Here is a 57,671-nt window from a genome sequence, read left to right as displayed (position 1 = left end):
AATTTGCGCGCCATGTCGCGCTCGTTTGTCTATTTCATCTGTTCTGTGTGGCGCTGCCCGCCGTCGCGGCCGTCGACCTCGCGTCCGGCGCGACCGTGCCGCCCGCGCCGACGATCTCGCGCGACGAGGCCGTCGCCGAGCTCAAGCGCGTGCAGGTCACGCTCGACCGCATCAAGCAGCAGGCGTCGACCGCGACGACGTACAAGCAGCTGAACGCGCTCGACGAAGCGACGCAAGCGCTCGCGACGGACGTCGAGAAGCTGACGGCCGCGCTCGTGCCCGCGCGCGCGCAGCTCCAGGCGCAGCTCGACGTGCTAGGCCCGCCGCCCGCGCCGGGCGCCGCGCCCGAGACGGCCGCCGTCGCGCGGCAGCGCGCGGACCTGAACGCGCGCAAGACGCAGTTCGACGCCGCGCTCAAGCAGGCCGCCGACGAGAAGGACAGCCTCGTCAACCTGACCCAGCAATACTCGAAGCTGCGTCGCAGCCTGCTGCGCGACCAGCTCGTGCTGCGCTCGGGCAGCATCCTCGGCGCGCAGTTCTGGGCGCCCCTCTTCCATCCGTCGGACGACGACCGGCAGGAGCTCGACGCGTTCGGCGCGCAGATCGGGCAAATGCTGCGCGCGGCGTGGGAGCCGGGCCGGCGGCTCGGCACCGCGCTCCTCATCGCCGCCGCGCTCGCCGTGTGGACGATCGGCAGGCGGCTCGCCGAGCGCGCGCTCGCCTGGTTCAGCCTGACGAAGCTGCCGGAAACCCGCGTGCGGCGCAGCGCGCTCGCGACGTCGGTCGTGCTGGCGAGCGTCGTGACGACGGGCGTCACGGTGCAGCTCGTCTACCTCGCGCTCACGCGCGACTACGCGCTGCCGAGCGCACTGCAGGATTTCGCCGACGAGCTCGCGAAGCTCGCGCTGACCTGCGCGCTGATCGCGGGCCTCGGCCGCGCGCTCTTGTGCACGCGCCATCCGAGCTGGCGCCTGCCCGCGCTCGCCGACGAAGTCGCGCTCGCGATGCGGCCGTTCCCGGCGATCCTCGCGACGCTGCTGCTCGTCGCGGGCGCGCTCGAGCAACTGAACCGCACGGCCGACACGAGCGTGCAGGTCACGCTGTTCGGCCGCGGGATCGTGTCGCTCGTCGTCGTCATGACGATCGGCGCGTCGCTGCTGCGCGCGAACCGCGTGCGCACCGCGCTCGCCGCGGCGGGCGAGCCGCCCGAGGCGCGCTCGACGCTCGCCGGGCTGATCCACGCAGGCGTCACGCTGACCGTCGTCGCGGCGCTCGTCGCGCTGCTCGTCGGCTATATCTCCGTCGCCCGCTTTCTGACCTACGAGCTCGTCTGGTTCGAGATCGTGCTCGGCAGCCTGTACCTGCTGACCCGTCTCACGCGCGACGTGTGCGCGAGCGCGTTTTCCGCGAACCTGTCGAGCGGCAAGCTGATCAAGCATCTGTTCGGGCTGAACGACAGCCATCTCGATCAGGCGAAGACCGTGCTGTCCGGGTTCGGCACGAGCATGCTGCTGCTCGTCGCCGTGGTCGCGCTGCTGACGGGCGGCTTCGGCACGACGCCGAACGACCTGCTCGTGAGCGTGATCTCGATGTTCGGCGGCGACAAGCTGCAGCGCCTGAACATCGTGCCCGACCGCATCCTGAACGCGGCGCTCGCGCTCGCGGTCGGCCTCTATCTGCTGCGCTCGGTGCGTCGCTGGCTCGACAACGAGCTGCTGCCGGCGATCGGCATGGACCCCGGCATGCGCGCGTCGCTCATCACGCTCTTCAGCAATGTCGGCTACGTCGCGATCGTGCTGCTCACGCTGTCGCTGCTCGGCGTCAAGTGGGACAACCTCGCGTGGATCGTGAGCGCGCTGTCCGTCGGCATCGGCTTCGGCCTGCAGGAAATCGTGAAGAACTTCGTGTCCGGGCTGATCCTCTTGACCGAGCGGCCGGTGAAGGTCGGCGACATGATCAGCATCTCGGGCGTCGAAGGCGACATCCGCCGGATCAACGTGCGCGCGACCGAGATCCAGCTGTCCGACCGCTCGACCGTGATCGTGCCGAACTCGCAGCTGATCTCGCAGAACCTGCGCAACGTGACGATGGGCAACAGCACGCAAGGCGTCGCGACGCTGATGCTCACGTTCCCGCTCAACACCGATCCCGAGCAAGTGCGCGACCTGCTGCTCGGCGCGTACCGCGAGCACGCGGCGATCCTCGAGAAGCCCGCGCCGTCCGTCACGTTCAGCCAGCTCACGCCGGACGGGATCACGCTCAGCGTGACGGGCTACGTCGGCAGTCCGCGCATCGCCGGGACGACGAAGAGCGATCTGCTGTTCGAGATCCTCAAGCGGCTGCGCGCGGCGGGCATTCCTCTGTCGAATCCGCAGACGCTGATGGTGCAGAACCTGCCGCCGCCGCGAAGCGAGTGATGCGATCGCGCCGCGTCGATTCACTTGCGGCGCGAGCCGATGCGAATGGGCGCGCGGCGGCGCACGGCGGCACACGGCATGCGCACCCCGGTCGCGAATGAACGGCCTTCGGCGGCTGCACGAGCGTCGTGCCTTTCCCGAGCGTCGGTCCGCCGCCCGGGACGACACGCGGCGCCGCATCGCGCGGCGCGGCGGCCGTCATCGTCATATACCGTTGCAATCCTTTACACGCGGCGGTCCGCCAACTCTCTATGATTCGGGTTACGAACCGACTTCATGGGGTTGAAAGTCATGAAAAAACTGATGCTTCTGCCGCTCCTCGCGAGCGCAATGCTCGCAGGCTGCGCTGTGTATCCGGCCGAACCCGCCGTCGGCGTGAACGTCGGCATCGGCTGGCACGGCGACCGTTATTGGGACGGCCAGCGCTACTGGGAACGCGCTGAATGGGAACGCTCGCATCCGCCGCAATACTATCGCCGTGACGACAACCGGCGCGACGACCGGCGTGACGATCGCGGCGGCTATCGCGACGGCGACCGCGGGCGCGACGACCGACGCGGCGACGACAATCGCCAGTACTGAGCCGACCGACGGCGGCGTAACAAGCCAATGCGCGGCGCCGGCCGTCCGCGTCGATGCGAGACGGGCCGCGCGCGTCGCCCCGTCCGCGCGACGCGCCGGCATCGAGCGCGTCGCGCGATTGTCAAAGATCATTCGGCGCAGGCAAACGAAAGGCACACGGCCCGCAGTCGCGCTATGCTCGTTCGCCTTATCCGACCGGAGCACATTCTCTTGAAGCTTTCGATTCTCATCGCGGCCGCCTGCGCCGCATTCGCGCTGACCGCGCTGGCGCCGGTCGCCCACGCGCAGACCTATCACTTCGGCGAAGGTCAGACGGGCATGTCCGGCGGCGCGCAGGCCACGCCGACACGGCACGCCGTGAAAACGACGCATCATCACAAGCAGCGCCGACACCACGTGCGGCGTGCCGTGCGCGCGCCGCGCACGTACGCGCATCACTGACGTCGCGTGACGCGCGGGCCGCGGGCCGCGCGCGGTAGGTTACGGCTCGCGGCGTTGGGCTGACCAGGCCATTGAAAAACTGGTTTGCGAGGTGCTCCTCGCACAAGGTTTTGGGGGAGCCTCCCCCATACCGAAGCCGAACGAGCGGTTTGTCGCGCATTCAGAGAGGTCGACGATTTTCTCCGACACCTTGCAGGAGAGAATTTCAACGGCCTCTGTTAGGGCTTAGGGCTTGCGCGAGCGCTTCTTCGCGGCCCGGTTCCCCGCCTTTCCCAACCTTCTCGCGCCACAATCTTTCCGTGCAGCGGCCAATCGCCGAATGCGATCGGGCGTCGCGCTCGCGCGCGAGTTCGCTGTCGCGGCGACCATTTACCGCCCAGCCCGCCTCCAATCGCCGCGACCGAGCACATGCCGCGCGCACCACGGCGCCCACCGCCGCGATCGGTCGTTGCAACGCGCGGGGGCCCCGCCCGAAGCCGATCGCCGTGCGCTCACATCGGCTCCGAGCGATGAGCGACACGCCACGCGCCGCTTCGGCGGCAGCTCAATTGCATGAAACCGGTCGCCGCCGCACGCCGAAATACGCCGCACTCCCGCCGACCACCGGCCGCGAACGGCCGGCTCACTGCGGCTGCGACGCGCCGCTCGCCGCGATCGCACCGCTGATGCGGTCGATCAGCGACTTCGCCGCACCGGCGGCGAGCGCCGCATCGACGTGCGACGTCTGCCACGCGCCGTCGCTGCCCTCGGTGAACGTGAGCGTCGTGCGCAGCGACGCGTCGCCTTCGTCCGGCCGCCCGTCGTGCCAGGTGATCGCGACGTTGCACGAATACGTGCGCTCGGCCACCTTCGTGCAATCGCCGACGGGCTTCACCGACGCGACGTCGGCCGCCACCGGCAGCGGCTGGCCAAGCATCGAGTTGAGCGGCCCGCGATTCTCCGCGTCGAGCGCGCGGCGCACGGCCGCGTCGATGTCGCGCTCGCCGGGGCCCGCATGGAACCAGCCGCACGCGGCGAGCATGGCGGACGACATTCCCAGTAGCAACAGTGTTCGGAGCTTCATCGATTCGTGTGGTGTCGTGTGATTCGGTGCGGCGTCGCGATCGCGCCGCCTGCGTATCGCAAAGGCATGCCGCGCGACGGTCGTGAGCGCTCGCGTACGCTCGTGCGTCTGCCGTCGCGCGATGCGTCCGCAGCGTCCGCCCGATGGATGAACATGCGGACGAACGTGCGCATTGCGCGCCAGTCTGACGCGTGCGGGCGCCACGGTCCGTATCGATTTGTAACGGCGTCTTCGCCGCGACGCGCGGCAACCGCCGCGCCGCCGACGCGATTCGGCGCTCAAACCCGCCGGGCGCGCCGACGCGAACGTTCAGGGGCGGCGCGCGGTCGATGCGAGGTGTTCGCCCGCGACCGATTGTTACACGATGCGGCGCCCGCGAAGCCCAGCCTATACTGGCCGTTTACTGGCCGTTGCCCGTGGCCGTTGCCCGTATAACCGCCCGCCGCAGGTTCGCGCCGACGGGCCGGCATGCCCCATCCTGCGAGGAGCGCTCCATGTACTACCTGCTGACCTACGAACTCGTCGACGACTATCTCGAGCGGCGCGGCACGTACCGCGCCGAGCATCTCGAGCTCGCGAAGGCGGCCACCGCGCGCGGCGAGCTGCTGCTCGCGGGCGCGCTCGCCGATCCGGCCGACGAAGCGGTGCTCGTGTTCGACGCGCCGTCGCCCGCCGCCGCCGAGGCGTTCGCGCAAGCCGATCCTTACGTCGCGAACGGCCTCGTCAAGCGCTGGCGGGTGCGGCCGTGGAGCGTCGTCGTCGGCAAGCTCGCGACGCCCGCGTGAGCACGGCGGCTCACAGCCATCCGGCCTTCCTGAAGCGTTTCCACAGGAACAGATCGGCGGCCGCCATCACGCCGAGGCACACATAGAAGCCGTAGCGCCAGTGCAACTCCGGCATGTTGTTGAAGTTCATCCCGTAGATCCCGGCGATCATCGTCGGGATCGCGAACAGCGCGGCGAACGAACCGAGCCGCTTCGTCACCTCGCTTTCCGCGAGCGAGATCATCCCGAGGTTCACCTGGAGCGCGGTCACGAGCATCTCGCGCCGCCCTTCGATCGTCCGCACGATCCGCAGCAGATGGTCGTAGACGTCGCGGAAATAGTGGTCCATGCCCGCGCAGACCTGCGGAATCCGCCCGCCGACGAGCTTCGCGAGCGGCTCGACGAGGGGCGCCGTGTGCTGGTGCAGCATCACGAGCCGGCGCTTGAGCGTGTACAGATCCTCGATCAGCGCACGGGCGGCGGCCGTGCCCGTCTTCTCGAAGATCCGGTCCTCGAGCGCCTCCAGCTCCGCGCCGAGCGCCTCGAGGATCGGGAAATAGCGGTCGACGACCTGGTCCATCAACGCGTAGAACACGAACGCGGCGCCCTCCCTCAGCAGATGCGGCTCGCGCTCGCAGCGCGCGCGCACCGCGCGGAAGTCCTGCTCGGTGTGATTGCGGATCGACAGCACGTAGTTCGGGCCGACGAACACGTTCAGCTCGCCCAACCGAAGCTCGCCTTGCCCGTCGATCTCCAGCGTATGCAGCACCGCGAACAGCGAATCGCCGTATTCCTCGATCTTCGGGCGCTGATGGCCCTTGCGTGCGTCCTCGAGCGCGAGTTCGTGCAGATCGAACTCCTCGCCCATCCGTTCGATTTCTTCCGGCTCGGGGTCCTTCAGCGCGACCCAGACGAAGCACTCGGGCTTCGCGACGTAGTCGCTGATGTCGTCGATGTCGATGTCGGCCAGCTTGCGGCCATCCTGGTATGCGGCGCAATTGATCAGCATGCTGTTGCTAGGTTCGAAGCGATTCCGGCGCACAGTTTAGCCGCTCTCGCGCGAAGCGGCGGCGACGCGTCGCTTGCGCGGGCCGCCGATATTGGTCATGATCGGCGTCGTGCACGCGTCGCCGCCCGCCCTCGCGCGAAGCGGCGCTCCCTCGAATCGTCCGGCGGCCCATGCCGCCGTCCTGAGCGTCAAGGAGGCAGCGATGTGGTACTTCGCATGGATTCTCGGCATCGGCGTCGCGCTCGGCTTCGGCATCATCAACGCGATGTGGCTCGAAGCGAGCGGCAATTTCCCGACGGGCTCGCCCGACGACGCACACCGGGCGAGCGAGCCCGCCGCCCCGGAGGGCAGCCGTTCGTGACGTATCTGGTGTTTTTCTGCGGCCATGCCGGCACGGGCAAGACGACGCTCGCGAAGCGGCTGATCCGGCCGCTGATGAAGACGACGGGCGAAGCGTTTTGCCTGCTCGACAAGGACACGCTGTACGGCCGCTACAGCTCGGCCGCGATGGGCGCGCTGACGCACGACCCGAACGACCGCGACAGCCCGCTTTATCTTCAGCATCTGCGCGATCCCGAATATCAGGGGCTCCTCGACACCGCGCGCGAGAACCTCGAGCTCGGCATCAGCGTGATCGTCGTCGGCCCGATGTCGCGCGAAGTGCGCGACAGGCGCCTCCTGGACCGCGCGTGGCTCGGCATCGGGCCCGACGTCGAGCTGCGCATCGTCTGGGTCCACACGGCGGAGGAGACCGCGCACACGCGGATCGTCGCGCGCGGCAACCCGAATGACGCCTACAAGCTCGCGCACTGGGACGAATACCGGCAGCGCCGCTTCATCCCGACGGGCGAGCAGTGCGAAGGCCTCCTGATGTTCGACAACACCGCGCCGTCGGATGCCGACGTCGGCGCGCTCCTCGATCACATCGCGCCGCCGCCCGCGCGCGGCGCGTCGACCGTGCCGCCGCTGCCCGCCTGACGCGGCGAATCGCGACGGCTGTCCCATTTCCGTTTCCGACACGGCTTGCAAAAAACGCCGGGCGGCCCTACGGCCGGCCCGGCGTCGTTTCGCGGGGTCTTTGCGGTCTTTGCATCGACGCGCCGCGATTCACGTTGACGCGCCGCGCTCCGGTCGGCACCGCTCGCCGCGCGCAACACGCGTCGCGCGCGGCGCAAGCATTACGCGAGCGCGTGCATCCTCTCGAGCGTGCCGCCCTCGTACAGCTTGCCGAAGCGGTTCGCGAGGAACGCATGCAGCGGCACCTGCTCCTGGCGCACGAAGCCGCTCTGCGGCAGCTTCTTTTCGCGGAACAGATCGAGCACCGCGCACATCGCGCCCGCCGTCGTGATCTGGATCGCGCTCATCGGCATTGCGCAAACTTCCTTCGCGAAGATCTTGCGCGTGAACACGTCCTGCACGAGCTGGCCGTGCTTCATGCCCGTCACCGTGACGAACACGAGCACGACGTCCTGCTTCGTCGACGGCACCGCGCGGCGCATGATCGCCTTCAGCGTGTCGCGATCGGTCGACAGGCGCAGATCCTCGAGCAGGAACTGGATCAGCTCGCGGTGGCCCGGATAGCGGACCGACTTGTAATCGAGCGTCTCGACCTTGCCTTCGAGCGTCTCGCACAGCGTGCCGAGGCCGCCCGACGTGTTGAACGCCTCGTATTCGATGCCGTCGAGCGAGAAATGCTCGAGCCCCTCGAGCGGCTGCACCCATTGGCGGCGGCCGTCGCGAACCGCTTCGCACGGCTGGCAGTATTCGTTGATGAGGCCGTCGACGCTCCACGTCAGGTTGTACTTCAGCGCGTTGGTCGGATACTCGGGCAACGCGCCGACGCGCATCTTCACGTCGCGCACCTCGGAGAAGCCGTTCACGAGCTCGTGCGCGGCGATGCCGATGAAGCCGGGCGCGAGGCCGCACTGCGGCATGAACGCGCGGTTCGCGCCTTCGGCGAGCTCGCGGATCGCGCCCGTCGCGCGCACGTCCTCGGTCAGATCGAAGTAATGGACGCCCGCAGCCTTCGCGGCGGCGGCGACGTTGACGGCCAGGTAGTACGGCAGCGCGTTGACGAGCGCGTCGAAGCCCTTCACCGCTTCGCGGATCGCGGTCGCATCGGCGGAATCGACACGCAGCGTCGCGATCCCTTCGTTCGCGAGCTTCGCGAGCGCGTCCGGATCGCGGTCGAACGCGACGACTTCGTAGTCGCCGGTTTCGCGCAACAGATGAGCGATGGTGTGACCGATGAGACCCGCGCCGACGATGGCGATTTTCATGTCGTTCTCTCCTGACAAGGTGATTGTTGTAAGTGGCGTGTTGCCCTGTCGGAAAGTGTAGGGATGTGCAAAAACACTTTGTAGACGAAAACTGATGCGGATCGACGCGAATTTTCGACGGATTGCCGATCGTTTTCGACGATTCGTCGAAAACGATCGGCGGGCGGCCGATTCGAGCGGACCGCCCGCCTGTGCTGCTCCGCGATATTGCCGCCATATCGCCACCAGATCGCCACCAGATCGCCGCCGTGTCGCCACCATGTCGCCGCGACGCGCCGCAAGGCATCGGCCGCCATTCGACGCGCGTTGCCCGCCCACCAGATTTCGCAGCTTGACGGCACGCTTTCGGCTTTCTTAGGCTCGATCGCGGGCATCGTCGCGCCGCATCGCGCCGTGACGCATCGATCCCGCCCGGCTCCGGCGCGCCGCCGGCCCATCGCCGCGCCCCTACGGGCGGCCGGCTCGTCCGAGGCCGGCCGGTCTCGGACGCATTCAATGGAAAGAAGAACAATGACAATCGTGACCCGGAACGCAGGCCGTCTGATCCGTCTTGCCGTCGTCGCAGGCTTCGCGTCGCTCGCCGCCGCGCCTGCCGCTCACGCGGCAAAAGTCAGTCAGGAGGGGCGTTGCTCGATCAAGGAAGGCGCGCCCGCCGACCCGTGCAAGGCCGACCGCGGGCGGTCGGCCACGGGCGTCGCCCCGGGCAAGAGCCACGACGCGTGCACGGCAGCCAAGAAGCTCGCGCGGGAAAACCTGCAACGGCTCGTCTCGAACAAGACGTGCATGAGGTACACGGACTGCAACAAGCCCTGCAAAGTGATCGAATCGCCGTAACCCGGCCGCGCGCGCAAACGGCCGCCCGCCACACACCCATGACGCACGCATGACGCGCCGGCCGCGCGTCATGCGTGATGCGTCACGCGTCGTCCGCGCGCCGCCGCTCGTCTTCCGCACGGCTCACCGACGCCCCGCAGCCGCTGCAAAACGGGAAAAACGCGAAGTTGCGCGTGCCGCACCCGCACGGCTCGAACAGCTTGAGCCCGCAGTGGATGCAGAACGTCGCGCCGTCGCCGCCCAGGTTCCATGGCTTGTCGCACGACGGGCACAGCTTCTTCTGATACGCGGCGATCGCCTTGTCGTAATCGATCGCCTGTGCGCGTTCGCGCTGGCTGCGCCGCATCTCCTCGCGCTTGCGCTCCACGTACCGCTGGAACGCGCGAAGCATGTAGACGCCCGCGAACACCGTCAGCACGATGCCGACGATGACGCGCACGTAGCCGCCGAAGCTCGGCAGATACGGCACGAGCTCGACGAAGAACGCCGTCAGCGCGAACATCCCGAAGCCATAGACGAACGGCCAGTAGCGCACTTTCCGGTAACGGACGAACAGCCAGACCGCGAGCACGAGGATCGGCAGCGTGAATGCGAGCCGCCACGCGAACACGACGAGCTCGTAGCGCCGGCTCGCCTGCTCGAAGCGCTGCTCGGCCTGCGTCCGCGATTGCGCGAGCTGCGCGCTCACGTCGTCCTGGCGCTTGCGCAGCGCGTCGAGCTGATCGGCGATCTGATCGTGCCGGCGCTGCCATCCGGCCACGGCTGCCTGCAGCTCGTCGAGCTGGCGCGTGCGCGCGAGCACCTCCGGGTTGCGGCTCGCGTCGCCCGTCGCGCTGCGCGTCGCGATCCAGTTGCGAAAGCTCTCCTTCGCCTGGTCGTAGTCCTGCTGCGCGCGATTGCGGGCGGTCGCGAACGCGTCGGCCTTATCCGTCAGCGCGCCCTGCTCGCGCTGCAGTTCCCGCTGCGACGCGCGCAGCGCGGCGTCCGCCTGCGTGTCGGCGTAGCGCGCGAGCGTCGGCGGCCCGCCGCGCGGCGCGAACGCCATGTCGCGGATCACGAGGCTGCCCAGCATGTTGAGGAACAGCGCGAACGCCACGGCGATGCCCCACGACGCGATCTGCAGCAGCCGCTCGGGGCGCGAATAGGTTTGGCTCGTCGTCATGATCCCGGCCTCTCGTCAAGGTTGTCTCATTCGTCCTCGCCCGTCGCGCGCTCGGGCGACGCGGCGCGTCAGCCGATCGTCCCGCGGTCGATCTTGCGCGCGAGGATGATCGACGTCGTCGTCCGCTCGACGCCTTCGAGCGCGCCGATCTGATCGAGCAGATCGTTCAGGCGCTCGGGCGAATCGGCGCGCAGCCACGCGACGTAGTCGTACTCGCCGCTCACCGCGCACAGCAGTTGCACCTCCGGCATGCGATCGAGGCGCTTGAGCACGTCCTTGCCGTACTTCGGCGCGAGGATGATGCCGACGTACGCGTAGATGCTCGCGTCGAGCACGTCCTGCCCGAGCCGCACGCTGTAGCCCGCGATCACCTGCGTGCGCTCGAGCCGCGCGATCCGCGCGAGCACGGTCGTGCGCGCGACGTCCAGTTGCCGCGCGAGATCCGCGACGCTCGCGCGGGCGTTCGCCTGCAATAGCGCGACGAGGTTGCGGTCGAGTTCGTCGAGTTGATCGAGTCGGGGTGGACGCATGGCGAATCGGCAAATGGAAGTGCCGCGATGATAGCGCCGAACGGCCGCGCGCCCAACCTCGCGTTCGATCGACAGACCGATCGGCTTTTCGACCGAATCCGCCGTACCGAGCTGTCGTGCGAGCGACGGGGACGCTGCGCGCGGGCGCGAGAGCAAGATGGACGCCGCGCTGGTGCGCCGGTGTCGGTCGATGTCGGTCCGGCTTGGTCACTTGGTCGGTTGGTCGGTTGGTCGGTTGGTCGGTTGGCCGGTTGGCCGGTTGGCCGGTTGGTCGGTTGAGACATCCATTCATCGAAGCGCGTTGCGCACATCCTTCGCCGCCGTCCGGATTCCAGACATCGGCGCCGCGCTTTCGCAGCTTGCCGACACACACCGCAAGCGATCCGATTCGCGCCACGGCGCGCCGACTCGACGAAGGCGTCGCCGATCGCGGCCCCGCCACCGCGCGCACGCCCTGATCCACCCGCCGCACGCCGACGCGCACGCCGGCCGAAACCTCCCCCGCACAGGCGTGATTTCGATTCGTTTCGGTTGTAAGCAGATGTCGCATCGTCGCCCAACGGCCCGATACCGTGCTACTAATAGCGCGGGACGCGCGCCGCGCAGGCGGTCGAACGCGCCGCGCCCGCATCCGAATTCCCGTCCGACGACCACACAGGAGCTCCAATGAAAAAGATCTCGCTGACTTTTGCTGCCGCGCTCGCGCTGGCGGCCACGCTCGCGCACGCGCAGACGAGCGCGTCGGCGCCGGCCGCGCCGGCCTCCGCCCCTGCCGCCGCCGCGCGTCATGAAGCGCGCGTCGAGGAGCGCATCACGTACCTGCACAACCAGTTGAAGATCACGCCGGAGCAGGAAGCGCAATGGAAGACGTTCGCCGACACGATGCGCGACAACGGCGCGACGATGGCGCGGCTCTATCGCGAGCGGATGGAAAACAAGAACGCGTCCGCGCTCGACGACATGAAGCAATACGCCGAGCTGACGCAGGCGAACGCCGACGGCGCGAAGAAGCTCTCCGACGCCTTCGCGCCGCTGTACGCGAGCTTCCCGGCCGAGCAGAAGACGCTCGCCGATTCGACGTTCCGCAAGTGGCTGCACCCGGAGCCGGGCAAGGCGCGCGCGCGCAAGCATCCGGGCAAGGCGGACGGCCAGGCCGCCGCGAGCTCGGGCGCCGCGCAGTAACGGCATGAAAAGCGTGTCGCGCGGGCCCGCGCGACACGCTCCCGTCAGCTCACGCCCGCTTGCGGCGCGTTGGGCGAGCGCGCAACCTCGCGAACGCACCGCGAACCAATCTCCGACGCGTCGCCCCATAACCGTCCCCTACGGCACACGCTCGCTCGGTCATCACGCGTTCACCGGCCCGCCGCTAGCTCGCTAGCTCGCTAGCTCGCCGATTCGCTCGCCCCTCGCACGCGCGCCCGAGCCGCCCGAACCCCGCCTCTACGGCACACGCGCGTCACCGCGCGGACGTCACCCGATCGATCATCGCCCGCACCGCGCGCATCTGCGCGCCCGACTTCAGCGCATAGTTCTGCCCGGTATACGCGAACCAATCCCAGCATCCCTGCGGATTGCCCGGCGTGCCGGCCTTCGCGACCTGCGGATACAGCACCACGATATTGTTCGCATCCGCCCAGTTCCGGTAGGTCGTCATGTCGCGCACGACGTCCGCCGACTGCAGGCAGCCATGGAACACGACGTGGACCTTGCAGCCGGCGCTCGCGCCGCATGCGCTCGGCACGTACGCGTAGCCGTCCGCCGCGAGCCCGCTCGACGCCGGCGCGAACTCGCGCTGGTCGAACGTGATCGCGCGCCCCGTCGGCTGCGCGACGGGCGGCGCAAGCGGCCCGTAGATCGTCTCGAGCAGCGCGCCCGCCTGGTCGTAGCCCGACTGACCGACCCTGCAATGGCTGATGTACGGCGCGGCGTTCGCATCGCACGCGTTGCCTGCCGACGGCGTGATGAATGCGTGCCCGGCCGGAATGTCGGCGACGTAGACGATGTTCGTCACGGGCACGCCGGCCAGCCAGAAAAACGACCACGTCGCATCGACGGCGGGCTCGCGGACGATCGTGTCCTTCGTGCCGCTGAACAGATAGATCTTCGCGCGCTGCAGGTTCGCGAGCGGATCGATCTGACCGCTCGCCGCGAAGCCCAGCGCGGCGGTCAGCAGCAGCCCGGAATCGGGCACCGTGTTCGGCAAGAGTCCCATGCAGATGCCCGTGTTCGTGAGGCTGCCCGCCGCGCAGTAGTACGGGCCGCCCGCGATCACGCCCGCGCCGATCACCGACGCCGAATACGCGACCTGATACTGCACCGCCATGTACGCGCCCGACGACAGCCCGGACACCGACACCTGGTTCGGGTCCGCGCGCAGCGCGGGCAGCGGCGGCGAAGCTTGCGCGCTCGCGGACACGGCGGCGAGCGCGATGGTCAACGCGGCGGCGAGGATCGCGCGCGCGGCGGCGTGGCGCATCTGCATGGATTTCCCCTTGATCCCGCCGGGCGACGGCAACGACGGCCGGCGTCGCCCGGACAGGTCGACACAGTCGGACGGCAAATCGAGACGCGATCACTTCATATTCGTCGCTGCCTCCGTTGCCCGCAAGGTCGGCGTTCACGCGCGCCTGGATTCGCGCTAAAGTGATGCGCTTTTATTGACAAAATCAACATGATCGAATTGAAAAACGTCGACCTCCGCAATGATCCGGACGCCTTGCGCGTCGTCAAGAACGAGACGGTCCAGGTCAAATTCGCCGCGCAGGCAGGCGAGCTGATGAGCCTCGAAGGGCCGAACCGCTATGCGGCGGGCGACGCGCTCGTCACCGGTTCGACGGGCGACCGCTGGGTGGTGTCGCGCGAGCGCTTCGACGCGAAGTACCTGCCCGCCGCCGACAGCGTCGTGCACGGCGCGCCGGGCGCGTACCGCAACCGTCCCGCCGTCGTGCTCGCGAAGCGGATGGACGCGCCGTTCTCGATCGCGCGCTCGGCGGGCGGCGACACACTGCATGGCGACGCGGGCGACTGGGTGATGCAATACGCGCCGGGCGACTACGGCGTCGTGCAGGCGCAGCGCTTCGCGCAGGTGTACCGCGAGGCGGACTGACGCCGGCGCCGGCGGTACGACGCCGCCCGCGCCGGCCGTGAACACTCCGCGTGCGCGCCGCGCGCACCTCCGCTGCTCTCCCCATGCGGCGGGCGGCGGCGAAGCGTCATGCACGCCACGCCGCATGCGCGCCGCCGCCTTCCTGCTCCCTCCCGCGCCGCGTCGCCGCGGCTTCACGCGCGAGCGCGTCTGCGCGTCTGCGCGTCAATGCGACGACGTCACCCGTTCGATCATCTTGCGCACCGCGCGCATCTGCGCCCCCGACTTCAACGCATACTCCTGCCCCGTATAAGCGAACCAGTCCCAGCATCCCTGCGGATTGACGGGCAAATCCGCCGCCACCTGCGGATACAGCACGACGATATCGTTCGCATCCGCCCAGTTCCGGTAGGTCGTCATGTCGCGCACGACGTCCGCCGATTGCAGGCAACCGTGGAACACCACGTGCACCTTGCAGCCGGCGTTCGCGTCGCACGCGCGCGGCACGTATGCGTAGCCGTCTTTCGCAAGCCCGCTCGCCACGGGCGCGAACTCACGCTGATTGAACGTGATCGCGCGCCCCGCCGGTTGCGCGACGGGCGGCGACAGCGGCCCGTAGATCGCCTGAAGGAGCGCTCCCGCCTGGTCGTAGCCCGCTTGCGAGACGGTGCAATGATTGATGAAGGGCGTCGCGTTCGCGCTGCACACGCCGCCAGCGGCAGGCGTGACGAACGCGTGTCCGGCCGGCACGTCGACGACGTACGCGAGATTTGCCGCAGGCACGCCCGCCAGCCAGAAAAACGACCACGTCGCGTCGACGACAGGCTGACTCACGACCGCGTCTTTCGTGCCGCTGAAGAGATAGACCTTCGCATGCTTCAGGTTCGCGAGCGGATCGATCTGGCCGCTCGCCTCGAAGTCGCGCGCCCTGGTCATCAGTTGCTCGGTATCCGGCATGCCTTGCATGCAGTTCTTCGTGTTCGCGAGCTTGCCCTTCGCGCAGTAATACGGGCCGCCCGCGACCACGCCCGCGCCGATCACCGACGCCGAATACGCGACCTGGTACTGCACCGCCATGAACGCGCCCGACGACAGCCCGGACACCGACACCTGACGGGCGTCGGCCCGTAGCGCGGGCAACGACGCGGAAGCTCGCGCGTTCGACGACGCAGCGGCCGCGAGCGCGAGCGTGAGCGCGGCGGCCGACATCGCACGCGATGCAACGTGACGTATCTGCATGGATTTCCCCTTTTCGTCATGCCGATCGACCGTCGGATGCGATCGGAGTCGATCGGCCGGTTGGCACAACCGGTCGGTCCCTCGGGCCGCGATGCGGGCATCTTGAGCGCATCGCGGCAAGCTCGGCAAGCGCGATGCCCGTGCGGGTCCGGTTTCAAGCCGGCGCGACGCGTCTTTTTCCGCGCGCCCCGATGCGATCGGGCCGAAAGATGCCGGCCTTCGCAACGATCCCGATGCCTGACGCCGCGTCGAGCGCATCGCTGCCTGCATGAAACGTCGCGCGCGAATGCGCCGCGAGGTGAAGCGAGACGAAATGAGATGAGGCGAAACGAAATGCATCGCGGCTCGCGATCGCGCGCGCATGTCGCGAAAAAGACGAATGGAAGGAAAGCGCGCCGCGTCGAGAAACGGCCGGCCGTCGAACCGACCGAAGCCGGACGTCGATTCGGCCCGTGAGAAGACCGACGTCGCGAAGCAAGGCGAGCGGTTCGAGCGGGACGTTACGCCGGGATGTCAGGCAGGCAGTCAGGCAGGCAGGATCGGAACGGCGCCCCGGGCGATGCGTCGCGGCGTTCGCCGATCGCCCGTTTGCGCGCGCGCCGCCGCCATCGTGCGCGCGGCGATCACGCACGCCGCACGCCCGTTACGCAACACCCGTCACGCGAACTCGTCGCCGAGCTCGAGCGTCGTCTCGCGCGGCACCGCCTCGCCCGCCGCATGCCGTTCCTCGAGCGAGCCGAGCGTCGCCTCGACGTACGCGCGCAGCACCGCGTGGCTGCGCGCGCGCTGCATCGGCCTGAGCGCGAGATAGCGCCGCAGCGCGGCGCCCGCGAAGCGCACGTCGAGCGTCGTCTTGCGCGGCGTCGCGCCGAAGCGCATCGCGAGCCAGTGCACGGATAGAAAGCGCCCCGCTTCGTCGACGCGTTCGGCAAAGCGCGTCTGCTCGGGAAAGAGATCGCAGATCACCCGCGCGAGCTCGTCGAATTCGGCGCTCGCGCAGTCGTATTGATAATCGTCCATCGTCGCGTTTCGGTTCAGCGTGCGGCGCGCGCGGGCCGGCACAGTTTCATCAGCGCGCCGGCGAAGCCCGCCGTCAGCAGCAGATACAGCGCGACCATCCATTCGAACGGCACGCCGCCGCCGTTATACAGGATCGACGGCAGATCAATGACGGGATGCAGCACGATCATCGCGGGCAGAATCCAGCGCTTGTTCGCGCGGATGCCGCGCCACATCAGCACGGACAGCGCGAGCTGCACGACGAACGCCGCGACGCGCTCGAGCGCCGACACCGCGACCGACACGGGCGACATCGTCGCGAGCATCACCTGGATGCGCAGCGCCAGGTCGGCGGGCATCGTCGACAACTGCGCGTTCAGCTCGCCGCGGTTCGCGAGCCACGCGAGATAAACCCATTGCGCGAGCACGACGACGCCGACGAACCACGCCTGCGCGCCGCCGTGGCCGATGCCGTTCGACAAGCCGCGCGCGTCGCCGTCCGACGGGCCGTAGCGTTTCGCGAGAAAGCGCAGCCCGAGATAGCGGCCGATTTCCTCGAAGAGCGCGGCGACGACGGTGCCGAACACGGCGAACGTGACGGGCTTCGACAGCCACAGCACGGCCGACGGCTGGCTCAGCAGAATCGCGTAGAGGCCGCGTTCGAGCAGCGTCGCGAACACCGTGTAGACGGCGACGCCGACGATCGCGTCGCGCCGGTCGAGCGCCAGCGGCTTGCGGAGGAATCGATGAAGGCCGATCGGCAGCAACGCCACGACGAGCGTGGCGATGACGAGCGCCGCCAGCGTGACGGGAGCAACGGTCATGACAATCCTTGTTCGGAACCCGCACCGGTGCGATGCGTGCCCCGAATGATACTCAACTCAGCTCGCCGTCGACGCGCGCACGCAAAGTTCGCCCGGCAGCAGCGCCTCGTGGAAGCCGCCCGTGCCGCCGTCGATCCGCTCGTGAACGAATTCGACCGCGCGATAGCCGATGTCGTAAGTCGGCTGGCGGATCGTCGTCACGCCGATGAGCTCCGCCCAATCGGGATCGTCGATCGCGATCAGCGCGGCGCGCTTTTGCCACGCGTCGCCGTACCGCGCGTGCAGATGCCGCGCGATCACGAGCGCGACGGGCGCGTTCGCCGCGAAGATCGCGGGCCGCACCGGCTCGCCCGCGGCCGCTTCGATGCGCGCGTCGAGCTCGGCGAGTGCGCGCTGCGTCGACTCCGGACCCTTCGGCTCGAGCACGATCGTCGGATGGACGGTGCGCCCCGATGCGCCAACCTGCGCGCGGAACGCGGCCTCGCGCAGCCGCCGCGAACTGACGTGCTCGAAAGGCTGCACGACGAAATGAATCGACCGGAAGCCCTGCGCGAACAGATGCTGCAAGCCCATCTCGATCGCGGCCTCGTTGTCGAGGCCGATCATGTCGGTCGCGAAGCCTTCGACGCTGCGATCGACGAGCACGGTCGGAATGCCGCCGCCGCGCAGCGATCTCAGCGCGTTCTCGTCGGCCCCGAGCGCGTTGACGATCATCCCTTCGACGCGGTAGGTGGTCAGCAACTGCAGATAGCGGCGCTCCATCTCGAGCTCGTTCGCCGCGTGGCAGATGAGCGGCATGTAGCCGAGCGCGTGGCACGCGGCCTCGACGCCGCGCAACACTTCGACCGTATAGGGATTCGTCAGGTCCGCGGCGAGCAGGCCGAGCAACCGGTTGCGGCCGCGCTTCAGGCCGCGGGCCATCTGGTTCGGACGGTAGTTCAGGCGCGCGATCGCATCCTCGATGCGCTGGCGCAGGTCGGCGGACAGCACGTTCGTCTCGCCGTTCAGATAGCGCGAGACGCTGGTCTTGCCGGTGCCCGCTTCGCGGGCGACATCGCTGATCGTCGCGGGACGCGACGGTAGAGTTCGTGGATCGCTCACAGTGGCGCCTCGTAACGAGCGGCCCGCGCCGCCTCGCAAACGGGCGGGTCATTGTTGTTGGATGGAAAGGCCAACTGACGATGTCTCCTGTCGGCCGATTCCGGCCCGGCAAAGCTACGGACGGCGCACGAGCGCCCATCTTGCCGCGACGGCTGCGCGACAATTAGCGGGCGATCATAACGCAGGCGATCGGACCGTACCAAGACGGCCTCCTCTAGCGTGGAGGGACGCGCGGCGCGCGCGCCGGACGCGCGTCGCGCGGCCGCGCGGCGCCGGCGTCCGGGCGCGGCGCAAATCGAATGAACGGTCGCTGCGTTGCGCATCATCGCGTTCTCGGCATCGAATCCTGCGTACGCGGGCAAGCCCGCATGCTGTCGGACTGCTGACGATTCGGCAACCGAATCCCGTCGCCGGGCTCGGCATCGGCCTCGACGCGAAACGGGCCGCGCCCGACGCCGCGCACACGGCTCGCCGCATCGGATACGATGCGGCGAGCCGATTCGGAACACTCCTAAAAGTCCGCCAAACGCGCCGCGGCGCGCATGACGAACCGCTCCCTTCTTCTTCCGCCCTGCTTGCGTCCGTCGCCATCGCGAGCGGCGAACATGCCGCGCGCGATCCGCCGGACGTTCGCGCCACCTTCACGACACCGATTGCGCGCGCTGCAGCACATCGCGGTTGACGACGTTGCGCGCCAGCGTGCCGTCGAGCGCCGCGATCAGGTTCTCCGCCGCGCAGCGCGCCATCGCGTGGCGCGTCTCGCGCGTCGCCGAGCCGATGTGCGGCAGCGCGACGACGTTGCTCATCGACAGCAGCGGCGAATCCGCCGCGAGCGGCTCGTGCTCGAACACGTCGAGCCCCGCCGCCCGGATCGTGCCCGCGCGCAGCGCGTCGATCAGCGCGGCCTCGTCGACGACGGGCCCGCGCGACGCGTTCACGAGGATCGCGCTTCGCTTCATCTTCGCGAATTCGCGCGCGCCGATCAGATGCCGCGTCTGCGGCGTGAGCGGCACTTGCACGCACACGAAGTCGGCTGTCGCGAGCAATTCGTCGAGCGCGACGCGGCGCGCGCCGAACTGCGCCTCGGCCTGCGGATTCGCGCTGCGGTTCGTGTAGAGCACCGGCATCCGGAAGCCGAGCGCGGCGCGGCGCGCGAGCGCCGCGCCGATGCGCCCGAGCCCGATGATGCCGAGCGTCTTGCCGTTCACGTCGGTGCCGTAGAGCGGCTCGCCGATGCTCTGCCGCCACTGCCCCGCCTTCACGAATTCGGCGAGCTCGACGACGCGCCGCGCGCTCGCGAGGATCAGCGCGAACACGGTGTCGGCCGTCGATTCGGTCAGCACGTCTGGCGTGTGCGCGAGCACGATCCCGCGGCGCGTCAGGTCGGCGACGTCGAAATTGTCGAAGCCGACCGAGATCGTCGACCATGCGCGCAGCCGCGGCGCGCGATCGAGCAGCTCGGGCGTGATCTCGAGGCTCGCGCCGAGCGCGCCGTCGGCGGTGTCGAGCGCGCGCGCAAGCGCGTCGGCGCCGTCGACGATGGTTAGGTCGGCGCGCTCGCGCAGATACGCGAGCACGTCGTCGGGGAGCGGCTTGTAGACGACGATGCGATGCTTCATCGATTCACTTTCCTTGCAACGGATGGGCGAGCGGCGGCGTCGCGCCCGCCTGCCTCACCGACAGCGTGAGCACGACGGCCGCGACGAGCGCGGCGCTCATGAATGCGTAGGACGCGGCGGGCGAGCCCGTCGCGCCGTTCAGATAGCCGACCACGTACGAGCCGACGAACGAGCCGAGCGCGCCCATGCTGTTGATGAGCGCCATCGCGCCGCCCGCGACGTTCTTCGGCAACAGTTCCGGCACGATCGCGAAAAACGGCCCGTACGGCGCGTACATCGCCGCGCCCGCGACGACGAGCAGCGCGTACGACAGCCAGAAGTGCGCCGAGCCGAGCGCGTACGACGCGGCGAACGCGGCCGCGCCGATCAGCAGGAACGGCCACACGAAGCCCTTGCGCGAGCCGAGCTTGTCGGACGCCCAGGACGCGGCGAGCATCGCGATCGTCGCCGCGAGATACGGCAGCGCGGACAGCCACCCCGTTGCGACCATGCCGAGCGCCGAGCCGTTCTTCACGATCGACGGCAGCCACAGCACGAAGCCGTATACGCCGATGCTCCAGCAGAAGTACTGTGCGCACAGCTTGACGACGGCGGGCGAGCGGAACGCCTCGCGATAGTTGCGCACCGGCTTGAGCGCCGCCTGCTCGGCGGCGAGCGCGGCGTCGAGATCGCGCTTTTCCTGGTCGGTGAGCCACTTCGCCTGCGCGGGCTTGTCCTGCACGAGGAACCACCAGCACACCGCCCACACGACGGCGGGCAGCCCTTCGGCGACGAACATGTGGCGCCAGCCGAACTCGTGGACGAGATAGCCCGATACGACCGACATCCACAGCACCGTCACCGGGTTGCCGAGGATCAGGAACGTGTTCGCGCGCGAGCGCTCGCGCTTCGTGAACCAGTTGCTGATGAAGATCAGCATCGCGGGCATCACGGCCGCCTCGACGACGCCGAGCAGGAAACGGATCGCCATCAGCGACGGGATGTTGCTCACGATGCCCGTGAGCGCCGCGCAGCCGCCCCACAGCACGAGGCTCCAGAACACGAGCGTCTTCACGCTGCGGCGCTCCGCGTAGATCGCCCCCGGAATCTGGAAGAAGAAATAGCCGAGGAAGAACAGCGCGCCGATCAGCGACGACAGCCCCTTGCTGATGCCGAGATCCTGATTGATCCCGGCCGCGGCGGCGAAGCCGTAGTTCGCGCGGTCGAGATAAGCGAGGCTGTACGTGACGAAGACGATCGGCATGATCGTCCACCAGCGGCGAAGCGCGAGCGTTGCGGGCATGATGTGAGTCTCCAGTGTCGTGCGGCGCCGTATGAAACGCGGGGATTCGCCGCGATTGTGCCCGTCCTGCGTCGGGACGGGCGGCTTATCGGACGAGCGGCGCCTCTAGCCGATCCGGCGCATTGCTCAGATTTTCGATCCGATCGAGCTGCGCGCGCAAAGGCAATCCTTCCGAGTCGCCGATTACCTGGATCGCGAGCGCGCCGATCCGGTTGCCGCGCGCCACCGCGTCGTCGATCGCGCGGCCTTCGAGCAACGCGCTCACCACGCCGACCGCGAAGCCGTCGCCCGCGCCGACCGTGTCGACGACGTGCTCGACGCGCTCGGCCGCGACCGTGCCTTCGCGGCCGTCGGCCGTGCGGAAGTACGCGCCCGCCGCGCCGAGCTTGACGACCACGCCGCGCGCGCCCCGCTCGATGTAGAAGCCCGCGATATCCGCGGGCGTGTCGAGGCCCGTCAGCTGACGCCCCTCGGCGAGGCCCGGCAGCACCCAGTCCGCCTGCTCGGCGAGCGCGTTCAGCGTGCGCGCCATCTCGTGCGCGGACGGCCACAGCGTCGGCCGCAGGTTCGGATCGAACGACACCGTCTTGCCCGCCGCGCGCATCGTGCGCGCGAGGTGGAACGCGAGCTCGCGCGACGAATCGGACAGCGCCGGCGCGACGCCCGTCAGGTGCAGGTGGCGCGCGCCGAGCGCGTAACCGGGCGCGTAGTCGTCGAGCGACAGGCGGCTCGCGGCCGAGCCCTTGCGGAAATATTCGACTGCCGGGTCCGCGCCGTCGGTCGCGCGCGACTTCAGCTGGAAGCCCGTCGGATAGCGCGCGTCGATCGTCACGCACGACGCGTCGACGCGCTCGCGCGCGAGCGTGTCGAGCACGTAGCGGCCGAACGAATCGGCACCGACGCGGCTGATCCAGCCGACCCGAAAGCCGAGGCGCGCAAGGCCGATCGCGACGTTCAGATCGGCGCCCGCGATGCGCTTCGTGAACTGCGTCGCGCTGTCGAGCGGGCCGGGCTCGGCGGCGACGAACATCGCCATCGCTTCGCCATAGGTGAGAACGTCGAGCGGGGCTTGCATGGTGTTGGCTTACTCCTTCGGTCAACGGCCTGGCGCCGGCGCAAGCGTCGAGCTTGGCCGACTCCGGCGCGAGTGGGTGGATCTCATGCGGCCGCGAGCCATGCGACGCGCGTCGACGCGTCGTCGGCCACGCGCGCCGCATCGAGCGGAAACTCGATCCCGCGCGGCGCCGTGCGCGGCAGCAGCGCGAGCACGTCGTCGCAGAAGCGCTCGCCCGGCCTCGGCGCGACCGCGAAGCGGCGCGCGCCCTCGCCGTCGACCGCCTTGCAATGGACGTATTCCACGTGCGCGGCGAGCGCGCGCGCGGCGGCGAGCGGCGCGTCGCCCGCCCACAGCCAGTTGCCGATGTCGAACGTCATGCCGACGAGCGTCGGGCATCGCTCGTCGCGCAGCGCGGCGAACAGCGACTCGAACTGCGCGAGCGCGCCGCCCTGCCGCAACTGGCCGTTCTCGACGAGCGCGCGGGCGCGCGCGCCGCGCGTCGCGGCGGCGATCTCGGCCGCGTGCGGACGCGCGGCGAAGCCGCCGAGCTGAAACTTGACGAAGCTCGCGCCGAGCGCGTCGGCCTCGGCGAGCGTCGCGGCGAGCGCGTCGCGGTTCAGATCGCCGCCGTCCGTGTAGAGCGTCGCGGGGGTCGAATACACCGACCACAGCCCGGCCGCGGCGATCGCGTCGCCGAGCCGCGCGAGCGCGGGGGCGGCCGCGTCGTCGTCCGACGCGAACAGCTCGCGCCGCACCTCGAACCCCGCGGCGCCCGCGTCGGCCGCCGCCGCGACGAATGCGCGATGGCCCGCGCGGCGCACCGCGTCCGCGCCGAACGCGCTCGCGACGATCACGATGTCGACCATGCTTGGCTCGCCTCCTTCTCGATCGGGATATTGTCGAAACCGTATGAATGGAACCGGTTCCATTCATCAACGGACGAATAGTGCGCCGAGCGTTCGAGGCGAACCATAGTGGAAATCCCTAGGCGCGGCGGACGGTGAACCTGCGGCGTTGACCGCGCGCAGGCGGCGCGCCGACGGTGCAGAATAAGCAGCGGCAAACCGCCCGGACGCCGCGGCAACGAGCCGATCGCGCCGCTTCGTTGTGCTTCGTTGTACTTCGTGGCGCTTCGTTCGCCTGTCCGCCCCCCAGGAGCAAACGGCATGCTCGATTTTTCCGATGGCGCCCCGTACCTGCTCGTGAGCGCGCTCTTCTTCCTGCTCGCCATCCCGCTCGCGGCGAAGCGGGTCGGCCCCAATCGCCTCTACGGCGTCAGAACGCGCGCGACGCTGCGCGACCCGGCGCTCTGGTATCGCCGCAACGCGATCTTCGGCGTCGCGCTGATGGGCACGAGCGCGGTCTTCATCGCCGCCGTCGAATATTGCCGGCTGCGCGGCGTGCGCGTGCCGAACGCCGCCCTGCTGGCGGCGTTCGTCGTCGAAATCGCGGTGCCGGCCGCGCTCTGCTTCGCCGCGCCCGGCCCGCGGGGCGACCGTCCGGACGGCGGCCGCCGCTAACGCGTCAATCACTCGCCGGCCACTCGCCGGCCACTCGCCGATGAGCGGCCGATGAGCCGCCGACAGCGCGACTGCCGTCGCCGCGCCGCCCGTCAGGCCGGATCGGCCTGCGCGACGCACAGCGCGAGAAAACGCTTGGCGACGCGCGACGGCGTCGCGCCATGCGGCACGAGGATCGAGAAATGGCGCGTGAGCGGCTCGGGCGCGATCGACACCATCGCGAGCGCCGCATCGTCATGCCTGAGCGACATCGCGGACACGAAGCCGACGCCCATTCCGGCACGCACCGCCTCCTTCACCGCCTCGACGCCCGCGATTTCGAACGCGACCGCAAGCGGCGCCGCCGCGCGCGCGAACGCGCGCTCGACGAGCTGCCGCACGCCCGAGCCCGCCTCGCGCAGCACGAGCGGATACGCGGCGAGCTCGTCGAGCGTCGCCCGCGCGCGGCCTTGCTCGCGGCGCGCGGCGAGCGGATGCGACGACGGCACGATCGCGACGATCTCGTCCTCGCGCCATTCGTGCACCGACGTGCCCGTCGGCAGCGCGTCGCCGGGCGGGCCCTCGATCAGCGCGATGTCGAGCGACGCCAGCGCCGCGACGACGTCGGACGTGTTGCCGCTCATCGTCTGGATCGCGACGTCCGGCGCGAGCGGATGGAACGCGGCGAGCAGGTACGGCAGCAGGTAGCTCGCGGGCGTCGTGCTCGCGCCGATCCGCAGCGTCCCGCGCTCGAGCCCGCGCACCGCGTCGCGGTACGCGCGCGCCTGCGCGAACGTATCGCGCAGTTGCGTCGCGTGCCGCGCGAGCGCCTCGCCGACCGGCGTGAGACGCACGCCGCGCCCGTCGCGCTGGTACAGCGGCTCGCCGAACTCGTCCTGCAGCTGGCGCAACTGGCCGGACACCGCGGGCTGCGACAGATGCAGCGCGAGCGCCGCGCGGCTGATGTTCAGGTGCTCGGCGACCGCCGCGAACGTTATCAGTTGATCTGGGGTCATCGGTCGAAAATATCGGATTTTTGGATATTTTACGTTACAAATCACGATTTTTCATATCGATATAACCAATTTAGGATTAGGCCCATCGTCACAGAGAACGAAACGAACGAAGCCATGTCCACGCTCACCTCTCCCCAGCTCAGCGCCGCCGCGCCGTCACTGCGCGGGCGGCTCAACGGCATCCTGTTCGTCGGCCTGTTCGCGCTCGCCGTCACGAGCGTCGCGCAACTGCCCGCCGTCGCGCGCTTCGGCTTGAGCCCGCTCATCGTCGGGATCGTCGCGGGCGCGCTGTACGGCAATCTGCTGCGCGACGGCATGCCCGCGAGCTGGGCGGCCGGCATCGATTTCTCCGCGCGCAAGCTGCTGCGGATCGCGGTGGCGTTCTTCGGGCTGCGCGTGAGCCTGCAGGAAATCGCGCAGGTCGGCCTGCCGGGGCTCACCGTGTCGGCGCTCGTCGTCGCGAGCACGCTCGCCGTCGGCACCTGGGCCGGCATCAAGCTGATGAAGCTCGACCGCGACACCGCGCTCCTGACCGCCGCGGGCAGCGCGATCTGCGGCGCGGCCGCGGTGCTCGCGTTCGAATCGACGCTGCGCTCGAAGCCGCACCAGAGCGCGATGGCGGTCGGCAGCGTCGTGCTGTTCGGCACGCTGTCGATGTTCGCGTATCCGCTCGCATACCGCGCCGGCTGGCTGCATCTCGACGCCACGGGCCTCGGCCTCTTCTTCGGCGGCACGATCCACGAGGTCGCGCAGGTGGTCGGCGCGGCGAGCGACGCCGGCCCGGAGGTCACGCGCGTCGCGACGATCGTCAAGATGACCCGCGTGATGCTGCTCGTGCCCGTGCTGCTCGTGCTCGGCGCGTGGCTCGCCCGCTCGGCGCGCCGCTCGCCAGCGGCCGGCGACGGCGCGCCGCGCAAGCTCGCGGTGCCGTGGTTCGCACTCGGCTTCCTCGGCTTCGTCGTCGTGAATTCGCTGCAGATGCTGCCCGCCGCCGCGATCGGCACGCTCAACGCGCTCGACACGTTCGCGCTCACGATGGCGATGACGGCGCTCGGCATCGAGACGCGGATGTCGCAGATCCGCGCGGCCGGCCCCCGCGCGCTGATGACGGGCCTCATCCTCTACGCGTGGCTGATTTTCGGCGGCTATGCGATCGTCTGGGCGACGGAGCGCTGGCTTGGCTGACCGCCCGCCCTCCTCGCCGCGCCGCCGCGCCGCGTCCGCCGGGTTCGCCCCGCGCACGCGGCGCGGTGCTATTCTTCCGCTCGATTTCATCCGCCGGGCCACTGCCGCCGTGCTCTCGTTCCTGCTCAAGCTGCGCACCCGCGCGCAAACCCTGTTTCGGCTGTCCGACGCGCACACGATGCTCGTGTGGTCGGTGATCGTCGGCATCGGCGGCGCGCTCGCGACGGTTGCGTTCCGCGAAGGGATCGAGCTGATCCAGCGCGCGGTTTCCGGCACGAGCGGCAGCTTCACCGAGATGGCGAAGCGCCTGCCGTGGCAGATCCGCTTCTGGCTGCCGGCCGCGGGCGGCTTCCTCGCGGGCTGCGTGCTGCTCGTCGCGCAGCACGGCGCACGCAAGCAGAGCAAGACCGACTACATGGAAGCCGTCGCGCTCGGCGACGGCGTCGTGCCCGTGCGGCAGAGCTTATGGCGCAGCGCGTCGTCGCTCCTCACGATCGGCAGCGGCGGCTCGATCGGCCGCGAAGGCCCGATGGTGCAGCTGGCCGCGCTCGCCGCGTCGCTCGTCGGGCGCTTCGCGCACTTCGATCCGCCGCGGCTGCGCCTGCTCGTCGCGTGCGGCGCGGCGGCGGGGATCACGTCCGCGTACAACGCGCCGATCGCGGGCGCGTTCTTCGTCTGCGAGATCGTGCTCGGCTCGATCGCGATGGAAAGCTTCGGGCCCGTCGTCGTCGCGTCGGTCGTCGCGAACATCGTGATGCGCGAGTTCGCCGGCTACAAGCCGCCTTACGAGATGCCCGTGTTTCCCGCCGTGGCCGGCTGGGAGGTGCTGTTCTTCGTCGCGCTCGGCCTCCTGTGCGGCGCGGCCGCGCCGCAGTTCCTGCGCCTGCTCGAGCTGTCGAAGACGCAGTTCAGGCGCCTGCCCGCGCCGCTGCCGGTGAGGCTCGCGGCAGGCGGCCTCGTCGTCGGCGTGATCTCGGTGTGGGTGCCCGACGTCTGGGGCAACGGCTACAGCGTCGTCAACGCGATCCTGCATTCGCCGTGGACCTGGCAGGCGCTCGTCGCGGTGCTCGTCTTCAAGCTGATCGCGACCGCGGCGACGGCGGGCTCGGGCGCGGTCGGCGGCATTTTCACGCCGACGCTCTTCGTCGGCGCCGTGGCCGGCTCGCTGTTCGGCATCGCGCTGCACGCGCTTTTGCCCGAGCACGTGTCCGCGTGGTACGCGTACGCGATCGTCGGCATGGGCGCGTTCCTCGCGGGCGCGACGCAAGCGCCGCTGATGGCGATCCTGATGATCTTCGAGATGACGCTCAGCTATCAGGTCGTGCTGCCGCTGATGGTGTCGTGCGTCGTTGCGTATTTCGCGGCGCGCGCGCTCGGCAGGACGTCGATGTACGAGATCACGCTGCACCGGCACCGCGACGACGAGGAACGCACGCGGCTGCGCGCCGCGCAGATGCGCGACCTGATCCAGCCGGCCGCGACCGTCGTGCCGCTCACGGCGAGCGTCGCCGACATGACGCGCGTGTTCCTCGAATACCCGGTCAAGTACCTGTACGTGACGGACGACGCCGGGCGCTTTCGCGGCGCGGTCGCGCTGAAGGACATCACGTCCGATCTGCTCGAGAAGCGCGACACGACGCACAAGCGCGCGGCGAACTACTTGCACACGCCGTTTCCGCTGCTCACGCCCGACATGCCGATCGGCACGGCGCTCGAGCACTTCATGCGGTTCCAGGGCGAGCGGCTGCCCGTCGTCGAGCGCGAGGACGAGCCGACGCTCGCGGGCGTCGTCTACAAGACGTCGCTGCTCGACGCGTATCGTCGGATGAACACGGACCTGGAACGCTGATCAAAGGTTGGCGGTTGGCGGTTGGCGGTTGGCGGTTGGCGGTTGGCGGTTGGCGGTTGGCGCGATCGCTCATTCGCCCCACGCAGGCCCGCCGGCGCGCGATCGCCACGCGCGACGATCGCACGCGATTCGCGCGAAAAATCGCCTGAAAAAAGTCGAGGCGGGCGAAGTCAAACGCCCGTGCGAAACGCGGCGGCCGGACACGCGCGCGAATGCCGCGCCGCCATCGTCAGTCCGGCGCGCGCCCGAGCACGACGCGCGCGAAGAAGCCGGCAAGCACCTCCTGCGCGGTATCGCCCGTCACGTGCCGCGGGTCGGCCGCGTGATAGGACTGCACGCCGTCGCAAAGGCTCATCAGCCCGAGCGCCAGCACGTCGGCGGGCAGCAAGAGCGGCGTACCCACGCGCTCGGCGAACGTCAGGATGTAATGCGTGAAGCGGTCGCGCTTTTCCTTCACGAACTCGTTGAAGCGCGCGCGGAACTTCGCGTCGCGCGTCGCCTGCAGCTTCGCCTCGCCCCACAGCAGGAACGCCGGGCTGTTGCGGAAGAACTGGCTGTAGTACTCGAGCGCGTGCGCCTCCATCTGCTCGCGCGTGCCGCCGCTCTCGAAGATCTTCTGCATATCCGCTTCCGCCTCTTCGTGATCGCGCCTGAGCAGCTCGAGCAGCAGCTCGGCCTTGCTGCGGAAGTTCGAATAGAACGCGCCGCGCGTGTAACCCGCCGCCGAAGCGATGTCCTCGACGCTCGCGGCCACATACCCCTTCTTCGTGAAAGTGGCGTGGGCAGCGCTCAGCAGACGCTCGCGCGTCAAATCCTTGCTTTGTTCTCGAGTCAGGCGGGTCGGCTTCATGGCCGGGAAGTCTAGCATCTTCTCGCGAATCGAAACACCTTTGCATCCAGATACAACCCTGTATTAGAATTCAGCCAAGTTTTTGTAAGCAAGTTGGCAACGTGCGCGCGGATTGTTTTGTTTTTGCCGCGCGCGACGCCGGGCAAGCGTATCCGGCTTGCCGGTTTTTCCGTTTTCTCCTGTTCCGAGGGGTCACCGTGAATCGTTCCGGTTCTCGCGCCGCGCTGATGATCGGCGTCGCGCTCATCGTTGCCGCCTGCCACCGCAAGGAAGCCGCGCCGAGCGCGCCGCGCCCCGTGGTCGCGGTGCCGGCCCAGGCGGACGGCGTCGCCGCCGCCGTGTCGCTGCCCGGCGAGATCCAGCCGCGCTATGCGACGCCGCTGTCGTTCCGGATCGCCGGCAAGATCGTCGAGCGCAAGGTGCGCCTCGGCGACGCCGTGAAGAAGGGGCAGGTCGTCGCGCTGCTCGACACGTCCGACGTCGCGAAGAACGCGGCGAGCGCGCAGGCGCAGCTCGACGCCGCGACGCATGCGCTGACGTTCGCGCAGCAGCAGCTCGAGCGCGACCGCGCGCAAGCGCGCGAGAACCTGATCGCGCCCGCGCAGCTCGAGCAGACCGAGAACGCGCATGCGTCCGCGCGCGCGCAGCGCGACCAGGCGGCGCAACAGCTCGCGCTCGCGAAGAACCAGCTTCAGTACGCGACGCTCGTCGCCGATCACGCGGGCTACATCACCGCCGAGCAGGCCGACACCGGTCAGAACGTGTCCGCCGGCCAGCCCGTCTACCAGCTCGCGTGGTCGGGCGACGTCGACGTCGTCACCGACGCGCCGGAAAGCGAGCTGCCGCGCCTCACGCCGGGACACGCGGCGAGCGTCACGCTGCCCGCGCTGCCCGGCCGCACGTTCGACGCGCGCGTGCGCGAGATCGCGCCCGCCGCCGATCCGCAAAGCCGCACGTACCGCGTGAAGCTCACGCTCGCGCAGCCCGATCCGGCCGTGCGGCTCGGCATGACCGCGAACGTCGCGTTCACGCCCGACGCCACCGGCAACGCGCGCGCGCAGACGCTCTTCACGCTGCCGTCGACGGCCCTCTTCCATGCGGGCAACGCGCCCGCGCTGTGGGTCGTGCGCAAGCAGGACGACACGCTCGAGCTGCGCCGCGTCGACGTCGTCCGCTACAACGAGCGCACGGTGACCGTGTCGAACGGAATTGCGCCCGGCGAGCGCATCGTGCTGCAAGGCGTGCACACGGTGAGCGCGGGCGAGAAGGTGCGCGCGGTGCCGCCGCTTCATCCGGAGGACGTCGCGTCATGACGGCTGGCCGAGAAGAAGGCGGGCGCTTCAATCTGTCCGCATGGGCGCTGCGCCATCAGGCGCTCGTCATCTACCTGATCGCGCTCTCGACGATCGCCGGCATCCTCGCCTACTCGCGGCTCGCGCAATCGGAAGACCCGCCGTTCACGTTCCGCGTGATGGTGATCCGCACGTTCTGGCCCGGCGCGACCGCGCGCCAGGTGCAGGAACAGGTCACCGACCGCATCGGCCGCAAGCTGCAGGAGATGCCCGCGATCGACTATCTGCGCAGCTATTCGCGCCCCGGCGAATCGCTGCTGTTCTTCGCGATGAAGGATTCCGCGCCCGTCAAGGACGTGCCGGAAACGTGGTACCAGGTGCGCAAGAAAGTGGGCGACATTTCGGTGACGCTGCCGCCCGGCGTTCAGGGCCCGTTCTTCAACGACGAGTTCGGCGACGTCTACACGAACATCTACACGCTCGAAGGCGACGGCTTCTCGCCCGCGCAGCTGCACGACTACGCGGACCAGCTGCGCGTCGTGCTGCTGCGCGTGCCGGGCGTCGCGAAGGTCGACTATTTCGGCGATCCCGACCAGCGGATCTTCGTCGAGATCGACAACACGCGCATCGCGCGGCTCGGCATCTCGCCACAACAGATCGCGCAGGCGATCAACGCACAGAACGACGTGTCGTCGCCGGGCGTGCTGACGGCCGCGCACGACCGCGTGTTCATCCGCCCGAGCGGCCAGTACGAAAGCGTCGACGCGATCGCCGACACGCTCGTGCGCGTCAACGGCCGCACGTTCCGCCTCGGCGACCTCGCGACGATCAAGCGCGGCTACGACGATCCGCCCGTCACGCAGATGCGCACGGTCGGTAAAGGCACGAGCGGCAAAGCCGTGCTCGGCATCGGCATCACGATGCAGCCGGGCGGCGACGTGATCCGGCTCGGCAAGGCGCTCGACGCAAGCTCGAAGGCGTTGCAGGCGCAGCTGCCGGCGGGCCTCCGGCTCACCGAAGTGTCGAGCATGCCGCACGCGGTCGCGCGTTCGGTCGACGACTTCCTCGAGGCGGTCGCGGAAGCGATCGCGATCGTGCTGATCGTGAGCCTCGTGTCGCTCGGCCTGCGCACCGGGATGGTCGTCGTGATTTCGATTCCCGTCGTGCTCGCCGTCACCGCGCTGTTCATGTATCTGTTCGACATCGGGCTGCACAAGGTGTCGCTCGGCACGCTCGTGCTCGCGCTCGGCCTGCTCGTCGACGACGCGATCATCGCGGTCGAGATGATGGCCGTGAAGCTCGAGCAGGGCTTCAGCCGCGCGCGCGCCGCCGCGTTCGCGTACACGAGCACGGCGTTCCCGATGCTCACGGGCACGCTCGTCACCGTGTCCGGCTTCCTGCCGATCGCGCTCGCGAAGTCGAGCACGGGCGAATACACGCGCTCGATCTTCGAGGTGTCGGCGATCGCGCTGATCGCGTCGTGGTTCGCGGCCGTCGTGCTGATTCCCCTGCTCGGCTATCACATGCTGCCCGAGCGCAAGCCGCCGCCGAAAAACGCCGCGAGCGGCGCGCCGCACCCGGACGCCGCGCACGACCACGAGCACGGCCACGACATCTACGACACGCGCTTCTACACGCGGCTGCGCGTGTGGATCAAGTGGTGCATCGAGCGGCGCTTCGTCGTGCTCGCGATCACGGGCGCGCTGTTCGTCGTCGCGCTCGCGGGCTTCTCGCTCGTGCCGCAGCAGTTCTTCCCGAGCTCCGACCGCCCCGAGCTGCTCGTCGATCTGCGGCTGCCCGAAGGCGCATCGTTCGACGCGACGCTCGCGCAGGCGCGGCGCCTCGAGAAGTTGATCGACAAGCGCCCCGAGATCGACCATGCGGTGAACTTCGTCGGCTCCGGCGCGCCGCGCTTCTACCTGCCGCTCGACCAGCAACTGCAATTGCCGAACTTCGCGCAGTTCGTGATCACCACGAAGTCGGTCGAGGAACGCGAGAAGCTCGCGGCGTGGCTCGCGCCCGTGCTGCGCGAGCAGTTCCCGGCGGCGCGCACGCGGATCTCGCGGCTCGAGAACGGCCCGCCCGTCGGCTATCCGGTGCAGTTCCGCGTGAGCGGCGACAGCATCGCGACCGTGCGCGCAATCTCGGAGAAGGTCGCGGCGACGATGCGCGCCGATGCGCGCGCGGTCAACGTCCAGTTCGACTGGGACGAGCCCGCGGAGCGCTCGGTGCGCTTCGAGCTCGACCAGCACAAGGCGCGCGAGCTGAACGTCACGTCGCAGGACGTCGCGAGCTTCCTGGCGATGACGCTGTCCGGCACGACGGTCACGCAGTATCGCGAGCGCGACAAGCTGATCGCGGTCGATCTGCGTGCGCCGCGCGCGCAGCGCGTCGATCCGGCAAGCCTCGCGGGCCTCGCGATGCCGACGCCGAACGGCCCGGTGCCGCTCGGCTCGCTCGGGCGCTTCCACAACACGCTCGAATACGGCGTCGTCTGGGAACGCGACCGCCAGCCGACGATCACCGTGCAGTCCGACGTGGCGGCGGGCGCGCAAGGCATCGACGTGACGCACGCGATCGACGCGAAGCTGAACGCGCTGCGCGCGCAGCTGCCCGTCGGCTACCGGATCGAGATCGGCGGCTCCGTCGAGGAAAGCGCGAAGGGCCAGACGTCGATCAACGCGCAGATGCCGCTCATGGCGATCGCCGTGCTGACGCTGCTGATGATCCAGCTGCAAAGCTTCTCGCGCGTGCTGATGGTCGTGTTGACCGCGCCGCTCGGGTTGATCGGCGTCGTCGGCACGCTGCTGTTGTTCGGCAAGCCGTTCGGCTTCGTCGCGATGCTCGGCGTGATCGCGATGTTCGGGATCATCATGCGCAACTCGGTGATTCTCGTCGATCAGATCGAGCAGGACATCGCGGCCGGCCACGGCCGTTTCGACGCGATCGTCGGCGCGACCGTGCGGCGTTTCCGGCCGATCACGCTGACGGCCGCGGCCGCGGTGCTCGCGCTGATTCCGCTGTTGCGCTCGAACTTCTTCGGCCCGATGGCGACCGCGCTGATGGGCGGCATCACGAGCGCGACCGTGCTGACGCTCTTCTTCCTGCCGGCGCTCTACGCCACTTGGTTCCGCGTGAAGCCTGACGAGCGCGATCCGGAGCCGCCCGCCACGCCCACGGGAGCCTGACCATGCGCGCCTCGATCTCTCCGTTCCCGTTCGCGGCCCGCCTCGCGCCGCGCGCGACAGCCGCGGCCGCGCTCACCGCCTCGCTTGCCGGCTGCTCGCTGTTCGCGCCGAGCGATACGCCGCCCGCGATGCCGTCGCCCGCGCATTACGGCGCGACGCCGCTGCCCGAGCGTACGGCCGCGGCGCAAGGGCTCACGCAGCGCTTCGACGTCGGCGCGCAGCCCGTGCCCGACTGGTGGAAGCGCTACCGGTCGCCCGCGCTCGATGCGCTCGTCGACGAGGGCCTGCGCAACAGCCCGACGCTCGCCGCCGCCGACAAGAGCCTGACCGCCGCGCGCGAGCAGTTGCGCGCGCAGATCGGCAGCTCGCTGCTGCCGTCGATCGACGCGGGCGGCCAGGCGACGCGCGAGCGCGCGCTCGGCGTGCCGACGTTCGGCCCGCAGACGGTGCTCTACAACGTGTTCGCGGGCCAGTTGCAGGCGAGCTACACGCTCGACCTGTTCGGCGCCGCGCACTTCGCGAACCGCGCGCTGTCGAAGCGTGTCGACGTAACCGCGTACCAGCTCGAATCCACTCGGCGCGCGCTCGCCGCGAACATCGTGACGGCGGCCGTGACGTCGGCCGCGCTCGCCGAGCAGGTGGCGACGACCGAGCGGCTCGTCGCGCTCGCGCGCGAGCAGGCGAACGACACGGCCGCGCGCCATCGGCTCGGCGCGGCGTCGCGCACCGACATGCTGAACGCGCAGCAAAGCGCGGCGGCGCTCGAGGCGAGCCTGCCCGCGCTGCGCCAGCAATGGCAGACGACGCGCCACGCGCTCGCCGTGCTGCTCGGCCGCACGCCGGATCAGGCGAGCGCCGATCTCGCGCTCGCCGATCTGCATCTGCCGCAGGACGTGCCCGTCGTCGTGCCGTCGACGCTGCTGCAGGCGCGGCCCGACATCCGCGCCGCCGAGGCCGGGCTGCAGGCGGCCGCGGCCGAGGTCGGCGTCGCGACCGCGCAATTGTTCCCGCAGCTGTCGCTGTCGGCGTCGATGGGCCATGCGGGCTTCAACTGGCCCGCGATGCTGTCGGGCGCGGGGGCGATCTGGAGCGTCGGCGCATCGCTCACGCAGCCGCTCTTCCACGGCGGCGCGCTGCTCGCGCAGCGCCGCGCGGCGCGCGCGACCTACGAGGCGGCCGTCGACCAGTACAAGCAGACCGTGCTCGCCGCGTTCCAGGACGTCGCGGACAAGCTCGCCGCGCTCGACAACGACGCGAGCGCGCTCGACGCTTCGAACCGCTCGGCCGTCGCCGCGCGCGGCGCGTTCGACGACACCGCGGCGCGCGTGCGGCTCGGCGCGCTGCCGCCTTCGGCCGCGCGCGCGAGCGAGCAGCAGTACCGCAACGCGCGGCTCGACGAAATCCGCGCGACGGGCACGCGGCTCGTCGACACCGCGCGGCTCTTTCAGGCAATGGGCACGCCGACGGACGGCGGCAAGGACGCGAAAGACACGAAGAGCGCGAGCGGCGCGGACGGGGCGAACGATGTGGGCGCGACGCAGCGCGCGAACGACGCCAAGCGGACCGGCGACGCCGGCGATGCGCACGTGCCCGGCACGGCCGGCGAGGTCGACGCGGCGGGAGCGTCCGGCGCGGCGGGCGCTGCCGCCGGCGCAATGGTCGCGACAAACGGCGAAACAAACAGCGAAAACGCGCCAGGTACGCAGCCGGCCGACGGCCCCCGATGAACGCGATGAACGCGATGAACGCAGCAGGGCCGACGGGCGCGCGCGGCACGACGACCGATTCGAGCCCGGCGAATTCGCCGGGCCGGGCGAGCGCATCGGTCACGTCCGGGGACACGTCGGGCGCTTGACATCTGACGTGACGCGCCGCCCGCGCGCGGCCGACGGCGCGGCCGCCGGCTCCGGCCCCCGTTGCCGAGACAACGGCCGCGTCAGTCGCTGAACGCGCTAGAAACGATGAACGCGCCGAACGACGACGATTGACGGCAACGCCACCGGAGCCCCACCCGCTCGCGCGCCGAACGACGCGCGAAGCCCTCGCCCCCACTCGCGCGTCGCGCGCACGCCCCGCACCGAGCGCATACGTTCACGCAAGCGCGGCAAGCAGTTACCATCCGCAGCGCGCGTCGAATGCATCGCGCACGCAGTGGCGTGCCGTGCGGCCCGCCACGTCGGCCCGCCACGCCCGCGCTGCCCGGCGTCCCGCCCTCGACCGGTGCCGGCCGCCGCGCCGGCCGATTCCGCTTGACCCTCACGCAACGTCAGGTTTCATCCTCCACGGTGCGCATGAAACGGAGGCAAGAATGCTGCTCAAGATCGGAGAGCTGGCGAAACGCAGCGGGCTGACGGTCCGCGCGCTGCACCACTACGACGCGATCGGCCTGCTCAAGCCTTCGGCGCGCGCCGACAACGGCTACCGGCTGTACGACCGCAACGACATCGCCCGGCTCCACCAGATCCAGGCGCTGCGTCGTTTCGGCCTGACGCTCGCCGACGTCGGCGCCTACCTGGCCCAGCCCGGCACGCCGCTCACGTCGATCGTCGCGCGGCAGATCGCGATGCTCGACCGGCAGATCGAGCAGGCGGCGCGTCTGCGCGAACGTCTCGCGCAACTGCACCGCGAGCTCGTCGACGGCGCGCAACCCGAGCTGGCCGATTGGCTCAAGACCCTGGAGTTGATGACCATGTACGACAAGTACTTTTCCGAAGAAGAGCTCGCGCGCCTGCCGATGTATCGCAACAGCCAGGTGCCCTCCCCGGAGTGGGCCGCGCTCGTCGACGAGGCGCGCGCGCTGATGGACGCGGGCGTCGCGCCCGAGGACGAGCGCGTGCGCGCTGTCGGTCCGCTGGATGACGATGCTCGTGCGCGACACGAACGGCGACCCGCGCTTCCTCGCGAAGCTGAACCTGATGCACGACCGGGAGCCGTCGATGCAGGCGCACGTCGGCATCTCGCTCGCCCTGCGCGACTACGTGCTGCGCGCGTTTTCGGAAACCAAGATGCGCATCTACGAGCGTTATCTGTCGCCCGAGGAAACGCGCTTCATGCGCGCGAACTACGGCAAGCGCGCGATGGAATGGCCGCAGTTGATGGCGGACGCCCGCGACGCGATCGAAGCGGGCGTCGCGCCCGCCTCGCCTGAAGGCCACGCGCTCGCTCGGCGCTGGCTCGAGCTGTTCAGGAGCTACGCGGGCGACGATCCGGCGACGCAGCTCAAATTCCGCGAGGCGCTCGCGAACGAGCCCGAGCTGATGACGGGCACGTACGCCGACGACGCGCTGCTCGGCTTCGTGCGCGAGGCGATGCAATCTTTGACGCAGGCGCGCTGACAAGCCGCGCGCCGGGCGATCCGGCCCGGCGGCGGCTGAGCGTGCGCATCCGGCCCGCGCGGGCCGGATGCGATCGGCGACTCAATATTCCGAGATCGCCATGTATGCGCTCATCAGCATCTCGTCGCGCTCGGCCGCTTCGAGGTAAGCGTCCCAATGCGGCGTTTGCGCGGCGTCGCGATGCCAGAACTCGATCTCGCTGCGGCCGTGCTGCAGGCTGCGCCACGCTTGCGTCAGCAAGCGCCGCTCCTCGTCGCCGAGCGAGCTCAGCTGCGAGACCGGCGCGTCGCCCCCGTCGACGATCGCCCCGATCAGGTTCGACAGATGCGCCCACAGCAGGCGGATCGTCGATTCCCGGAACAGATTGACGTTGTATTCGACGTGGCCGACGATCGCGCCGCCCTCCTCGCGCAGATCGAACAGCAGATCGAGAATCGACGCGGCCCGGTCGAGCTCGACGGGCGCGATGCGCAGCCCGTCGACCTGCGGCATCGACAGATCCTCGTTCTGCAGCACGAACATCACCTGCACGAGCGGATTCACGCGCGGGTCGCGCTCCCTGAGCGCCATCTGCACGAGATGCGCGAACGTCACGTCCTGATTGTCGAACACGTTCAGCACGTCGTCGCGCACGCGCGCGAGATGCGCGGCGAAGCTCGCAGCCGGATCGAAGCGCTGCCGCACCGGCAACGTGTTCGTCAGGAAGCCGATGAGCGGCTCGGTCTCGATGCGCGAGCGGTTCGCGACGGCCGTGCCGAGCACGAGATCGCCCTGCTTCGCGTAGCGCGACAGCAGCAAGCCTAGCGCGGTCTGCAGGAACACGAACACCGTCGACTTCGACGCCCGGGAGAACGCATGCACGCGCTCGACGAGCGCGGCGGGCAACGCCACCGCGATCCGCCGCCCGTCGAACGTCGGCTGGTCCGGGCGCTCGAAATCGGTCGGCAATTGCAGCACGCCGGCGTAGCCGTCGAGGTAGCCGCGCCAGAAGTCGAGCTGGCGCTTGAACGGCTCGGACTGCGCAAAACGCCGCTGCCAGATCGCGTAATCGGCGAACTGGATCGGCAGCGGCGGCAGCTCCGCCGCCCGCCCGTCGCGCCGCGCCGGATACAACTGCTCGATCTCGCGCAGGATCACGCCCGCCGACCACCCGTCTCCGATGATGTGATGATTGCGCCAAAGCAGCACGTGCTCGTTGTCGGACAGCCGGTAGATCGTCGCCGAGCACAGCGGCAGCGCGTCGAGCCTGAACGGCCGGCTCAGCTCGGATTCGATCGCGCTGTCGAGCGCTTCGCGCGCGCTCGAGGCGTGCTCGCCGGACAGGTCCTTCACGGCGAGCGGGAACGTCATCTCGGGCGCCACCACCTGACAGGGCTGATTGTCGAGCGTCGCGAAGCGGGTTCGCAGGATCTCGTGGCGATCCGTCATCCGCTGGAGCACCCAGGCGAGCGTGTCGACATCGAGCGGCCCGTCGATCCGCAGCGCGAAGTGCGAGCCATAGGCGCGCTGCGAGGCGTCGATCTTGTCGAGGAACCAGAGACGCTCCTGGTTGAACGACAGCGGAATGTGCTCGGGGCGCCCCTGCGGCGCGATCGTGTCCTCCCGCAACGCCTCGGCCTGGGCGGCCGCGATCGCCGCGGCGAACGAGATCGCCGTGTCGTGCTCGAACAGCGCGCGGATCGGCAAATCGATCCGAAAATGCCGGCGCGCGCGAGACACGACCTGCGTCGCGAGCAGCGAGTTGCCGCCGATGTCGAAGAAGCTCCAGTCGGCGCTGACCGCCGGGCGCTTGAGAATCTGCCGGAACAGATCGACGACGAAGGCCTCGACGTCGTTGCCCGGCGCGACCACCTCGAGCTGCGCGCACGTCTGCGCATCGTCCGGCAACGCGAGCGCCTTGCGGTCCACCTTGCCGTTGACGTTCTTCGGCAGACGGTCGAGCGCGACGATCACGTCGGGAATCATGTACGCGGGCAGCCCGAGCTTCACCTGCTTGCGCAGCGCCGACACCCACGCGCTCGTCGCGCCCGCGCCCTCCAGCGCGCGAAGATCCGCAGGAACGGCCCACGCCGCGAGCGACAGTTGCCCCGTCGCGTCCGGCAGCGCGAGGACGACCGCTTCCTGCACCGACGGCTCGCGATTGAGCGCGGCCTCCACTTCACCGATCTCGATGCGATGGCCGCGGATCTTCACCTGGTTGTCGCGCCGGCCGATGAAGAACAGCTCGCCGTTCGCGGCGCGCCATCCGCGATCGCCGCTGCGATAGAGGCGATGCGAGCCGGCGAACGCGGCCTCCCGCGACGAATAGGCGGCCGCGGTGCGCTGCGGATCGTTCAGATACCCGAGCCCGACGCACACGCCGCCGACGTACAGCTCGCCGGGCGTGCCGGCCGGCACCGTGCGCCCCCACGGATCGAGCACGTAGACGGCCGCATTCTTGATCGGCCGCCCGATCGAGATCTTCGGCGCGCGCGCGTCGAAGTCGAACGGCACCTTGTAATGCGTGCAGTCGTCGGAGGTTTCCGTCGCGCCCCACATGTTCAGGATGCCGACGCGAGGGTGCACCGCGCGCAGCTGATGCACGAGCGACGGCTGCAGCGTCTCGCCGCTCGACACGACCCAGCGCAGCGCCGACGCGCCGAGCGCGAGCGCCGGCGCGTCCGGCTGCGCGGCGTGCACGAGCAGCATCGTGCTCAGCACGGAGGGCGACACTTCGAGAATCGACACGCCGTCGGCGACGACGCGCTCCAGGAGCCGCGCCGGATCTTTCGCGACGGCGTCGTCGTAGATCCTGACCTGCGCGCCCGCGATCAACGGCGCGCAGAATTGCCACACGCAGATGTCGAACGTCGCGGCGGCGTCCTGCGACACGATGTCCGCCGCGCCGATCCCGAGATCCTCGATCTTCGCCTCGATGTGATTGATCATCCCGCCGTGGTCGATCATCACGCCCTTGGGCTCGCCCGTCGAACCGGACGTGAAGATCACGTAAGCGAGCGTGTCGGCGGACGCCTCGAACGCGGGCGCTCGCAGCGCGGCCGCGTCGGCCGGCTCGGCGAGCGCGTCGAGCGCGATCCTGGCCGCGCCGCTGCGCAGGCGCTCGGCGACGCTCGTATGCCCGCGCGCGACGACGAGATGCGCGGCCCGCGCGCGCTCGAGCAGCGCGTCGATCCGCTCGGCCGGCCCGTCCGGCAGCGGCACGAACGCCGCCCCGACCCGCCAGAGCCCGAGGATCGCCGTCAGATAGTCGATCGAGCGATCCGCGAGCAACGCCACGATGTCGCCCGGACGCACGCCGCGCGCGCGCAGCTGCGCGGCGGCCGTGCGGCTTGCGTCGAGCAGCGCGCGATAGCCGATCGAGCGCGACGCGTCGACGGCCGCGATGCGATCCGGCCATTCGCTCGCGCGCCGCTCGAACGTCGCGACATATAGCCCCGGCGCGCCCGCCGGCCGTTCGACCAGGGCGCCCGCGGCGGCGCGGCGCTCGACGGCGGCCTCGTCGTCGCCGAGCAGCGTGCGCGCGGCGAAATGCTCGTCGGGCGACGCGACGATCGCCTCGAGCGCGCGGCGGAAATAGCCGCCGATCGCGACGAGGCGCTCGAGCGGCAACGCGTCGAGATTCGCCTCGAGATCGAGCGTCAGATGCTTCGTGAACGGGTCTTGGTTGAATTCGACGCGCAGCGCGAAGTGCGTCTGGATATACGCCTTCGCATCGACGACGCTCACCCCCGCCAGTTGCTCCAGCTCCTCGTACACATGGAAGTGCGTGTAATTGAAGCTCACGTCGAAGAGCGGCTCGTTGCCCTTCAGGTGCTGGATTTCCTGATACGGATAGCGGCGATACGCCTGCAGCGCGGATTCCTTGTCATGGATGCGCTTGACGAGCTCGGACCAGGTGTCGCCGCCGAGCTGCACGCGCCACGGCACGACGTTCAGATGCGTGCCGAGCACGCGCTCGCCGTCGCCGTCCTCGAGCCGGCCGTTCGACTCGACGGCGAGAACGACGTCGGACTCGCCGCTCACGAAACTCATGACGCTCGCATGCGCCGCCAGCAGCACGTGCTTGAGCGACACGCCGAGCCGCGCGGCCAGCGCCTTCAGGTCGTTCGACAGCGCCGCCGGCACATCGACCGCGTAAAAGCGCATCGGATTGCGCCCGGCGTCCGCGTGCGTTTCCTGCAGGTACGCGAGCCGCGTCGGCCGGAAATCCTCGAGCTCCGCTTCCCAGAATGCACGCACCGCCGGATCGGCGACGGTCTCCTGTTCCAGCGAGACGTAATCGGAAAAGCGCGTATGCAGTTCGGGAAGCTGCGGCAGCGCGCCGTCGCCGACGAGGCTCACGTAGTTGCGCAGGATCTCCGACACGGCCGACGATTCGCTCCAGCCGTCGAGCAGCGCGTCGTGGAACGACATCGTGAACACGAACTCGTCGTCCGTCCAGCGGTGCAGCGAGAAGCGCAACAACGGCGCGCGCGCGACGTCGTACGGACGGCGCTTTTCGCCGTCGAGCCACGCCTCGTAGCGCTGCTTGCGGCGCGCGTCGTCGACGTCGCGATAGTCGAACACGTCGACGACCGGGGCCGAATGCGCGTGAACGATCTGCAGCGGCCGCTCGAACTCGCCGAGGTGGAACGACGTCCGGAAAATCGGATGGCGCTCGATCAACGCGGCGAGCGCTTGCTCGAACGCGCGCAGATCGTAGCGCGCGCGCAGCCGGAATTCGAAGATGTCGCAGTACATCGCGATGTCGTCGCCGAATTGCGAGTGGAACAGCAGCCCTTCCTGAAGACGCGCGAGCGGATAGGCATCGACCGCATCCTCAGGCAGCTGGCGACGCTCGGCGTCGCTCGTTTGCGCGAACGCGGCGACGCGAGGCCGCTCGGCCAGCTGGGCCGAAATCTTCGTGACGGCGGCGAGCGCGGCGGGCGTCTGGAGCCGGAACACGTCCTGGACGCTGATCTGCAAACCCGCCTTCAACGCGCGGCTGCGCAACTGGATGATGCGGATCGAATCGCCGCCGAGCTCGAAGAAGCCGTCGTTGGCGCCCACGCGCGGTTTTTCCAGCACGTCGGCGTACAGCTTGCACAGCAGCTTCTCCTCGTCGGTGCGCGGCGCGACGTAGGCCGCGCGCAACGGAATCGCGCCGTCCGCCCGCTGCATGAGCGCCTTCGCGTCGACCTTGCCGTTCTGGTTCAGCGGAATCGCATCGATCGGCAGCACGGCCGACGGCATCATGTAATCGGGTATGCGCTCCGACAAGTGGCGATACAGCGCCTGAACGTCCGGCAGCGCATCGCAGACGATGTACGACACGAGCCTGGTCTGTTCGTCGTCCGGTTGCGGCGTCGACGCGGCGCGGATCAGCTGCCGGATCTCGGTGATCGCGCCGGCCCCGCCGCCCGCCGACGCCGGTGCAACGACGTTGCGCGGCTTGTGCGGCTTGCTCGCGAGCGTGACGGCGTCGCGAATGCCGTCGAAGCGCGTGAGCGCCGCCTCGATTTCGCCGAGCTCGATCCGAAAGCCGTTGATCTTGACCTGCTGATCCTTGCGGCCCAGATACTCGTAATCCGCGTCGCCGACCTTGCGCGCGAGGTCGCCGCTCTTGTAGTAGCGCCCCACGCCCACGCCCGGCTCGATGTCGAGATCGACGAAGCGCTCGCGCGTGAGCGTCTCGTTTCGCAGATAGCCGAGCGCCACGCCCCGGCCCCCGACATAGATCTCGCCGACCTCGCCGTCCACCACCGGCTTGCGATCCTCGTCGAGCAGCACGATCGACAGGTCGCGCAGCGGCAGGCCGATCATGCTGCCCGGCGCGTCGAGATCCGCGAGCGTGACGGGCCGGTAGGTTCCGTGCACGGTGATCTCGGTGATCCCGTACATGTTGACGAGCAGCGGCTGCGCGTCGCCGTACTTGCGGAACCAATCCTTGAGGCTGCCGAACACGAGCGTCTCGCCGCCGAAGATCACGAGGCGCAGCGCGCTCAGGCGGTCGTCGCGCCGCAGATCGGCAGCGATGAAATACTTGAACGCGCTCGGCGTCTGGTTGAGCACCGTCACGCGCTCGCGTGCGCACAGCGCGCGGAACTCGTCCGGCGAGCGCGAGATTTCGTACGGCACCCCGACGATCCGGCCGCCGTAGAGCAGCGCACCCCACATTTCCCAGACCGAGATGTCGAACGCGATCGAATGGAACAGCGTCCACACGTCGCGCTCGTCGAACCGGTATTCCGGCTCGGACGACGTGAACAGGCGCAGCACGTTGTCGTGCGTGACCTGCACGCCCTTCGGCCGCCCGGTCGTGCCGGACGTGAAGATCACGTACGCGCAATCGTCGCGGCGCAACGCGCGCGCCGCCTGCGGCGCGCGATCCGCTGCGTGCGCCCCGTCGCGCGCCGGCTCGGCGAGCGCGTCGACGAGCAGGACGGTGCGGCCCTCGACGGACGGCAGCTTGCCCAGCAAGTCGCCGAACGCCGTCGACGTGACGAGCACGCTCGGTTGCGCGTCCTCGAGAATGAAGCCGAGCCGCTCGGCCGGAGAGTGCGGGTCGAGCGGCACGTACGTGCCTCCCGCCTTCAGAATGGCGAGGATGCTCACGACGACGTCCACGCCGCGGTGCAGCAGAATCGCGACGGTGGTCGGCCCGTCGGCCCGCATCCGCGGCGCGAGCGCGCGCGCGAGCTGCGTCGCGCGTTCGTCCAGTTCGCGATACGTGAGCGACGATTCGCCGTAGGTGAGCGCGACTCGCTGCGGGCCGCTGCGCACCTGCTGCTCGAATCCTTCGATCAACGAATCGCATTGCGCGAGCGGCACGGCTGCCGCCGGGAGATCGGCGGCGCGCTCGGCCGCCGGTGCGTCGATCGCGGCCGGCGCCGCCTTGGGCTCGATCGTGTGCAACGGCGCGTCGGCCGCGTCGAGCACCGCATCGAGCAGTTGCAGGTATTCGTCGGCGAACGCGGCGACCTGATCGCGCGTCGCGAGCGTCTCGCCATATTCGAGCATCGCTTCGATCCCGCGCGCGGCAGGCGCCATCGTCAACGCGAGATCGAACTGGGACGGCGCGGAGCGCAACGGCAGCGAACGCGCGGCGATCGAACCGATTTCGATTTCGGCGGCGACGCCCTTGATCGCGAACGCTTCGGTGCCGCGGCGGCCGCTCGACTGCTGCATCACGAACAGCGCCTGGAAGAACGGATGCCGGCCGGCGCGGCTCTTCGACGCATGCTCGTTGACGAGGTGCGCGAACGGATACGCCTGGTGGGCGATCGCGGCGGTGAGATTGTCGGCCGACTGCGACAGGAACGCCGCGAACGTCGTGTCGTCGCGATACGCGGTGTGCAACGCGAGCGGATTGACGAAATAGCCCTGCGTGCGCGCATACGCCCAGTGCGTCCGGCCGGCGGCGAGCGTGCCGATCGCGAGGTGCTCGGCGGCGCCGCGGCGATGCAGCAGCAACTGGAACGCGGCCAGATAGACCGCGTTGAGCGTGCGGCCCGAGCGCCGCGCGAATGCCTCGACCCGTTTCGCGAGCGTCTCGCCGATCCGGAAATTGACGGGCCGCGGCGCGCCGTCCGCGCGTTGCGCGCTTGGCTCGAACACCGAGGCGAGCGCCGAATCCGCACGGTTCTCGCCCAGGACGGTGCGCCAGTACTGGCGGTCCGCCAGCGCGGCGGCGCTGCCCGTGTACGCGTCGCGCTCCCGGCACCAGTCCTGGTAGTCGCGCTCGGGATCGGCAATCGGCTCGCCGCCCGACGCGTCCGACACGATTTCCTCGACGAGTTGCGACATCGACCAGAAATCGGAGGCGATGTGATGCAGGTTGACGAGCAGCCAGGTCCGCCCGCCGTCGCGCTGCGCGACGCGAATGCGCAACGCCGATCCCCGCTCCAGATCGAACGGCCGCAGCGCTTCGTCGCCGAAACGCTCGATCAACGCGGCGTCGTCGAGCCCTTGCGGATCGATTTCGGCGAAATCGACGCATGGCGTCGCCTCGACCGTCTGCACGTTGCGGCTGTCCTCCGCGCGATAGCGCGTACGCAGGATCGGGTGCCGCGCGCACGCGCGCGCGACGCTCGCCTCGAGCGCGTCGGACGCGAGCGCCGGCCGGCATTCGATCAGGAGCGCCAGGTTGTAGTCATGCCGATCCGGGTCGAACTGATGCAGGAACCAGAGCTGCTGCTGGTTCGGCGACAGCGCGAACTCGCGTTCTTTCGCACCCGCCGTCGCGCGCGGGGCGGCGGGCGCCGCAGTGTCCGTTCGGGCGATCTGCGCGCCCAGCTCCGCGATGCTCGACGCGCCGAACAGGTCGTCGAGCCCGACCTGCGCGCCCAGATGCTTCTCGATCAAGCCCTGCAGCCGCACGACGCCGATCGAATTCAGCCCCGCGCCCGCAAGCGGCAGATCGGCGCCGATCGCCTCGGGCGTCTGCCCGGTCAGCGCCGCGACCGCGCGCCGCAGCGCAAGCACGATCCGAGCCGCATGCTCGTCGGCGGGCACCGCGCCGGAGCGCGCCGTTTGCGGCCAGAGCGCATCGAGATCCTGATCGGACGCCGCACCGGCACCGCTCGCCGAACGCACGTCGCGGCCGACGAGCGGCAGCGTGCCGTCGAGGTAACGCGCGCGCGTCTCCCGGCGGCGGATCTTGCCGCTCGACGTCTTCGGAATGCTCGCCGGCTGAATGAACACGATCTCGTCGACGGCGACGTCGCAGGCGCGCGAAATCGCCGTGCGGATCGCCCGGGCGGCGGCATCGACGTCGATCGTCTTCGCGAAGCGCCGGTCCACCTCCTGCACGACGACGACGCGCGCATCGCCCTCGCCGTCGATCGAGAACGCGGCCGTGCAACCTTCGCGCAAGGCCGGATCGCTCGCGCCCGCGGCGGCTTCCAGGTCCTGCGGGTAGTAATTGCGCCCGTTGACGATGACGACGTCCTTGCTGCGCCCGGTCACGAACAGTTCGCCGTCGACGACGCAACCGAGATCGCCCGTGCGCAGGAAGCCCGACGAGGCCGGGTCCGGGGCGGCGAGGCGCGCGCGAAACACGTCGGCGTTCACCGCGTCCTTGTTCCAGTATCCGGACGGAATGCTCGGGCCGCGCACCCAGATCTCGCCGATCTCGCCTTGCGCCGCCTCGCGCAAGTCGTTGACGATGCGCAGTTCGTGCCCCGCCGCGCAGCGGCCGGACGACACCAGTTCGACGCTCGCGGCGCCGCCCTGCGGCTCGAGGCGGCCGAGCGTCAGCGCGAAACGGTCGGCCGCCCGTGCGTGAAACGCTCCGCCGGGCGCGCCGCCCGTGACGAAAAGCGTTGCTTCGGCAAGGCCATAGCACGGATAGAATGCGCGCGGATCGAACCCCGCGCGCGCGTAGATCTGCGCGAAACGCCGCATCGATTCCGCCTGTACCGGCTCGGCGCCGTTGAACGCGATGCGCCAGCTCGACAGATCGAGCGCGGCCACCCGCTCCGGGCTGCGAGCCGCATGCTCGGCGCAGAGACGATAGCCGAAGTCCGGCCCGCCCGCGACCGTCGCGCGATACCGCGTGATGTTCTCGAGCCACGACAGCGGGTCCTTGATGAACGCGGTCGGCGACATGATGTGCGACGGGTATCCGTAAAAGAGCGGATGCAAGGTCGTGCCGATCAGCCCCATGTCGTGGTACAGCGGCAGCCAGTTCAGGCAGACGTCGTCGTCGCGCGATCCGAAGCCCGCCGCGATCGCGATCTGATTCGCTATCAGATTGCCGTGACTCACCGCGACGCCCTTCGGCTCGCCCGTCGACCCGGACGTGTACTGGAGAAACGCCACGTCCGCCGGCGTGCGCCGATAGTCGCTCGCCGGAATCGGCGGGACGTCCGCCGCCGCGTCGATCGACAGCAGGCGGATCGCCGCCGACAGCGCGCGGCCCATCTCGCCCGAGAACCACTCGCTCGCCTTCGCCACCGCCTCGCCGTCGCCGAACGCGAACCGTGCGCCGCAATCGCGCACCACGTGCGCGATGCGGTCGAGCTTTTCTCCGCGCCGCGGCGGATAGAGCGGCACCGCGATCACGCCCGCATACAGGCAGCCGAGGAACGCGGCGATGTATTCGAGCCCCGGCGGGAAGAACAGCAGCACGCGATCGTTCTCGCTCGCATGCTGCCGCAAGTAGGCGGCGACCCGCCGCGCGCGCTCGTCGAGCTGCCGATAGGTCAGCTGCGGCCCCGCCCCCGTTTCCGGGCTTTCGATGAAGTGATACGCGAGCGCGTCGGGACGCTCGCCGGCATGTCGCTGAAGTACGTGAACGATCGTGCCGGCCTGCTGCATTTTGTCGAGATCGGTGGTCGTCATGTCAGTCGGTCAGGCTAAAAAGAATGAGGGATTGGAACGGATGCGAGCCGCGGCGCGCGGCGGCGCATTCCTCGTGCGCCGCCGGCATTCGCGCCGCGGCGCACATCGAACGGCGAACGGCGTCTAGTCGACGATCGAAAGATCGAAGCGCTTGCAAAGGAAATACGACGTCGCGATCAGCATCAGCGGAATCTCCAGCTTCGACAGGTCGGCCTCGTTGCCGTCCGACAGGAGCTTCGACAGGCGCGCGAGCTGCGCGGGATCGAAGAGCCCCAATTGCGCGAGGCGCGGCGAGTGGACGATGTCCTGGATCAGCGCGAACAGCTTGCCGTTGCGCTGCAGCGTCGAAGGCGGCGCGAGGAACGGCTGCTTCACGCGCCGATGGACCCGCTCGGTCAGATAGGGCTTCATCGCGTCGCGGAAGAGGCTTTTCTCCTCGCCGTCGCGGAAGAACCACGACACGGGAAGGGTCCGCGCGAATTCGAACAGGCGATGGTCGAGAAGCGGCATGCGCACTTCGACCGAATGCGCCATGTCGAGGCGATCCGCGAACAGGATCTGATTGCACAGAATGGACTTGCACCACAGATACATCGACTGCTGCACCGGATGCCGGTCGCGAAGCTGATCGTGGATCGGCAGGCGATCGATCAGGCTCGACACGAGCAGATCGGGCGTGACGTCGCGCTTCAGGTCGGCATGCAGCAGCGTGTCTCTGAGCGGCGTGCGGCTGTTGAGCACGATCGACAGCCACGCCGGCGTGAAGCCGATCAACCGGCTCGCGAAGCCGTTGCGCGCCGGCCGGAACCACGGCGGAATCGCCGCGCTCAGCTTGCCGGCCGCCTGCACGTCGGCGAACGTCGCGAGGCGCGCCGTCTCGTCGCCCGCATAACCGGACAGCAGATAGTCGATCTGATGAAAGTTGTAGCCGTAGAACAGCTCGTCGGCGCCGTCGCCCGACAGCACCGCCTTGAACCCCGCGTCCCGCACCGCGCGACTTTGCAGATAGCGCGCGACCGCGTTCGAGTTGATGCCGATGCTCTCCGCGTGCCAGACGACCTGCTCGAGATGGTCCGCGAAATCGGCCGAATCGACGGCGACCGTCCGGAACGCCGCGCCGAACGACTCCGCTGTGTCGCGCGCCACGGCGCTCTCGTCGTAATCCGCGTGGTCGAACTGCACGTTGAAGGCGGTGAGCCGGTGGCCGAGCCGCTTCGCCGCGACGCCGAGCACCGCCGACGAATCGAGCCCGCCGCTCAGGTAGTGGCCCATCGGCACGTCCGCGTGCAGGCGCGTCTCGACCGCGTCGGCGATATGCTCGGCGAGCGCCTCGGCGGCGCATGCGCGCGAGCGCGCGTCGTCTCGCCATTGCGGATGGCGCGGGTAGTCGAGATCCCAATAGCGCCTGACGACGGTCTTGCCGTCCGAGCAGATCAGCATGCACCCCGGCGGAACCTGCCGGATGCCCTCGAACAGCGTCGCGTCGTGCGGCTTGATGAGAAGCAGATGCTGCACGTATTGCTCGCGGCTCAGCCTGCCCGCGACGCCCGCCGCGAGCAGCGCCTTGACCTCGGAGGCGAGCAGGACCCGCTCGCCGCTCTCGTGATAGTAGAGCGGCTTGATGCCGAACCGGTCGCGCACGCACAGGAGCTGGTTCGCCTCGCGGTCCCAGATGGCCAGCGCGAACTCGCCTCGCAGCCGCTCGACGAAATCGATGCCGTATCGCTCGTACAGCGCGAGCGCCACCTCGGAATCGCTGTCGGTCTTGAACTGCCAGCCTTCGCGCCGCAATGCGCGGCGCCATTCGTGATGACCGTAGATCTCGCCGTTCGCGACGATCACGTTGCCTCGCGCGCTGACGATCGGCTGGTCGCCCGTTACGAGATCGACGAGGCCGAGGCGCGCGTGCGCGAGGCCGACGCGCGCGTCGGGCGACAGCCACAGCCCCGTTTTTTCCGGGCCGCGATGGTCGAGCGTATCCACTGCGCGCTGCAGCGTCGACGCGTCGATCGGCGCGCTCCGATCGAAGATTGAAACGATTCCACACATGACGGGCTTCAGCTCCGTGGTGAAGGTGGGACGGTCCTGCCAGGCACCGCAGAACGCGGAGAGGATGCTCCCCGCGACGAACGCGCGGCAGCGAAGCCGACGATGCGCACGAGATCCGATGCGGATCACGCACGCCGTGTTCGCCGACCTCCGCGCATCGCCGTGATCCGTGATTCTCGATCGGGCGACATTGATTCTTTTCCGTTTACAACCGTCTACCGAAACATCAAATTTGCTTTGACGACAGATTTAAACGAACGCACTGAGTATTTTTCTAATCGCACCATGAATCTCAGGTCGCAAGCATAGCGTAATACTTCGATTCGGAAAACACGATTTACGAAGGATGCACGGATCGTGAACGACATGAATTCATAGCGGCCGGCATGTTTGTGACGATATTTAGATTCAATGCGTCTCGCAGTTTTGTTTTCTTGTTTCTTTTTGTGTTTTTTGCGACCAAATTCCATCGATCGATTGAGAATTTCGCCGACCCAATCTCGTTCGAAACGAAAGATTGAGCGACGAACTGCTTGTTATCAATCAATTCCGATGGCTTTCATTTAACGGCTTGACTAACGATTGCTTTACATGTACGTTTCGCTACCAGAGTGAATTGCGGCGCTCGTCTACTCTGAAGCAATCTTCGCTCGTCGAGTATTTTTCTCCCGGCTGAGCTTATGCTCTCGACTACGCAGCGGCGCAGTGAATTCCGTATCGCATCGTCCCGGCGTTCGAAACTGTTTTTGATCCGCGGAGCCCGTCTGCGCTGCCTCGATTGCGCCGGCGCTCCATGGATATCCGGGCCGACGCTCGGCGCCGACCGTCCCGCCTGTCGGGCGGGGCGGCCGGCATCACCGCGCCCGCGCGCACCGCGTCGCCGCCATCGAAGACGATTCGCTGTTTGCATCGCCCGCTCGCCGCATCCGCGAGCACGAGTATCTAGGCTTCACCGGATTTCCCTGAATATGTCTGCATACTTTGAAGGACGGTCGCCGGATGAATCGGAATTTGTCTACCCCGGGCAAGCGCATGGCATGCGGTTCACTGGATGAAATATCCACGCTGAGCGAATGCCGCCGCAAACGAAGTCACGGCGGCATGCCGGCCGCATTTGCCACCGCACGCGGAATCCATATTTCCGATTCACTCATATCGATGTTCTTCAATTTCGATACCCGTCGTTCTGAAATTTTATTACCCGGGTAGCTCGAACAAATTAAAACGAGTGTTTGACTTTTCAACCACATTTATCGATGTGGCGGATCATGCACGTCCTTTTTCTGGATTGACGAGCCAAAATGTACGTAACAGAACCGGTCAAGCGCTCTGTTCATTCGCCGCTCGCCCGAGAGGAAATCAACGGCGATCGGTCGATCGGCATTGCCAATGCGCTTATCAATAAATACGGAAATCGGTTTTCCTCCAATTCCGGCCACTCCGGCAAGGCGAGAACCCGAAAGGCGGGCTCGCTGGCCGAGCGTTTTTTCTCGACCGGCAACGCGCCCGCCACGTTCGGCGAGCTGGTCCAGGGGCGCGAGCCGATATCGGGAAACGATTTCCTGGTGACGTTTCCGATCACGCTGACGACGACGGCGAGATTCTGCCGGTTCCGGCATTCCGATCGCCTTTACGTCTTTCCGGCGAGCAAGAAGAAATCGCTGAAGGCGGCGCAGCTCTTCCTCGAGAAATTCGGCATCCGCACGGGCGGCATCCTGCAGATCTGCAGCGCGGTGTCGGAGGGCAAGGGGCTCGCGAGCTCGTCCGCCGACATCGTCGCGACGCTGCGCGCGCTCGCCGCCCACTTCGACATCGAGCTCGCGGTGGCCGACATGTGCGAGATCATCCGCGAGATCGAGCCGACCGACGGCGTGATGTTCGACGAATCGGTCGCGTTCTTCCATCGCAAGGTCGAACTGGGCAAGGTGATGGGCAGGCTGCCGAAAATCTGCATCCTCGCGATCGACGAAGGCGGAATCATCGACACGGTCGCCTACAACCGGCATCGCTTCGATTTCTCCGACGAGGAAACGAGCCAGTACGCCGCGCTGCTCGCCGTCGTCGACGCCGCGATTTCCAGCCGCGACGTCCGCGAGATCGGCCGCGCGGCGACGCTCAGCACGCAGCTTCATCAGAAGCGCAATCCGAAGCGCAGCCTGCGGCAACTGGAGGCGCTGATGGCCGACGTCGGCGCCGACGGCATCGTCAACTGCCACAGCGGCACCTTCATCGGCCTGTGTTTCGACGCGGCGCGCCCGGATGCGCTCGACACGATCGCCCGGGCGGAACGCACGCTCCGGGAAACCCTAAGACAACCCATTTCGCGATTTTTCACCAGGTGAGCTCATGACATACGACGCAGCATCGATCAGGAAAACGCAGGAGAAGGTGTCCGATGCGATGGCGGAACCGCGCATCGTCCAGATCTCGCCCAATCTCTACGCCGTCGCGCTCGAAGTCATGAAAGTGATTCCGGCCAAGCACATCATCGAGCAGGCGCTGCGCGACGGGCGCATCAACCGCGATTCGCTCGTCATCGAATCGTCGAGCGGCAATTTCGCGCTCGGCCTCGCCGTCGTGTGCCGTGAGCACGGGCTGAAGCTGCGGATCGTCGGCGATCCGGCGATCGACCCGAAATTGCGCGGCATGCTGCGCAACCTCGGCGCGGAAGTCGACATCATCGAGAAGCCGGACGCGTTCGGCGCATTCCAGCGCCTGCGGCTCGCACGCATCGCGCAACTGCTCGAAGCGCATCCGAACGCGTTCTGGGTTCGCCAGTACGACAATCCACAGAATCCCGACGCGTACCGCGCGCTCGCCGACACGCTGCTCGCGGAGGCAGGGCCGGCGTTCGACCTCGTTGCATGCGTCGGCTCCGGCGGCTCGTCGGTCGGCCTCGCGACGCACCTGCGCCGCCACAGCGACGCAATCCGCGTGACGGGCGTCGACACGTTCAACAGCGTGCTGTTCGGCTTGCCGGACGGCAAGCGCACGCTACGGGGCCTCGGCAACAGCATCATGCCGAAGATTCTCGATCACTCGCAGTTCGACGAGATCCATTGGCTGACGAGCCCGCAGGCGAACCGCGCGGCAATCGAGCTGCATGCGCGCCACGGCCTCTTCTGCGGCCCGACGAGCGGCGCCGCCTACCGGGTCGCGCACTACAAGGCCGCCCGCCAGCCCGATCGCAAGATCCTGTTCATCGCGCCCGATACCGGCTATCGCTACCAGGACACGATCTTCGACGAGCGGTGGCTGAAAGAGCACGACGAGATCGCCGACGTGCCGCGCGACGCGCCCGTCGCCGTCGACCGGCTCGATCAGGTGATCGCCGCGGACGAATGGAGCTGCATCGACTGGCAGCGCAAGCCGCTCGCCGAGCGGCAAAACCTGCAAGCGCCCGGCGCGTGACGCGCGGGCCGCGCGCTCGCTCCTCCCCTTCCACCGACGTTCTGTACACAACATGACGGGCATCTTTGTCTTCATCGAGAGCAACACGACCGGCACGGGCGAGCTCTTCATCCGCAAGGCGCTGCATCGCGGCCTCACGCCCTACTTCCTCACGGCGAACCGCGACAAGTATCCGTTTCTCGACACGACCCGAGTCGTGACGGTCTCGATCGATACGAGCGACGCCGACGCCGTTCACCGTTTCGTATCCTCGCTCGGCGGCGTCGTCGCCGTTTTTTCGTCGTCCGAGTTTTACATCGAGGTCGCGGGCGAAGTCGCGCGGCGGCTCGGGCTGCCGACCGCGAACACCGATGCGACGCGCATCTGCCGCGACAAGAAGCGGCTCGCGGACGTGCTCGCCGAACGCGGCATCGACGCGCCGCGCACGCTCGCGCTGACGCTCGACGAGGCCGCCGCGCCCCGGCTCGACGGCCTCGCCTATCCGGCCGTCGTCAAGCCGAGAATGGGATCGGGCAGCGTCGGCGTGCGCCGTTGCGAAAACGCGGACGAAGTATTCGAGCACTGCGACAGCCTGCGCCGCGCCGGCACCCACGCGGCCCTCGCGCAAGCCTACGTCGAAGGCGACGAGTACTCGGTCGAAACGCTGACGATCGGCGGCAAGACGCAAATCGTCGGCGTCGTCAGGAAGCGGCTCGGGCCCGAGCCGCTCTTCGTCGAGATCGGCCACGACTACCCGGCGCCGCTGTCGAGCCGGCAACGGGAGCGCATCGAGAGCACCGTGCTGCGTGCGCTCGACGCGGTCGGCTACGCGTTCGGCCCCGCCCATACCGAGCTGCGCATGCGCGACGACGCGGTGACGATCATCGAGATCAATCCGCGGCTCGCGGGCGGGCTCATTCCCGTCCTCCTCGGCGAGGTATTCGACGCCGATCTGCTCGACCACATCCTCGACATGTGGCTGGGCGCCACCGCCTTTGCCGATCTCACCGCGAAACGCTACGGCGCGATCCGCTTCGCGCTGCCGGTGCGCGAAGGCGTGCTGCGCGGCCCGCTCGCGCTGCCGCCCGACGTCGCCGCGGCCCCCGAGCTCAGGCACTTCCACCCGATCGCACGGCCGGGCGACGCGCTGCGGCTCGAAGGCAGCTTCCGCGACCGCATCGCGGCCGTCGTCTGCGCGGGCGACGATCGCGAATCGGTCGAGGCGCTCGCCGATCGCGCGGTCGCCGAACTGCGCGTCGACATCGACGCCGACGCATCGGCGAACGCGGCCTCGCCGCATGCCGCCGATGCCGTGAAACCCGGCCTGCCCGCGCACGTGCAGGCGATCGTCTACGGCGGCGCGGACGAGGACGCGCCGCTCGCCGAGCTCGACTACCTGTTCGATCTGAACGAGGCGCATCTCGTGATGCTCGGCGCGACGCACGTCGTCGGACTCGACAGGATCAAGCCGCTTCTGCTCGCGCATCAGAGCCTGAGAGCGCAACGCTATGCGCCGCTTCTCGCGCGACCGCGGCCGCGCGGCCTCTACATGCTCGTCGAGCGCTACCTGATCGACACGCTCGGCGAGGAAGTCGGCGGCGTGCTGCAAACGGGCCGGTCGCGCAACGACATCAACGCGGCCACGACGAAGCTGCATCTGCGCGACGCGACATCGCGCGTGTTCGACGCGCTGTGGCACCTGCGGCGCAGCCTCGTCTTCAAGGCGTCGGCGAACGTCGACCGGGCGTTTCCGATCTACAGCCAGTATCAGCCGGCGCTGCCGGGCACGTTCGCGCATCAGCTTCTCGCCTACGACGAAGCGCTCGCGAACGAATGCCGCGCGCTTCTCGCGCTCTATCGGCACGTCGACGTGTGCCCGCTCGGCGCAGGCGCGGGCGGCGGCACGACCTTGCCGATCGATCCGGAGCTCGTGTGCAAGCTGCTCGGCTTCGAGCAGCCGGCGTCGAACAGTCTCGACGCCGTGGCCAACCGCAGCGGCGTGCTGCATTTCCTGTCGGCCGCGAACGCGATCGGCGTGATGCTCTCGCGCATCGCGCAGGACCTGCAGATCTGGACCACCGCCGAGTTCGCACTGGTGTCGCTCCCCGACGGGCTGACGGGCGGCTCGTCGATGCTGCCGCAAAAGAAGAATCCATTCCTCGTCGAATTCGTCAAGAGCCGCGCGGGCGTTCCGCTCGGCGCGCTCGCGAGCTGCACCGCGACGCTCGGCAAAACGCCGTATACGAATTCGTTCGAAGCGGGCTCGCCGATGAACGGCCTCATCGCGCAAGCATGCACGGCGATCGTGGAAGCGGCGACGATCGCCGCGCTGCTGATCGACGGGCTCGACGCCGCGAGCGAACGAATCGACGACCATCTGAAGGAGACCGCGGTCGCCGCGATGGCCGTGTCGGAATCGCTCGTCGCGCGCCAGTCGCTCGATTTCCGCACCGCGCACACGCAAGTCGCGCAGGCGGTGCGCGACAGCGTCGCGCACGGGCGGTCGAGCTACGACGCGCTCGCCGCGCTCGAGCCCGACTTCATGTCGAGCCGTCCGCTCCATTGGGCGCAAAGCCACCGGTTCGGCGGCGGCCCCGGCGCCGCGGACCTGAACCACGGCGTCGCGCGGGCATGCCACGCGCTCGCCGACGACGAAGCCGCTTTGCGCCGCAGACAGGACATCTGGCGCGAAGCGGAACAGATGCGACGGCTCGCCGTGCAGCAACTCGCCAGCCATTAGTCCGCCCCATTCGCGAAAGAGAACACCTATGAGCACGACCATTCGAACGGGCGCGCCGAACTTCAAGCGCGCGTTGATCTCGAGACTCGGCAAGCCCCCCGCCGCACGGCCCGCGTGGCTCGACCTCACCCACACGCTGCCGCGCGCGGCGGGCGCGGAGCAAGCGCACTGCCGCCGCACGCTCGACGGCGACTGGCTCGCGCGGCTCGCCGAGCAGGCGCAACGCCTGTCGGTCGATCCGCGGGCGCTTTTCGTCTCGGCGGCGCGCGTGCTGGTGGCGCGCATCACCGAACATGCCGCAAGCGCAACGGCGCTCGCGCTTGCGCTCACGCACGACGTGCGCGCGGCGACGTACTCGGCGCTGTCGACGACGCCGCCCGGCCGGCAGACGGTCGGCGAATTGCTCGCGGACAGCGACGGCTGGCTCGCGCATCCCGGCGGCCCGGTCGACGCCTGGCCGCATGTCGTGATCGCGGCGACGCAGACGCCCCCCGACCCGCACGCGCTTCCGGATGCGCAACTCGCCATCGCGTTCGCGATCTCGGGCGAGGGTGCATGCGTCGCCGCGCGCGCGGCGGCCGGACTCTTTTCCCGGCAGGCGCTCGACGCGTTCGTCGAACAGTGGCTTCACGTCGTGTCGCAGCTCGGCGCGAGCGCGGCCGACGCTGCGCTCGACGAGCTCGACCCGCTCCCGCCCGCGCAACGCGCACGCCTGCTCGAACAATGGGAGCGCGGCGCCGCGATCAACGCGACAGGTCCGCTCGCGCATCAGGCCTTCTTCGCGCGCGCGGCGGCCGAGCCCGACGCGCCGGCCGTCCAGTCCGGCGATGCGCCGATGCGGTACGCCGAGCTCGCGTCTCGCGCGGCCGACGTCGCGCGACGACTGCGAGCGCTCGGCATCGGACCGCTCGATCGCGTCGCGATTTACGCCGGCCCGGGGGCCGATCTGGTCGCCGGCATCCTCGGCGTGCTGGAAACGGGCGCCGCCTATACGATCCTCGACCCGGCGAGGCCGCCCGCGGAGCTGAGCGCGCGGCTGCGCGATTTCGCGCCCGGCGCGACGCTCGTGCAGGCGGCGCTCTCCGCGTATCTCGACGGCTCGGACACGCCGGTGCTGAAGCTCGACGCGGACGCGGCGCAAGACCTGGCGCAAAGCGTGCCGCACCACGCGGCGAGCTCGCGAGACGTCGAATCCGTCGAATCCGACGCAGGCGCAGGCGCTTTCGATTCCGGCCTTCCGGCCTTCGTCACCCGCCCGTCAGGCGGCGTTGCGCACGCCGTCGTCGCGACTCATCGCGACCTGCGCGACGTCGCGCGCTGGTACGCCCGGACGTTCTCGCTCGACGCAGCGGACCGCTTCCTCGTGACGACGAGCTTCGATACGGCGGCCGCGCAAAAGCACATCCTGACGCCGCTGCTGATCGGCGCGCAGGTGCATTTCAGCGACGCGCGCTTCGATCCCGACGCCGTGCTCCGCGAGATCGCCGCGCGCGGCATCACCGTGTTGAACGTCGCGCCGAGCTTCTTCCACGCACTCGTCGACGCCGAGCGGCATCGGGAATTGTCGGGCGTGCGGCACGTATTCCTGGAAGGCGAGCCGGCGAGTGCGCGCCGTATCGCGCCATGGCTCGACAAATATCCGCACTTGCGCGTCGTCGCGCTCCATGACGCGAACGCGTTCGCCGGTCCCGTCGCCGCGTGGACGCTTAGCGCGGCGACGGAGCCGTCGAGCGACGAAACGTGCGTGCTCGGCTGTCCGGCGGACGGCGTCACGCTGCAGATACTGGATGCGCGCAAGCGGCCCGTGCCGCCCGGGATCGCCGGGCGCGTGTACGTCGGCGATGCGCGCACGCCCGCATCGGCGCGGCGGGATGCGAACGCGCCGCACGTCGACTCCGTTCGCCCCGACGTCGGCGAACATCCCGACGTCGACGAGCGCCGCGGGCCGCGCGATACCGGCGACCTCGCGCGCTGGCGCGCCGACGGCGTCGTCGAATATCTCGGACGCGCCGACGCGCCGACGCGCGGCTACGGTTCCTGGGCCGGCGCGCGGCACGTCGAAGCCTGGCTGTCGGCGCAAGACGGCGTAAGCGACGCAATCGCGATCCTTCGGCGCACCGCGGGCGACACCGGTCACGAGCGCGTCGCTTACGTCACGCCGCGCGCGGGCGCGATCCTGTCGACGCCCGACTTGTTGCGTGACGCAGGTGCGGCCTTGCCCGCCGAGCTCACGCCCGACGCGATCGTCGTGCTGCCCGCGCTGCCGCTCGCGCTCGACGGCACGCTCGACCGCGCGCGCCTGTCGGCGCCGGCATCGGCCGGCGCGGCCGCCGCCCGCGACGATGATTCGCCGACGCGCGAACGCGATCTCGCCTATTGGACGGCGGCGCTGCACGATCTGCCCACCGTCCACAACCTGCCCCTCGATCGCCCCCGGCCCGCCCTCGCCGATCATCGCAGCGGGCAGATCGTCCGGCACCTCGACGCCTCCCGGCACCGCGATCTCCTCCAGTTCGCCTCCTCCCGGCAGGCCACCCTCTTCATGGTCCTCCAGGCCGCCTTCGCCGCCTTCCTCTCCAGGCTCTCCGGCACCGCCGACGTCGTCGTCGGCTCCCCCGTCGCCAACCGCCCGCGCCCCGAGCTCGCCCCGATCGTCGGCTTCTTCGTC

General features: G+C 69.0%; 41 protein-coding genes and 2 pseudogenes (1 of these 43 running past the window's edge). 21 read left to right on the top strand and 22 right to left on the bottom strand.

Annotation, left to right across the window (positions count from 1 at the left end; translation table 11 throughout):
• The 3 genes from X946_RS00200 to X946_RS35945 form a co-directional block, all read left to right on the top strand.
• Nucleotides 1-2,417 carry the 3' portion of a DUF3772 domain-containing protein gene (locus X946_RS00200; RefSeq protein ID WP_038742912.1) on the top strand. The gene continues 16 nt to the left of window position 1, outside the view, so the window shows 2,417 of its 2,433 coding nt (coding positions 17-2,433); its start codon lies beyond the left edge, outside the window; the stop codon is at nt 2,415-2,417.
• A 276-nt stretch (nt 2,418-2,693) separates the two neighbouring features.
• On the top strand, nt 2,694-2,999 hold the full coding sequence (locus X946_RS35950) for a hypothetical protein (RefSeq protein WP_063889441.1): 306 nt from the start codon (nt 2,694-2,696) through the stop codon (nt 2,997-2,999).
• 210 nt (nt 3,000-3,209) lie between these two features.
• The gene (locus X946_RS35945) at nt 3,210-3,440 is read left to right on the top strand and encodes a hypothetical protein (protein WP_038742908.1); all 231 of its coding nucleotides are present in this window, start codon (nt 3,210-3,212) and stop codon (nt 3,438-3,440) included.
• 622 nt (nt 3,441-4,062) lie between these two features.
• Here the strand turns inward: X946_RS35945 and X946_RS00185 are convergent.
• Nucleotides 4,063-4,503: a hypothetical protein gene (locus tag X946_RS00185; RefSeq protein WP_038742906.1), complete on the bottom strand. Its 441-nt coding sequence runs from the start codon at nt 4,501-4,503 to the stop codon at nt 4,063-4,065.
• A gap of 494 nt (nt 4,504-4,997) precedes the next feature.
• Between X946_RS00185 and X946_RS00175 the strand changes: the two genes are divergently transcribed.
• Nucleotides 4,998-5,288 (top strand): YciI-like protein, encoded by a 291-nt coding sequence (locus tag X946_RS00175; RefSeq protein ID WP_038742904.1) that lies wholly within the window; start codon nt 4,998-5,000, stop codon nt 5,286-5,288.
• A 10-nt stretch (nt 5,289-5,298) separates the two neighbouring features.
• On the opposite strand, the gene corA is transcribed toward X946_RS00175, so the two are convergent.
• Nucleotides 5,299-6,276, bottom strand: a complete 978-nt coding sequence (gene corA, locus X946_RS00170; protein WP_038742902.1) for a magnesium/cobalt transporter CorA — start codon at nt 6,274-6,276, stop codon at nt 5,299-5,301.
• A gap of 202 nt (nt 6,277-6,478) precedes the next feature.
• On the opposite strand from corA, the gene cydX reads away from it, so the two are divergent.
• Together cydX and X946_RS00160 are read left to right on the top strand one after the other, a co-directional pair.
• Nucleotides 6,479-6,637, top strand: a complete 159-nt coding sequence (gene cydX, locus X946_RS00165) for a cytochrome bd-I oxidase subunit CydX (RefSeq protein ID WP_038743296.1) — start codon at nt 6,479-6,481, stop codon at nt 6,635-6,637.
• A complete protein-coding gene (locus X946_RS00160; protein ID WP_038742900.1) occupies nt 6,634-7,254 on the top strand; it encodes an AAA family ATPase in 621 nt (206 codons plus the stop codon). The genes cydX and X946_RS00160 overlap by 4 nt, the downstream gene beginning before the upstream one ends.
• A gap of 200 nt (nt 7,255-7,454) precedes the next feature.
• Here the strand turns inward: X946_RS00160 and X946_RS00155 are convergent, their stop codons facing one another.
• Both X946_RS00155 and X946_RS35390 read right to left on the bottom strand, forming a co-directional pair.
• The gene (locus X946_RS00155) at nt 7,455-8,555 is read right to left on the bottom strand and encodes a saccharopine dehydrogenase family protein (protein ID WP_038742899.1); all 1,101 of its coding nucleotides are present in this window, start codon (nt 8,553-8,555) and stop codon (nt 7,455-7,457) included.
• Nucleotides 8,552-8,929 carry a hypothetical protein gene (locus X946_RS35390; protein ID WP_156443765.1) on the bottom strand — a complete coding sequence of 126 codons (378 nt, stop codon included), beginning with the start codon at nt 8,927-8,929 and terminating at the stop codon, nt 8,552-8,554. The genes X946_RS00155 and X946_RS35390 overlap by 4 nt, the downstream gene beginning before the upstream one ends.
• Nucleotides 8,930-9,065: 136 nt before the next feature.
• Here X946_RS35390 and X946_RS00150 point away from each other — a divergent pair, with 136 nt between their 5' ends.
• Nucleotides 9,066-9,389 (top strand): hypothetical protein, encoded by a 324-nt coding sequence (locus X946_RS00150; protein WP_038742897.1) that lies wholly within the window; start codon nt 9,066-9,068, stop codon nt 9,387-9,389.
• A gap of 82 nt (nt 9,390-9,471) precedes the next feature.
• On the opposite strand, the gene X946_RS00145 is transcribed toward X946_RS00150, so the two are convergent.
• Nucleotides 9,472-10,551, bottom strand: coding sequence for a zinc ribbon domain-containing protein (locus X946_RS00145; protein WP_038742895.1), 1,080 nt, complete (start codon nt 10,549-10,551; stop codon nt 9,472-9,474).
• Between the two features lie 68 nt (nt 10,552-10,619).
• Complete coding sequence (locus tag X946_RS00140; RefSeq protein ID WP_038743294.1) at nt 10,620-11,081, bottom strand: Lrp/AsnC family transcriptional regulator; 462 nt, start codon at nt 11,079-11,081, stop codon at nt 10,620-10,622.
• Nucleotides 11,082-11,747: 666 nt separating this feature from the next.
• On the opposite strand from X946_RS00140, the gene X946_RS00135 reads away from it, so the two are divergent.
• The gene (locus tag X946_RS00135; protein WP_038742893.1) at nt 11,748-12,263 is read left to right on the top strand and encodes a Spy/CpxP family protein refolding chaperone; all 516 of its coding nucleotides are present in this window, start codon (nt 11,748-11,750) and stop codon (nt 12,261-12,263) included.
• Nucleotides 12,264-12,537: 274 nt separating this feature from the next.
• Here X946_RS00135 and X946_RS00130 read toward each other — a convergent pair whose 3' ends face one another.
• Nucleotides 12,538-13,563, bottom strand: coding sequence for an extracellular catalytic domain type 2 short-chain-length polyhydroxyalkanoate depolymerase (locus X946_RS00130; protein ID WP_038742891.1), 1,026 nt, complete (start codon nt 13,561-13,563; stop codon nt 12,538-12,540).
• A 189-nt stretch (nt 13,564-13,752) separates the two neighbouring features.
• Between X946_RS00130 and X946_RS00125 the strand changes: the two genes are divergently transcribed.
• Nucleotides 13,753-14,187 carry a PGDYG domain-containing protein gene (locus tag X946_RS00125; protein WP_038742889.1) on the top strand — a complete coding sequence of 145 codons (435 nt, stop codon included), beginning with the start codon at nt 13,753-13,755 and terminating at the stop codon, nt 14,185-14,187.
• 204 nt (nt 14,188-14,391) lie between these two features.
• Here X946_RS00125 and X946_RS00120 read toward each other — a convergent pair whose 3' ends face one another.
• From X946_RS00120 to X946_RS32890, 10 genes are all read right to left on the bottom strand, one after another.
• Nucleotides 14,392-15,405 carry an extracellular catalytic domain type 2 short-chain-length polyhydroxyalkanoate depolymerase gene (locus X946_RS00120; protein WP_038742886.1) on the bottom strand — a complete coding sequence of 338 codons (1,014 nt, stop codon included), beginning with the start codon at nt 15,403-15,405 and terminating at the stop codon, nt 14,392-14,394.
• A gap of 154 nt (nt 15,406-15,559) precedes the next feature.
• Nucleotides 15,560-16,036: a hypothetical protein gene (locus tag X946_RS00115; protein WP_152611586.1), complete on the bottom strand. Its 477-nt coding sequence runs from the start codon at nt 16,034-16,036 to the stop codon at nt 15,560-15,562.
• Nucleotides 16,037-16,062: 26 nt separating this feature from the next.
• Nucleotides 16,063-16,425, bottom strand: coding sequence for a DUF3022 domain-containing protein (locus X946_RS00110; protein ID WP_038743292.1), 363 nt, complete (start codon nt 16,423-16,425; stop codon nt 16,063-16,065).
• 14 nt (nt 16,426-16,439) lie between these two features.
• Nucleotides 16,440-17,228 carry a YhfC family intramembrane metalloprotease gene (locus tag X946_RS00105; RefSeq protein WP_038742883.1) on the bottom strand — a complete coding sequence of 263 codons (789 nt, stop codon included), beginning with the start codon at nt 17,226-17,228 and terminating at the stop codon, nt 16,440-16,442.
• A gap of 57 nt (nt 17,229-17,285) precedes the next feature.
• Nucleotides 17,286-18,329 carry a LacI family DNA-binding transcriptional regulator gene (locus X946_RS00100; protein ID WP_038742881.1) on the bottom strand — a complete coding sequence of 348 codons (1,044 nt, stop codon included), beginning with the start codon at nt 18,327-18,329 and terminating at the stop codon, nt 17,286-17,288.
• Between the two features lie 641 nt (nt 18,330-18,970).
• Nucleotides 18,971-19,948, bottom strand: coding sequence for a 2-hydroxyacid dehydrogenase (locus X946_RS00095; RefSeq protein WP_038742879.1), 978 nt, complete (start codon nt 19,946-19,948; stop codon nt 18,971-18,973).
• A 4-nt stretch (nt 19,949-19,952) separates the two neighbouring features.
• Nucleotides 19,953-21,230 carry an MFS transporter gene (locus tag X946_RS00090; protein ID WP_038742877.1) on the bottom strand — a complete coding sequence of 426 codons (1,278 nt, stop codon included), beginning with the start codon at nt 21,228-21,230 and terminating at the stop codon, nt 19,953-19,955.
• Between the two features lie 85 nt (nt 21,231-21,315).
• Nucleotides 21,316-22,305 carry a sugar kinase gene (locus X946_RS00085; RefSeq protein WP_038742875.1) on the bottom strand — a complete coding sequence of 330 codons (990 nt, stop codon included), beginning with the start codon at nt 22,303-22,305 and terminating at the stop codon, nt 21,316-21,318.
• Nucleotides 22,306-22,388: 83 nt separating this feature from the next.
• Nucleotides 22,389-23,153, bottom strand: coding sequence for a TIM barrel protein (locus X946_RS00080; protein WP_038742873.1), 765 nt, complete (start codon nt 23,151-23,153; stop codon nt 22,389-22,391).
• Nucleotides 23,138-23,455: a hypothetical protein gene (locus X946_RS32890; RefSeq protein ID WP_152611585.1), complete on the bottom strand. Its 318-nt coding sequence runs from the start codon at nt 23,453-23,455 to the stop codon at nt 23,138-23,140. The genes X946_RS00080 and X946_RS32890 overlap by 16 nt, the downstream gene beginning before the upstream one ends.
• Between X946_RS32890 and X946_RS00075 the strand changes: the two genes are divergently transcribed.
• Nucleotides 23,454-23,807, top strand: a complete 354-nt coding sequence (locus X946_RS00075; RefSeq protein WP_038742871.1) for an SdpI family protein — start codon at nt 23,454-23,456, stop codon at nt 23,805-23,807. The genes X946_RS32890 and X946_RS00075 overlap by 2 nt on opposite strands.
• 92 nt (nt 23,808-23,899) lie before the next feature.
• Here X946_RS00075 and X946_RS00070 read toward each other — a convergent pair whose 3' ends face one another.
• The gene (locus X946_RS00070; protein WP_038742869.1) at nt 23,900-24,802 is read right to left on the bottom strand and encodes a LysR family transcriptional regulator; all 903 of its coding nucleotides are present in this window, start codon (nt 24,800-24,802) and stop codon (nt 23,900-23,902) included.
• 114 nt (nt 24,803-24,916) lie between these two features.
• On the opposite strand from X946_RS00070, the gene X946_RS00065 reads away from it, so the two are divergent.
• The gene (locus X946_RS00065) at nt 24,917-25,987 is read left to right on the top strand and encodes a YeiH family protein (RefSeq protein ID WP_038742867.1); all 1,071 of its coding nucleotides are present in this window, start codon (nt 24,917-24,919) and stop codon (nt 25,985-25,987) included.
• A 109-nt stretch (nt 25,988-26,096) separates the two neighbouring features.
• Entirely contained in the window at nt 26,097-27,836 is a 1,740-nt protein-coding gene (locus X946_RS00060) for a ClcB-like voltage-gated chloride channel protein (protein WP_060820745.1), read from the top strand.
• A 229-nt stretch (nt 27,837-28,065) separates the two neighbouring features.
• Here the strand turns inward: X946_RS00060 and X946_RS00055 are convergent, their stop codons facing one another.
• Nucleotides 28,066-28,686, bottom strand: coding sequence for a TetR/AcrR family transcriptional regulator (locus tag X946_RS00055; protein ID WP_038742865.1), 621 nt, complete (start codon nt 28,684-28,686; stop codon nt 28,066-28,068).
• A 197-nt stretch (nt 28,687-28,883) separates the two neighbouring features.
• Between X946_RS00055 and X946_RS00050 the strand changes: the two genes are divergently transcribed.
• The 4 genes and pseudogenes from X946_RS00050 to X946_RS00035 all read left to right on the top strand — a co-directional run bounded on the left by X946_RS00050 (nt 28,884) and on the right by X946_RS00035 (nt 36,501).
• On the top strand, nt 28,884-29,999 hold the full coding sequence (locus X946_RS00050) for an efflux RND transporter periplasmic adaptor subunit (protein WP_038742863.1): 1,116 nt from the start codon (nt 28,884-28,886) through the stop codon (nt 29,997-29,999).
• The gene (locus X946_RS00045) at nt 29,996-33,166 is read left to right on the top strand and encodes an efflux RND transporter permease subunit (protein WP_038742861.1); all 3,171 of its coding nucleotides are present in this window, start codon (nt 29,996-29,998) and stop codon (nt 33,164-33,166) included. Before X946_RS00050 ends, X946_RS00045 begins: the two co-directional genes overlap by 4 nt.
• Before the next feature lie 2 nt (nt 33,167-33,168).
• Entirely contained in the window at nt 33,169-34,893 is a 1,725-nt protein-coding gene (locus X946_RS00040; RefSeq protein ID WP_152611584.1) for an efflux transporter outer membrane subunit, read from the top strand.
• A gap of 581 nt (nt 34,894-35,474) precedes the next feature.
• Nucleotides 35,475-36,501: pseudogene (locus X946_RS00035) on the top strand (MerR family transcriptional regulator).
• Between the two features lie 81 nt (nt 36,502-36,582).
• Here X946_RS00035 and X946_RS00030 read toward each other — a convergent pair.
• Both X946_RS00030 and asnB read right to left on the bottom strand, forming a co-directional pair.
• Nucleotides 36,583-46,824, bottom strand: coding sequence for a non-ribosomal peptide synthetase (locus tag X946_RS00030; RefSeq protein WP_038742860.1), 10,242 nt, complete (start codon nt 46,822-46,824; stop codon nt 36,583-36,585).
• A 123-nt stretch (nt 46,825-46,947) separates the two neighbouring features.
• Nucleotides 46,948-48,873, bottom strand: a complete 1,926-nt coding sequence (gene asnB / locus X946_RS00025) for an asparagine synthase (glutamine-hydrolyzing) (RefSeq protein WP_038742858.1) — start codon at nt 48,871-48,873, stop codon at nt 46,948-46,950.
• 999 nt (nt 48,874-49,872) lie between these two features.
• Between asnB and X946_RS32880 the strand changes: the two genes are divergently transcribed.
• The gene (locus tag X946_RS32880; RefSeq protein WP_152611583.1) at nt 49,873-50,082 is read left to right on the top strand and encodes a hypothetical protein; all 210 of its coding nucleotides are present in this window, start codon (nt 49,873-49,875) and stop codon (nt 50,080-50,082) included.
• Nucleotides 50,083-50,206: 124 nt separating this feature from the next.
• On the opposite strand, the gene X946_RS36780 is transcribed toward X946_RS32880, so the two are convergent.
• Complete coding sequence (locus X946_RS36780) at nt 50,207-50,455, bottom strand: hypothetical protein (protein ID WP_394364280.1); 249 nt, start codon at nt 50,453-50,455, stop codon at nt 50,207-50,209.
• Here X946_RS36780 and X946_RS00020 point away from each other — a divergent pair.
• The 4 genes and pseudogenes from X946_RS00020 to X946_RS00005 form a co-directional block, all read left to right on the top strand.
• Nucleotides 50,352-51,215, top strand: a pseudogene (locus X946_RS00020) (GHMP family kinase ATP-binding protein); the annotation flags it as partial. The gene X946_RS36780 and the pseudogene X946_RS00020 overlap by 104 nt on opposite strands.
• Nucleotides 51,216-51,219: 4 nt before the next feature.
• Complete coding sequence (locus X946_RS00015) at nt 51,220-52,284, top strand: cysteine synthase family protein (protein ID WP_038742856.1); 1,065 nt, start codon at nt 51,220-51,222, stop codon at nt 52,282-52,284.
• 52 nt (nt 52,285-52,336) lie between these two features.
• Nucleotides 52,337-55,003 (top strand): lyase family protein, encoded by a 2,667-nt coding sequence (locus X946_RS00010; protein ID WP_038742854.1) that lies wholly within the window; start codon nt 52,337-52,339, stop codon nt 55,001-55,003.
• A gap of 28 nt (nt 55,004-55,031) precedes the next feature.
• Nucleotides 55,032-57,671 (top strand): AMP-binding protein (locus X946_RS00005; RefSeq protein WP_038742852.1); only part of this gene is annotated, 2,640 nt, incomplete at its 3' end.

The organism is Burkholderia sp. ABCPW 111 (genome assembly GCF_000773065.1).
GTDB classification, from domain to species: domain Bacteria; phylum Pseudomonadota; class Gammaproteobacteria; order Burkholderiales; family Burkholderiaceae; genus Burkholderia; species Burkholderia savannae.
Note: the sequence above shows the minus strand (reverse complement) of the source record. Positions and strands in the feature narration are given on the sequence as shown.

Coding starts and splice junctions, on each gene's coding strand:
- X946_RS00110 (WP_038743292.1), bottom strand. CDS start 16,425: ATGGACGATTATCAATACGACTGCGCGAGCGCCGAATTCGACGAGCTC.
- X946_RS00135 (WP_038742893.1), top strand. CDS start 11,748: ATGAAAAAGATCTCGCTGACTTTTGCTGCCGCGCTCGCGCTGGCGGCC.
- corA (WP_038742902.1), bottom strand. CDS start 6,276: ATGCTGATCAATTGCGCCGCATACCAGGATGGCCGCAAGCTGGCCGAC.
- X946_RS00150 (WP_038742897.1), top strand. CDS start 9,066: ATGACAATCGTGACCCGGAACGCAGGCCGTCTGATCCGTCTTGCCGTC.
- X946_RS00045 (WP_038742861.1), top strand. CDS start 29,996: ATGACGGCTGGCCGAGAAGAAGGCGGGCGCTTCAATCTGTCCGCATGG.
- X946_RS00145 (WP_038742895.1), bottom strand. CDS start 10,551: ATGACGACGAGCCAAACCTATTCGCGCCCCGAGCGGCTGCTGCAGATC.
- X946_RS00085 (WP_038742875.1), bottom strand. CDS start 22,305: ATGCAAGCCCCGCTCGACGTTCTCACCTATGGCGAAGCGATGGCGATG.
- X946_RS00120 (WP_038742886.1), bottom strand. CDS start 15,405: ATGCAGATACGTCACGTTGCATCGCGTGCGATGTCGGCCGCCGCGCTC.
- X946_RS35390 (WP_156443765.1), bottom strand. CDS start 8,929: ATGCCCGCGATCGAGCCTAAGAAAGCCGAAAGCGTGCCGTCAAGCTGC.
- X946_RS00010 (WP_038742854.1), top strand. CDS start 52,337: ATGACGGGCATCTTTGTCTTCATCGAGAGCAACACGACCGGCACGGGC.
- X946_RS00130 (WP_038742891.1), bottom strand. CDS start 13,563: ATGCAGATGCGCCACGCCGCCGCGCGCGCGATCCTCGCCGCCGCGTTG.
- X946_RS00055 (WP_038742865.1), bottom strand. CDS start 28,686: ATGAAGCCGACCCGCCTGACTCGAGAACAAAGCAAGGATTTGACGCGC.
- X946_RS00040 (WP_152611584.1), top strand. CDS start 33,169: ATGCGCGCCTCGATCTCTCCGTTCCCGTTCGCGGCCCGCCTCGCGCCG.
- X946_RS00105 (WP_038742883.1), bottom strand. CDS start 17,228: ATGACCGTTGCTCCCGTCACGCTGGCGGCGCTCGTCATCGCCACGCTC.
- X946_RS00080 (WP_038742873.1), bottom strand. CDS start 23,153: ATGGTCGACATCGTGATCGTCGCGAGCGCGTTCGGCGCGGACGCGGTG.
- X946_RS00140 (WP_038743294.1), bottom strand. CDS start 11,081: ATGCGTCCACCCCGACTCGATCAACTCGACGAACTCGACCGCAACCTC.
- X946_RS32880 (WP_152611583.1), top strand. CDS start 49,873: ATGAATCGGAATTTGTCTACCCCGGGCAAGCGCATGGCATGCGGTTCA.
- X946_RS00065 (WP_038742867.1), top strand. CDS start 24,917: ATGTCCACGCTCACCTCTCCCCAGCTCAGCGCCGCCGCGCCGTCACTG.
- X946_RS00155 (WP_038742899.1), bottom strand. CDS start 8,555: ATGAAAATCGCCATCGTCGGCGCGGGTCTCATCGGTCACACCATCGCT.
- X946_RS00175 (WP_038742904.1), top strand. CDS start 4,998: ATGTACTACCTGCTGACCTACGAACTCGTCGACGACTATCTCGAGCGG.
- asnB (WP_038742858.1), bottom strand. CDS start 48,873: ATGTGTGGAATCGTTTCAATCTTCGATCGGAGCGCGCCGATCGACGCG.
- X946_RS00125 (WP_038742889.1), top strand. CDS start 13,753: ATGATCGAATTGAAAAACGTCGACCTCCGCAATGATCCGGACGCCTTG.
- X946_RS32890 (WP_152611585.1), bottom strand. CDS start 23,455: ATGCCGTTTGCTCCTGGGGGGCGGACAGGCGAACGAAGCGCCACGAAG.
- cydX (WP_038743296.1), top strand. CDS start 6,479: ATGTGGTACTTCGCATGGATTCTCGGCATCGGCGTCGCGCTCGGCTTC.
- X946_RS00185 (WP_038742906.1), bottom strand. CDS start 4,503: ATGAAGCTCCGAACACTGTTGCTACTGGGAATGTCGTCCGCCATGCTC.
- X946_RS00095 (WP_038742879.1), bottom strand. CDS start 19,948: ATGAAGCATCGCATCGTCGTCTACAAGCCGCTCCCCGACGACGTGCTC.
- X946_RS35950 (WP_063889441.1), top strand. CDS start 2,694: ATGGGGTTGAAAGTCATGAAAAAACTGATGCTTCTGCCGCTCCTCGCG.
- X946_RS00030 (WP_038742860.1), bottom strand. CDS start 46,824: ATGACGACCACCGATCTCGACAAAATGCAGCAGGCCGGCACGATCGTT.
- X946_RS00090 (WP_038742877.1), bottom strand. CDS start 21,230: ATGCCCGCAACGCTCGCGCTTCGCCGCTGGTGGACGATCATGCCGATC.
- X946_RS00075 (WP_038742871.1), top strand. CDS start 23,454: ATGCTCGATTTTTCCGATGGCGCCCCGTACCTGCTCGTGAGCGCGCTC.
- X946_RS00070 (WP_038742869.1), bottom strand. CDS start 24,802: ATGACCCCAGATCAACTGATAACGTTCGCGGCGGTCGCCGAGCACCTG.
- X946_RS00015 (WP_038742856.1), top strand. CDS start 51,220: ATGACATACGACGCAGCATCGATCAGGAAAACGCAGGAGAAGGTGTCC.